The sequence below is a fragment of the Mesonia aestuariivivens genome (assembly GCF_019311235.1).
In the GTDB taxonomy this organism is placed as follows: Bacteria; Bacteroidota; Bacteroidia; order Flavobacteriales; family Flavobacteriaceae; genus Mesonia; species Mesonia aestuariivivens.
In genome coordinates this window covers 173,014-230,684 of the sequence record NZ_JAHWDF010000002.1, presented here as the reverse complement: position 1 = coordinate 230,684, position 57,671 = coordinate 173,014, and the positions used below count along the sequence as shown (strand labels likewise).

The 57,671-nt window shown below is 31.6% G+C and carries 53 protein-coding genes (1 of these 53 running past the window's edge); 29 read left to right on the top strand and 24 right to left on the bottom strand.

Annotated elements, in window-relative coordinates; all coding sequences use genetic code 11:
* Window positions 1-5 carry the 3' portion of an ATP-dependent Clp protease ATP-binding subunit gene (locus KW502_RS02715; RefSeq protein ID WP_219039095.1) on the top strand. Its footprint begins 2,557 nt before the window's first position, so only the last 5 of its 2,562 coding nucleotides appear in the window; the start codon falls outside the window, past its left edge; its stop codon occupies window positions 3-5.
* Between the two features lie 111 nt (window positions 6-116).
* Here KW502_RS02715 and hutH read toward each other — a convergent pair whose 3' ends face one another.
* Both hutH and KW502_RS02705 read right to left on the bottom strand, forming a co-directional pair.
* A complete protein-coding gene (gene hutH, locus KW502_RS02710; protein WP_219038994.1) occupies window positions 117-1,631 on the bottom strand; it encodes a histidine ammonia-lyase in 1,515 nt (504 codons plus the stop codon).
* 82 nt (window positions 1,632-1,713) lie between these two features.
* On the bottom strand, window positions 1,714-3,219 hold the full coding sequence (locus KW502_RS02705) for an NAD(P)H-hydrate dehydratase (protein WP_219038993.1): 1,506 nt from the start codon (window positions 3,217-3,219) through the stop codon (window positions 1,714-1,716).
* Window positions 3,220-3,490: 271 nt separating this feature from the next.
* Between KW502_RS02705 and thrA the strand changes: the two genes are divergently transcribed.
* The 8 genes from thrA to KW502_RS02665 all read left to right on the top strand — a co-directional run bounded on the left by thrA (window position 3,491) and on the right by KW502_RS02665 (window position 12,771).
* A complete protein-coding gene (gene thrA, locus KW502_RS02700; RefSeq protein ID WP_219038992.1) occupies window positions 3,491-5,938 on the top strand; it encodes a bifunctional aspartate kinase/homoserine dehydrogenase I in 2,448 nt (815 codons plus the stop codon).
* A gap of 3 nt (window positions 5,939-5,941) precedes the next feature.
* Complete coding sequence (locus KW502_RS02695; protein ID WP_219038991.1) at window positions 5,942-6,865, top strand: homoserine kinase; 924 nt, start codon at window positions 5,942-5,944, stop codon at window positions 6,863-6,865.
* A gap of 118 nt (window positions 6,866-6,983) precedes the next feature.
* Window positions 6,984-8,279, top strand: coding sequence for a threonine synthase (thrC, locus tag KW502_RS02690; protein ID WP_219038990.1), 1,296 nt, complete (start codon window positions 6,984-6,986; stop codon window positions 8,277-8,279).
* An 82-nt stretch (window positions 8,280-8,361) separates the two neighbouring features.
* The gene (locus KW502_RS02685) at window positions 8,362-9,144 is read left to right on the top strand and encodes an SDR family oxidoreductase (protein ID WP_219038989.1); all 783 of its coding nucleotides are present in this window, start codon (window positions 8,362-8,364) and stop codon (window positions 9,142-9,144) included.
* Between the two features lie 161 nt (window positions 9,145-9,305).
* Window positions 9,306-10,388, top strand: a complete 1,083-nt coding sequence (gene gcvT / locus KW502_RS02680; RefSeq protein WP_219038988.1) for a glycine cleavage system aminomethyltransferase GcvT — start codon at window positions 9,306-9,308, stop codon at window positions 10,386-10,388.
* A 98-nt stretch (window positions 10,389-10,486) separates the two neighbouring features.
* The gene (locus tag KW502_RS02675) at window positions 10,487-11,311 is read left to right on the top strand and encodes a sugar nucleotide-binding protein (protein ID WP_219039094.1); all 825 of its coding nucleotides are present in this window, start codon (window positions 10,487-10,489) and stop codon (window positions 11,309-11,311) included.
* A 71-nt stretch (window positions 11,312-11,382) separates the two neighbouring features.
* A complete protein-coding gene (locus KW502_RS02670; RefSeq protein ID WP_219038987.1) occupies window positions 11,383-11,670 on the top strand; it encodes a 4a-hydroxytetrahydrobiopterin dehydratase in 288 nt (95 codons plus the stop codon).
* 390 nt (window positions 11,671-12,060) lie between these two features.
* Window positions 12,061-12,771, top strand: coding sequence for a YebC/PmpR family DNA-binding transcriptional regulator (locus KW502_RS02665; protein ID WP_219038986.1), 711 nt, complete (start codon window positions 12,061-12,063; stop codon window positions 12,769-12,771).
* A gap of 72 nt (window positions 12,772-12,843) precedes the next feature.
* Here KW502_RS02665 and KW502_RS02660 read toward each other — a convergent pair whose 3' ends face one another.
* Together KW502_RS02660 and KW502_RS02655 are read right to left on the bottom strand one after the other, a co-directional pair.
* Window positions 12,844-13,326 carry an Lrp/AsnC family transcriptional regulator gene (locus KW502_RS02660; RefSeq protein WP_219038985.1) on the bottom strand — a complete coding sequence of 161 codons (483 nt, stop codon included), beginning with the start codon at window positions 13,324-13,326 and terminating at the stop codon, window positions 12,844-12,846.
* A 76-nt stretch (window positions 13,327-13,402) separates the two neighbouring features.
* A complete protein-coding gene (locus tag KW502_RS02655; RefSeq protein ID WP_219038984.1) occupies window positions 13,403-14,560 on the bottom strand; it encodes a M14 family zinc carboxypeptidase in 1,158 nt (385 codons plus the stop codon).
* A 279-nt stretch (window positions 14,561-14,839) separates the two neighbouring features.
* On the opposite strand from KW502_RS02655, the gene KW502_RS02650 reads away from it, so the two are divergent.
* Both KW502_RS02650 and KW502_RS02645 read left to right on the top strand, forming a co-directional pair.
* A complete protein-coding gene (locus KW502_RS02650; protein ID WP_219038983.1) occupies window positions 14,840-15,268 on the top strand; it encodes a helix-turn-helix domain-containing protein in 429 nt (142 codons plus the stop codon).
* Window positions 15,269-15,308: 40 nt separating this feature from the next.
* Window positions 15,309-15,683, top strand: a complete 375-nt coding sequence (locus KW502_RS02645; protein WP_219038982.1) for a DNA topoisomerase IV — start codon at window positions 15,309-15,311, stop codon at window positions 15,681-15,683.
* 178 nt (window positions 15,684-15,861) lie between these two features.
* On the opposite strand, the gene mscL is transcribed toward KW502_RS02645, so the two are convergent.
* From mscL to ychF, 5 genes are all read right to left on the bottom strand, one after another.
* Window positions 15,862-16,311: a large conductance mechanosensitive channel protein MscL gene (gene mscL / locus KW502_RS02640; protein WP_219038981.1), complete on the bottom strand. Its 450-nt coding sequence runs from the start codon at window positions 16,309-16,311 to the stop codon at window positions 15,862-15,864.
* Window positions 16,312-16,316: 5 nt separating this feature from the next.
* The gene (locus KW502_RS02635; protein WP_219038980.1) at window positions 16,317-18,917 is read right to left on the bottom strand and encodes a DNA gyrase/topoisomerase IV subunit A; all 2,601 of its coding nucleotides are present in this window, start codon (window positions 18,915-18,917) and stop codon (window positions 16,317-16,319) included.
* Window positions 18,918-18,965: 48 nt separating this feature from the next.
* Window positions 18,966-20,822, bottom strand: a complete 1,857-nt coding sequence (locus tag KW502_RS02630) for a DNA topoisomerase IV subunit B (protein WP_219038979.1) — start codon at window positions 20,820-20,822, stop codon at window positions 18,966-18,968.
* Between the two features lie 88 nt (window positions 20,823-20,910).
* Window positions 20,911-23,121 (bottom strand): tetratricopeptide repeat-containing hybrid sensor histidine kinase/response regulator, encoded by a 2,211-nt coding sequence (locus tag KW502_RS02625; RefSeq protein WP_219038978.1) that lies wholly within the window; start codon window positions 23,119-23,121, stop codon window positions 20,911-20,913.
* Between the two features lie 198 nt (window positions 23,122-23,319).
* Window positions 23,320-24,414, bottom strand: a complete 1,095-nt coding sequence (gene ychF / locus KW502_RS02620) for a redox-regulated ATPase YchF (protein ID WP_219038977.1) — start codon at window positions 24,412-24,414, stop codon at window positions 23,320-23,322.
* A 167-nt stretch (window positions 24,415-24,581) separates the two neighbouring features.
* Between ychF and KW502_RS02615 the strand changes: the two genes are divergently transcribed.
* Complete coding sequence (locus tag KW502_RS02615) at window positions 24,582-25,064, top strand: hypothetical protein (RefSeq protein WP_219038976.1); 483 nt, start codon at window positions 24,582-24,584, stop codon at window positions 25,062-25,064.
* Window positions 25,065-25,112: 48 nt separating this feature from the next.
* Here KW502_RS02615 and KW502_RS02610 read toward each other — a convergent pair whose 3' ends face one another.
* A complete protein-coding gene (locus KW502_RS02610; protein ID WP_219038975.1) occupies window positions 25,113-25,463 on the bottom strand; it encodes a 4Fe-4S dicluster domain-containing protein in 351 nt (116 codons plus the stop codon).
* 66 nt (window positions 25,464-25,529) lie between these two features.
* Between KW502_RS02610 and KW502_RS02605 the strand changes: the two genes are divergently transcribed.
* The 6 genes from KW502_RS02605 (at window position 25,530) to KW502_RS02580 (ending at window position 30,202) form a co-directional block, all read left to right on the top strand.
* Entirely contained in the window at window positions 25,530-26,573 is a 1,044-nt protein-coding gene (locus tag KW502_RS02605; RefSeq protein WP_219038974.1) for an acyl-CoA reductase, read from the top strand.
* Between the two features lie 72 nt (window positions 26,574-26,645).
* On the top strand, window positions 26,646-27,713 hold the full coding sequence (serC, locus tag KW502_RS02600; protein ID WP_219038973.1) for a 3-phosphoserine/phosphohydroxythreonine transaminase: 1,068 nt from the start codon (window positions 26,646-26,648) through the stop codon (window positions 27,711-27,713).
* A 21-nt stretch (window positions 27,714-27,734) separates the two neighbouring features.
* Window positions 27,735-28,685 (top strand): D-2-hydroxyacid dehydrogenase, encoded by a 951-nt coding sequence (locus KW502_RS02595; RefSeq protein ID WP_219038972.1) that lies wholly within the window; start codon window positions 27,735-27,737, stop codon window positions 28,683-28,685.
* A 15-nt stretch (window positions 28,686-28,700) separates the two neighbouring features.
* Window positions 28,701-29,453, top strand: coding sequence for a septal ring lytic transglycosylase RlpA family protein (locus tag KW502_RS02590; protein WP_219038971.1), 753 nt, complete (start codon window positions 28,701-28,703; stop codon window positions 29,451-29,453).
* Window positions 29,454-29,864: a DUF6146 family protein gene (locus KW502_RS02585; protein WP_219038970.1), complete on the top strand. Its 411-nt coding sequence runs from the start codon at window positions 29,454-29,456 to the stop codon at window positions 29,862-29,864.
* An 8-nt stretch (window positions 29,865-29,872) separates the two neighbouring features.
* Window positions 29,873-30,202, top strand: a complete 330-nt coding sequence (locus KW502_RS02580) for a DUF6787 family protein (RefSeq protein WP_219038969.1) — start codon at window positions 29,873-29,875, stop codon at window positions 30,200-30,202.
* A gap of 61 nt (window positions 30,203-30,263) precedes the next feature.
* On the opposite strand, the gene KW502_RS02575 is transcribed toward KW502_RS02580, so the two are convergent.
* The 3 genes from KW502_RS02575 to KW502_RS02565 form a co-directional block, all read right to left on the bottom strand.
* Entirely contained in the window at window positions 30,264-30,812 is a 549-nt protein-coding gene (locus KW502_RS02575) for a type 1 glutamine amidotransferase domain-containing protein (protein ID WP_219038968.1), read from the bottom strand.
* Window positions 30,813-30,921: 109 nt separating this feature from the next.
* A complete protein-coding gene (locus KW502_RS02570) occupies window positions 30,922-31,908 on the bottom strand; it encodes a YihY/virulence factor BrkB family protein (protein ID WP_219038967.1) in 987 nt (328 codons plus the stop codon).
* A 100-nt stretch (window positions 31,909-32,008) separates the two neighbouring features.
* Window positions 32,009-33,199 (bottom strand): proline dehydrogenase family protein, encoded by a 1,191-nt coding sequence (locus KW502_RS02565; RefSeq protein WP_219038966.1) that lies wholly within the window; start codon window positions 33,197-33,199, stop codon window positions 32,009-32,011.
* A 92-nt stretch (window positions 33,200-33,291) separates the two neighbouring features.
* On the opposite strand from KW502_RS02565, the gene aroB reads away from it, so the two are divergent.
* The 3 genes from aroB to KW502_RS02550 all read left to right on the top strand — a co-directional run bounded on the left by aroB (window position 33,292) and on the right by KW502_RS02550 (window position 35,471).
* Window positions 33,292-34,359 carry a 3-dehydroquinate synthase gene (aroB, locus tag KW502_RS02560; protein WP_219038965.1) on the top strand — a complete coding sequence of 356 codons (1,068 nt, stop codon included), beginning with the start codon at window positions 33,292-33,294 and terminating at the stop codon, window positions 34,357-34,359.
* A 64-nt stretch (window positions 34,360-34,423) separates the two neighbouring features.
* The gene (locus KW502_RS02555; protein WP_219038964.1) at window positions 34,424-34,675 is read left to right on the top strand and encodes a hypothetical protein; all 252 of its coding nucleotides are present in this window, start codon (window positions 34,424-34,426) and stop codon (window positions 34,673-34,675) included.
* A 1-nt stretch (window position 34,676) separates the two neighbouring features.
* Window positions 34,677-35,471: a DUF3667 domain-containing protein gene (locus KW502_RS02550; protein ID WP_219038963.1), complete on the top strand. Its 795-nt coding sequence runs from the start codon at window positions 34,677-34,679 to the stop codon at window positions 35,469-35,471.
* Window positions 35,472-35,753: 282 nt separating this feature from the next.
* Here the strand turns inward: KW502_RS02550 and bcp are convergent, their stop codons facing one another.
* Complete coding sequence (gene bcp / locus KW502_RS02545; protein ID WP_219038962.1) at window positions 35,754-36,209, bottom strand: thioredoxin-dependent thiol peroxidase; 456 nt, start codon at window positions 36,207-36,209, stop codon at window positions 35,754-35,756.
* A 316-nt stretch (window positions 36,210-36,525) separates the two neighbouring features.
* Between bcp and KW502_RS02540 the strand changes: the two genes are divergently transcribed.
* Both KW502_RS02540 and KW502_RS02535 read left to right on the top strand, forming a co-directional pair.
* The gene (locus tag KW502_RS02540; protein ID WP_219038961.1) at window positions 36,526-37,884 is read left to right on the top strand and encodes a hydroxymethylglutaryl-CoA synthase family protein; all 1,359 of its coding nucleotides are present in this window, start codon (window positions 36,526-36,528) and stop codon (window positions 37,882-37,884) included.
* Window positions 37,885-38,040: 156 nt separating this feature from the next.
* Window positions 38,041-38,721: an endonuclease III domain-containing protein gene (locus KW502_RS02535; protein WP_219038960.1), complete on the top strand. Its 681-nt coding sequence runs from the start codon at window positions 38,041-38,043 to the stop codon at window positions 38,719-38,721.
* Window positions 38,722-38,738: 17 nt separating this feature from the next.
* On the opposite strand, the gene KW502_RS02530 is transcribed toward KW502_RS02535, so the two are convergent.
* Complete coding sequence (locus tag KW502_RS02530) at window positions 38,739-38,888, bottom strand: hypothetical protein (RefSeq protein ID WP_219038959.1); 150 nt, start codon at window positions 38,886-38,888, stop codon at window positions 38,739-38,741.
* A 60-nt stretch (window positions 38,889-38,948) separates the two neighbouring features.
* On the bottom strand, window positions 38,949-39,539 hold the full coding sequence (locus KW502_RS02525; protein ID WP_219038958.1) for an RNA polymerase sigma factor: 591 nt from the start codon (window positions 39,537-39,539) through the stop codon (window positions 38,949-38,951).
* A gap of 239 nt (window positions 39,540-39,778) precedes the next feature.
* Between KW502_RS02525 and uvrA the strand changes: the two genes are divergently transcribed.
* On the top strand, window positions 39,779-42,565 hold the full coding sequence (gene uvrA, locus KW502_RS02520; RefSeq protein WP_219038957.1) for an excinuclease ABC subunit UvrA: 2,787 nt from the start codon (window positions 39,779-39,781) through the stop codon (window positions 42,563-42,565).
* A gap of 181 nt (window positions 42,566-42,746) precedes the next feature.
* Window positions 42,747-43,829: a hypothetical protein gene (locus KW502_RS02515; RefSeq protein WP_219038956.1), complete on the top strand. Its 1,083-nt coding sequence runs from the start codon at window positions 42,747-42,749 to the stop codon at window positions 43,827-43,829.
* Between the two features lie 58 nt (window positions 43,830-43,887).
* On the opposite strand, the gene KW502_RS02510 is transcribed toward KW502_RS02515, so the two are convergent.
* The 4 genes from KW502_RS02510 to KW502_RS02495 are packed head-to-tail and all read right to left on the bottom strand — an operon-like array spanning window position 43,888 to window position 49,443.
* A complete protein-coding gene (locus KW502_RS02510) occupies window positions 43,888-45,336 on the bottom strand; it encodes a lipopolysaccharide biosynthesis protein (protein WP_219038955.1) in 1,449 nt (482 codons plus the stop codon).
* Window positions 45,337-46,629 (bottom strand): glycosyltransferase family 4 protein, encoded by a 1,293-nt coding sequence (locus tag KW502_RS02505; protein ID WP_219038954.1) that lies wholly within the window; start codon window positions 46,627-46,629, stop codon window positions 45,337-45,339.
* A gap of 12 nt (window positions 46,630-46,641) precedes the next feature.
* Window positions 46,642-49,068, bottom strand: coding sequence for a YfhO family protein (locus KW502_RS02500; RefSeq protein WP_219038953.1), 2,427 nt, complete (start codon window positions 49,066-49,068; stop codon window positions 46,642-46,644).
* Between the two features lie 36 nt (window positions 49,069-49,104).
* A complete protein-coding gene (locus tag KW502_RS02495) occupies window positions 49,105-49,443 on the bottom strand; it encodes a DUF4834 family protein (RefSeq protein ID WP_255553979.1) in 339 nt (112 codons plus the stop codon).
* A gap of 51 nt (window positions 49,444-49,494) precedes the next feature.
* On the opposite strand from KW502_RS02495, the gene KW502_RS02490 reads away from it, so the two are divergent.
* Window positions 49,495-50,448 carry a transporter gene (locus tag KW502_RS02490; RefSeq protein ID WP_369412506.1) on the top strand — a complete coding sequence of 318 codons (954 nt, stop codon included), beginning with the start codon at window positions 49,495-49,497 and terminating at the stop codon, window positions 50,446-50,448.
* 72 nt (window positions 50,449-50,520) lie between these two features.
* Here KW502_RS02490 and capB read toward each other — a convergent pair whose 3' ends face one another.
* From capB to KW502_RS02475, 3 genes are all read right to left on the bottom strand, one after another.
* The gene (gene capB, locus KW502_RS02485) at window positions 50,521-51,780 is read right to left on the bottom strand and encodes a cysteate-C-fatty acyltransferase (RefSeq protein ID WP_219038951.1); all 1,260 of its coding nucleotides are present in this window, start codon (window positions 51,778-51,780) and stop codon (window positions 50,521-50,523) included.
* A gap of 143 nt (window positions 51,781-51,923) precedes the next feature.
* Window positions 51,924-52,964, bottom strand: a complete 1,041-nt coding sequence (gene capA / locus KW502_RS02480; RefSeq protein ID WP_219038950.1) for a cysteate synthase — start codon at window positions 52,962-52,964, stop codon at window positions 51,924-51,926.
* A 92-nt stretch (window positions 52,965-53,056) separates the two neighbouring features.
* Window positions 53,057-55,120 (bottom strand): S9 family peptidase, encoded by a 2,064-nt coding sequence (locus tag KW502_RS02475; protein ID WP_219038949.1) that lies wholly within the window; start codon window positions 55,118-55,120, stop codon window positions 53,057-53,059.
* 112 nt (window positions 55,121-55,232) lie between these two features.
* Here KW502_RS02475 and KW502_RS02470 point away from each other — a divergent pair, with 112 nt between their 5' ends.
* The 3 genes from KW502_RS02470 (at window position 55,233) to KW502_RS02460 (ending at window position 56,582) form a co-directional block, all read left to right on the top strand.
* Window positions 55,233-55,547, top strand: a complete 315-nt coding sequence (locus tag KW502_RS02470; RefSeq protein WP_219038948.1) for a YbaB/EbfC family nucleoid-associated protein — start codon at window positions 55,233-55,235, stop codon at window positions 55,545-55,547.
* A 64-nt stretch (window positions 55,548-55,611) separates the two neighbouring features.
* Window positions 55,612-56,163: a hypothetical protein gene (locus tag KW502_RS02465; RefSeq protein ID WP_219038947.1), complete on the top strand. Its 552-nt coding sequence runs from the start codon at window positions 55,612-55,614 to the stop codon at window positions 56,161-56,163.
* Between the two features lie 11 nt (window positions 56,164-56,174).
* Entirely contained in the window at window positions 56,175-56,582 is a 408-nt protein-coding gene (locus KW502_RS02460) for a hypothetical protein (protein WP_219038946.1), read from the top strand.
* Between the two features lie 34 nt (window positions 56,583-56,616).
* Here the strand turns inward: KW502_RS02460 and KW502_RS02455 are convergent, their stop codons facing one another.
* Window positions 56,617-57,636, bottom strand: coding sequence for a threonine aldolase family protein (locus KW502_RS02455; protein WP_439651368.1), 1,020 nt, complete (start codon window positions 57,634-57,636; stop codon window positions 56,617-56,619).
* Between the last annotated feature and the right edge of the window lie 35 nt (window positions 57,637-57,671).

Genomic DNA, 57,671 nt, shown 5'->3' with positions numbered 1-57,671 from the left:
CTTAATCAATTTATCTAAAATTACAAACGCCCATATTTAATAAATATGGGCGTTTTTTATGATGGTATTTTCTTTACCATCAATAATAAATGAAATATTAATTCAGAAAGAAAGAATTAATTAGCAAACAATATTTCGTGATCTATCCCAAATTGATGGATATAAAGTTTTGCTTTTGCAATTTCCACAGCCATTATTTTATCTTGCTTAACGACAGGAACCTCATCACGAAAACTCTTTACTAACTGCATAATAAAACTTGAAGATTGTAGTGGCTCACGGTAATACAAAGCCTGAGAGGCATTAAATAACTCAATTGCTAACACAGATTGTAAATTTTCTACTACTTTCACTAATTTTGTTGCTGCATTTGCGCCCATACTCACATGATCTTCTTGCCCGTTAGAAGAAACTATAGAATCTACACTTGCTGGCGTACATAATTGTTTATTTTGACTAACAATACTAGCTGCAGTATATTGCGGAATCATAAATCCGTTATTTAAACCAGGATCATCCACCAAAAACATAGGCAAACCACGTAAGCCTGAAACTAATTGATAGACTCTACGTTCAGAAATATTAGCCAATTCAGCTAAAGCGATGGCCAAATAATCCATTGCCAAAGCTAAAGGCTGACCGTGAAAATTTCCTCCAGAAATAATTCTATCTTCCTCTACAAAAATGTTAGGGTTATCAGTAACGCTATTAATTTCAGTTTTAACCGTTTGATGTACAAATCTAATCGTATCTTTTGAAGCACCATGAACCTGCGGAATACATCTAAATGAATAAGGATCTTGCACACTATCTTTTACTTTTTCTGCAATTTCACTTCCTTCTAAAAACTCCAACATGCGCTCAGCAGTTTTTACTTGCCCTCGATGAGGTCGCACATAATGAACCAGAGGATCAAACGGAGAAAGATTACAATCAAAACCTTCTACAGAAACCGCTCCAATAGCATCTGCTAAATAAGATAATTTATAAGCCTCCATTAAAGAAAATACTGCGTGAGCACTCATAAACTGCGTTCCGTTTAATAAAGCTAACCCTTCTTTTGAACGCAACTGTAAAGACTCCCAACCTTTTTGCTTTAGAATTTCTTCCGATGGATAAATTTTTCCATCTACATACACCTCTCCTTTTCCTAAAAGTGGCAAAGAAAGATGCGCTAACGGACTTAAATCTCCAGATGCTCCCAAAGAACCTTGCTCATAAACTACGGGTAAAATATCTTCATTAAAAAAATCGATCAACCTTAGAACCACCTGTTTCGTAATACCTGAATTACCGTAACTTAACGATTGTATCTTCAACAATAACATTAATTTTATTATCTTCGGATTAACTTGATCTCCTGTTCCGCAAGCGTGAGAGATTACTAAGTTTTCTTGAAGTTGAACCAAATTTTCTTTTGAGATTTTCACATTGCACAACGAGCCAAACCCTGTATTAATTCCGTAGAAAGGTTGTTGTGAAGCATCCATTTTTTCATCGAGATAATTTCTAGCCTTATCTATATTCACCTTTGCTTCATCACTTAAAGCTAATAATTTACGTTCTTCCAAAATCTGCTGAATTTGAGGCAGATCTAAAACATCTCGACTTATATAATGGGTTTCTCTCATCTCTTTAAACAATTGTTAATATTCTGCATCAAAATTGAAGATATCTTATAAATTATACAAGCTTTTTTTGATGTATTAAGTATTAATTAAATAAACTTTTAAATGCTTTTCCTAAATGCTGAATTATATCTTCGGCTATTAAAGCTTCAAACCCTATTTTCTCAGCTGCCAAGTCACCTGCTTTTCCGTGTAGATAAACTCCAAAAACTGCGGCTATTGCAGAATCATAACCTTGTGCTACCAAACCAGCAATAATTCCTGATAAAGTATCTCCGCTTCCTGCAGTTGCCATTCCGGGGTTTCCTGTAGAATTTACATACATATGTTTTTCTGCAATAGTAATAGTATAAGCACCTTTAATGACTAAAATAACTTGATAGGTTGAAGAAAAGTTTTTGGCTTTTTGAAGTTTATCAAAATCATCCTCCCAATCTCCCAACAATCTTTTTAACTCTCCCGGATGTGGTGTGAGAATAGATTTTTCAGGTAAAAGTTTTAATAAATCTTTATGTTCAGCAAGAATATTTATCCCATCAGCATCAATAAGTAAAGGAGCGCTCCGCTGCTGTAAAAGTTCTTGTAAGTAATTTTTAGTAGCCTTTTTATTGCCAGCTCCAATCCCAAAACAAATACTTTCTGGCTGAAAATCAATTTCAGTAGTTTCTAAAAAATTTTCATTTTCAGTAGTAATCACCATTGCTTCTGGCGCACCTAATTGCAAAATATTATAACCACATTTTGGTATTAAAGCACTTACCTTACCTGCTCCAACTCTAAGCGCAGCTTTGGTAGCTAACAAAACACTTCCTATTTTTCCATAACTTCCTCCAGCAATTATACAATGCCCAAAAGTACCTTTGTGCGAAAACTTTGATCTAGGCTGATAAAAACGTTTTGCTTCTTGTTGCTGAATTAAAATTGCTTCGGCACTAGATTTTGAAATAAAATTTTGATCTAAACCAATATCTGCTATTTCTACTCTTCCTGCAAATTCAGCCGTTTCAGGTAAGAAAAAAACCAATTTAGGCACTTGAAAAGTAACTGTAGTATCTGCTTTTATAATAGCTTTTTTATCTTTAGGTGATTGATCTAGGTATAATCCTGAAGGCACATCTACCGAAACCACATAATTTTTGGAATTATTAATGTGCTGAATCAATTCTTTCACCCAAGCATCTGCAGGCCTATTTAGTCCAATTCCGAAAATAGCATCAATCACAATTTCGCCAGTATTTAATTTGGGTAAATCAGAGGTTGAATTAATAAACTCAGGCCAAAAATCATTTTCCTTTAAACGTTTTAAATTCAATAAAAAATCATCCGAGCGTTTATCACTAAAATTTACAATATAAACCTCTACGTCATAGCCATCATTCAATAATAAACGCGCTAAAGCTAAACCGTCTCCTCCATTATTTCCTATTCCGCAAAAAAGATTGATTTTAGGCTGATTTTCCTGTAATTGGGTTTTTAACCAACCAAAAAGTTGAATTGCAGCCCGCTCCATCAATTCATCACTTTTAATATTTTGTTCTTTTATTGTGAATTCATCAGTTTCTTTTAATTTTTCTTTGTTAAAAATTTTCATTATTAAAAATATATTTAAAAAATTATTAAAATATCAATTATTTAAAACTACTTGTTTAATCTTTTTAAAAATAATACATTTGAGATACAATCACTTCGATGACCTATAGCAATAACATATCTTTAATACTTACCAGAACTTCTATTTCTGGCATTATTGCTATTTCTACCATTACCCCGTTTGGGGTATAAATAATTCATATCGTCTTAGGTTATATTGGTTTGTATCTACAAAAACCATCCTTTTATTCATTTCATTTAAAATAAAACATATGAAAGTTCTCAAATTTGGAGGAACTTCTGTTGCGAACACAGAAAATATTCAACTCGTTAAAAATATAGTTCAGCAAGAAGCTGCTCATCATAAATTATGTGTCGTTGTTTCGGCACTTGGCGGGGTTACTGATTTATTATTAGACTCAGCATTTTTAGCCAGTCAACAACAAGAAACTTACCAGAAAACCTTCAATTTAATTGAAAAAAAACACTTAGAAGTCGTTAAAAAACTCATCCCTATTCAACAACAAAGCACTGTCATGAGTTTTTTAAAACAAGAATTAAACACCTTAGAAACCTTATTAGATGGCGCTTTCTTAATAGGCGAAACGACTCCCAAATTATTAGATAAGGTTTTAGGATATGGGGAATTACTTTCTTCTAAAATTATTCATAGCTATTTTACTGCGGAAGGAATATCTTGTAGCTACAAAGACAGTCGGCAACTTATCAAAACGAATACACAATTTGGAAAAGCTTTAGTAGACTTTGAGCTTACTCAACAAAATTTAACCCAACAGTTAAAAGAAAAAGCAAATCAAGTATCTCTTTTTCCTGGTTTTGTAGCCTCTTCGGTTTCAGGAGACTCTACAACTTTAGGGCGTGGTGGTTCAGATTACACCGCGGCCATTCTTGCTGCCGCTTTAAATGCCGAAGTATTAGAGATTTGGACAGACGTAAGCGGAATGTTTACCGCTAACCCTAAATTGGTAAAACAAGCCATTGCTATTGAAGAAATATCTTACCAAGAAGCTATGGAACTTTCGCATTTTGGAGCTAAAGTAATTTACCCGCCTACCATTCAGCCTGTTTTAGAAAAAGAAATTCCTATTCATATTAAAAATACTTTTTTACCAAAAGAAAAAGGAACCGTAATCACCAAAAACACCAATGGTAAAAACCGACCTGTACGCGGCATTAGTCATATTGAAAATATTTCCTTGCTTTCACTTGAGGGACCAGGAATGGTTGGTATTCCTGGTATTTCTAAACGCTTTTTTGAAGTGCTTTCTGTCAATAACATTAGCGTTGTACTCATTACCCAAGCTTCATCTGAACATAGCATTTGCATAGCTGTTGACAGTAAAGATGCTGTTAAAGCCAAAGAAATGCTCGATCAATCTTTTGCTTACGAGATTTCTTTAAAACGTATTCATCCGGTTTTTGTAGAAAATGACCAAGCAATTATTGCTTTAGTTGGAGATAATATGAAAAACCATCAAGGTTTAAGCGGAAAAATGTTTAGTGCTTTAGGAAAAAACAATGTGAATATTAGAGTGATTGCACAAGGAGCCTCAGAACGAAATATTTCTGCAGTCATTAAAAAAGAAGATGTCAAAAAAGCATTAAATACCTTACACGAACGCTTTTTTGAAGAAAACGTAAAACAACTTAATCTTTTTGTGATGGGTGTTGGTAATGTTGGTGCTAAGTTTTTAAATCAAATTCAGCAACAAAAGAAATTTTTAAAAGAAAATTTAAAGCTAAACGTGCGCATAATTGCACTTTCTAACTCAAGAAAGATGTATTTTCAAGAAGGCGGAATCTCTCTTCAAAAATGGGAAGAAAGTTTAAGTCAGGGTGAAAAAGCAGACAAGCAATTATTTTTTGAAAAGATTAAAAAAATAAATTTACGCAACAGTATTTTCGTAGATAACACCGCTAACAAGCTTATTGCTGACACTTATGCTCAGTATTTAAAAAACAGTATTTCGGTAGTTACTTGTAATAAAATTGCGAGTTCTTCTGCTTATGAAAATTACGCCGAATTAAAACAATTATCAAGAGATTATAACGCTCCGTTTTTATTTGAAACTAATGTTGGTGCAGGTTTACCCATTATTGATACGCTTAAAAATCTAATTGCATCGGGTGATAAAATCACAAAAATCCAAGCCGTACTTTCCGGAAGCTTAAATTTTGTATTCAATAATTTTGACGAAGATCGCGAATTTGTAAACGTTGTAAAACAAGCGCAAGCCGAAGGCTATACAGAACCAGACCCTAAAATTGATTTAAGCGGAATTGATGTCATGCGAAAAATACTCATTCTCGCACGTGAAAGTGGATATCAACTCGAATTAGATCATATTCAAAATAAATCTTTTTTACCCGAAGAATGTTTGAAAACTAAAAACGCAGAAGATTTTTTTAAAAGTTTAGAAACTCACAAAGCACATTTTAATCAATTATTTGAAAGCGCTCAACAAAACAATAGTCGACTCAAATATGTAGCACAATTTGATAACGGAAAAGCAAGCGTAGGATTAGAAGAAATACCTGCAGCACACCCATTTTATAATTTAGACGGAAAAGACAACATCGTTTTATTTTATACCGAAAGATATGTAGACCAACCGTTAATTATAAAAGGCGCTGGCGCTGGCGCAGAAGTAACTGCATCGGGTATTTTCGCAGATATTATAAGAATAGGTAATTATTAAACTATGGAAGAAATTAAACTATTTTGCCCTGCCACCATTGCCAATGTATCATGTGGTTTTGATGTACTCGGACTCTGTTTAACGCAACCTGGCGACGAAATGATAATTCGAAAATCATCTACACCTGGTATTCAAATTACTAAAATTGGAGGTCATAATTTACCTTTAGCAACAGAAAAAAATGTTGCTGGTGTTGCAGGTTTAGCCCTATTGAATAACCTAAAAGAACTAAAAGCAGGATTTGAAATTGAAATCTATAAACACATAAAACCCGGCAGCGGTATTGGCAGTAGTGCCGCTAGTGCCGCAGGAGCTGTTTTTGGTATTAATCAATTACTCGGCGAACCTTTTTCAACAAAAGATTTGATTCCTTTTGCAATGCAAGGCGAACTTTTAGCAAGTGGTGCTTTGCACGCCGACAATGTTGCTCCTGCTTTGTTGGGTGGCTTCACCTTAGTAAGAAGTTATGAGCCTTTAGATGTAATTAAACTTCCAGTTCCAGATCAATTAATGGCTACAGTAATTCATCCGCAGCTAGAAGTGAAAACTGCAGACGCACGCTCGGTATTAAAACATTCAGTTTCATTAAAAAGTGCGATTACCCAATGGGGAAATTTAGGCGGTTTAATTAGTGCTTTATATACGAGTGATTATAATTTGTTAGCCAGGTGTTTACACGATGAAATTATAGAACCTTTACGTAGCGTACTTATACCCGGTTTTGATGAAGTAAAAAAAACAGCCTTAGCTCACGGAGCCTTAGGCAGTGGCATATCCGGTTCTGGACCTTCTATTTTTGCACTTAGCAAAGACAAAGAAACTGCTCAAAAAATAGCTTCTGCGATGGCTGAAGTGTATCAAAAATTTGAAGTTGATTACGATATACACGTTTCAAAAATTAACGGAGATGGAATTAAAATTTTGTAAAGTCTAAGATTGAAAAAATTATTATGCTGAATTTAATTCAACATAACAACAAATAGAAATTAATTATAATTCCTGGAAATATATTCTGGGTAACAAAAAGATTAAACACCTAAACAAAATGAATTATTTCAGTTTAAACCATAAAGCTGCCAATGTAAATTTCGAACAAGCTACTATCAATGGAATTGCACCCGATAAAGGCTTGTACTTTCCCGAAAAACTTATTCCGCTAGAACAGTCATTTTTTGAAAATATAGAGAAAATGAGCAATACACAGATTGCTTATGAAGTAATTCGGCAATTTATAGCTACCTCAATTCCTGAACAAGAATTAAGCAATATTATTGAGGAAACACTAAATTTTGAATTTCCGTTGGTAAAAATCGAAGAAGACACCTATGCTTTAGAACTCTTTCACGGACCAACTATGGCTTTTAAAGACGTTGGCGCTCGTTTTATGGCTCGTTGTTTAAGGTATTTCAATAGAAGTAAAAAAGATGAAAAAATTAAAGTTCTTGTGGCTACTTCTGGAGATACTGGTGGTGCAGTAGCCAATGGTTTTTTAAGAGTAAAAGGAGTTGAAGTGATTATTTTATACCCCAGCGGAAAAGTTTCTACCATTCAAGAGAAACAACTTACTACACTAGGGCAAAACATTATCGCTTTAGAAGTAGACGGTACTTTTGATGATTGTCAAGCCATGGTTAAGCAAGCTTTTTTAGATGAAGATTTAAAAGAGTTAAACTTAACATCTGCTAATTCTATTAACATTGCGCGTTGGTTACCACAAATGTTTTATTTTTTCTTTGCTTACCGTGATTTAAAACACTTGAATAAGAATATGGTATTCTCTGTACCAAGCGGGAATTTTGGGAATATTTGCGCCGGTATGCTCGCTAAAAAATTAGGTTTACCAATAGAGTTTTTTATCGCTTCAACTAATATTAATGACACCGTTGCTCTGTTTTTAAAATCGGGAGCTTACCAAGCTAAACCATCTACTGCAACTATTTCTAATGCAATGGATGTAGGAGATCCTAGCAATTTTGTAAGAATACAACAACTTTATAATAACGAAATTGAAACTTTAAAAAAAGACTTTTCGTCGTATAGTTTCACAGATGAAGAAACCAAAAATGCAATGAAAAAAATATATTCTACCGCTAATTATATCTCAGATCCACATGGCGCAGTTGGTTATTTAGGTTGGCAGAAAACAAAAGAAAAATTTCCTAATAGCATCGGAGTCTTTTTAGAAACAGCACATCCAGTAAAATTCTTAGATACTGTTGAAGAAACACTTCAAACTAAAATTGAAATTCCGCAGCAAATTAAAGCTGTAATCGACAAAAAGAAGAGAAGTTTAAACATTAAAAACTACAAAGAGTTAAAAGCCTTTTTAACGTTAGGTTAAAGCTAATTAATATGAATTTAAGAATGGATAGTCTATAAAGTGGTAAATTTATGCTTCAATAAGAAACAATAAATTTGTAATTATGAAAGATCAAGTAATGATAATAACCGGTGCAGCGATGGGACTAGGCTATGCCGCTGCAGAAGCCTTAGCCAAAAAAGGTGCAAAATTAGTTTTAGTAGATTATAACGAAAAAGCTTTAAAAGAAGCTGAAGAAAAACTAAAGTCTACTTATCAAGTAGAAATTTTAAGCGTAACAGCAGATGTTTCTAAAGAAGAGCAAGTAAAAAATTATGTAGAAGAAACGGTCACAAAATTTGGTAAAATTGATGGTTTCTATAACAATGCGGGTATTGAAGGTAAACAAGCAGGACTTACCGACTACGATTTAGATATTTTCAAAAAAGTAATTGATATAAACTTAATGGGAGTTTATTATGGTATGCGTTACGTAATCCCTGTTATGCAAAAGCAAAAATTTGGTAGAATTGTAAATGTAGCTTCTGTTGGGGGAATTCGCGGAGTTGTAAATCAGACTCCATACGTGGCGAGTAAGCATGCCGTTTCTGGGATGACAAAAAATGCCGGACTTGAATATGGTAAAGATGGTATTTTAACCAATGCTATTGCTCCAGGAGCTATTTTAACTCCGATGGTAGCTGAAGCCTTTAAGCAAGTAAACCCAGACGATCCTAAAGTTGCAGAAGCAGAATATGCTAAAAGAAATCCTACCAAAGCATTAGGTGACCCAAAAGATGTTGGGAGTTTAGTCGCTTTTCTTTTAAGTAAAGAAAATGGTTATGTAAACGGACAGACCATCGCTATTGATGGTGGCGAATCTAATATGTACGGAAACCCAGAATAATTAAAATAAGTTTAAAGTATAGAAAATAGCCTAAAAATATCTTTAGGCTATTTTTTATGGATAATTTTATAAAAACAGCAAAAATTGAATTTTATTTTAAAACTTCTTATCGCTACTTGCTATTTTTTGATAATTTTGCGGAAAATTAAAACTAAGCATTTATGAAGAATACACAGCTCACTCATATACATGAAGAACTTGGTGCTAAAATGGTTCCGTTTGCAGGTTATAATATGCCAGTTTCTTACGAAGGTGTAAACATTGAACACGAAACAGTTAGAAAAAAAATTGGTGTTTTTGATGTATCTCATATGGGAGAGTTTTTGGTTTCTGGGCCCAATGCCTTAGAACTCATTCAGAAAGTCTCTTCAAACGATGCTGCTAAGCTTATTGATGGTAAAGCACAATATACATGTATGCCAAATGCAGATGGCGGTATTGTAGATGATTTGATTATCTACAGAATGAACGAAGAAAAGTATTTATTAGTGGTAAATGCATCTAATATCGATAAAGACTGGAATTGGATTGCAGAACACAATACAATGAATGCCGATATGAAAGATGTTTCAGATGAATATTCTTTATTAGCCATTCAAGGACCAAAAGCGGTAGAAGCAATGCAAGCACTAACCGAAATTAATCTAAGTGAAATTAAATTCTACAACTTTGAAATTGGAGAATTTGCTGGTGCAGCTCATACCATTATTTCTGCAACTGGCTATACAGGAAGTGGCGGTTTTGAAATTTATGTAAAAAATGAATTTGCAGAAAAAGTTTGGAAAAAAGTATTTGAAGCAGGAGAAGAATTCGGAATCAAACCTATTGGTTTAGCCGCTCGTGATACCCTTCGATTAGAAATGGGATTCTGTTTATACGGTAATGATATTGATGATACCACCTCTCCTATTGAAGCTGGATTAGGATGGATTACCAAGTTCACGAAAGATTTTGTGAACTGTCAAAATATTAAACAAGAAAAACAAGAAGGTCCAAAACGTAAATTAGTAGGTTTTGAATTAACTGAGCGTGGCATTCCTCGTAAAGATTATGTAATTGAAGATGCTGAAGGAAATGAAATAGGAATTGTAACCTCGGGAACACAATCTCCATCAACAGGAAAAGCAATTGGTTTAGGTTATGTAAAAACCGAATTCAGTAAAATAGAAACTGAAATTTTTATTCAAATTAGAAAAAAATCGATTCCTGCAAAAGTGGTAAAACCACCATTTTATAAAAGATAAAATTTTCAAAATAAGCATTAACTAGTGTTAAAAGCATTCTTAAATTGCTTTAGACACTAGTTTTTGATTTTTAGCCTTTATTCTAAAATCCAAAGTTTATTAAAAATTCGAAAAAAATATTAATTTTAGGCGGAAGTGGCTTTCTTGGAAACGCACTTTATAAAGAGCTACTCCCCTATTTTAATGTTCATGCTACCTATAGAACTGGAAACGATTTTTTTGATAAAAATAAAAAGTTTTATCAATGGGATACTGAAACCGAATCTTTAGAAATTTTATTGAAAAGCTTAAAACCAGATTTGATTATATCTGCGCTACGAGGCGAATTTGAAGCTCAAATTTATGCGCATTTTGAAGCCATTAATCATATTCTTACTCATGATTGCAAGCTTATATTTCTTTCATCGGCCAATGTTTTTGATGCTTTCACCAATTATCCATCTTACGAATATGATAAAACATTATCATTAAGCGTTTATGGGAAATTCAAAATAAAAATTGAAAATGCCCTACTAAGATTACCTAACGAAAAATATGTGATCGCCCGATTACCGATGGTTTACGGCTCCAATTCTCCAAGAATTGAAGAGCTTAAAATACTTTATGATTTAAATGAAGCGATTGAAGTTTTCCCAAACGTAGTGACTAATGCTACGAGTATCGCTAAATTCACCCAACAATTGCACTACATTATTAACCGCAATTTAAATGGAGTATTTCACTTAGGCAGTACAGATTTAGTTCATCACAGTGACCTTATTGATGATATTTGCAAAGAGTTGAAATTACAAGATCCGTTATTTAAAAGCGTTTATAATACTAATGAAGATCGTTTTTTAGCCTTATTGCCTAAAGATAATTTACTGCCAAAAAACCTTCAACTTACCATTCACGATGTGGTAAAAGATTCTATAAAAAACTGATGTTAAGTTTGTACTAAATTTAGATTTAAAGATAGAATTAACTTATGATTTTTAATAACTTAAAAAAAAACATGTCTAAATTAAGCGAAACAGAAATAAATAAACGATTAGAAAAATTAGAAGGTTGGCAATTTGAACAAAATTCTATTCAGACTAAATTTGAGTTTGAAAATTTTAAAGAAACCTTCAGCATTATGACGCGAATTGCTTTTGAAGCTGAAGCGCAACAACATCACCCAGAATGGACTAACGTTTTTAACACGTTAAGTATTTCACTTTCTACACATGATGCAGGTGGTGTTACTGAAAAAGACTTTAAAATGGCTGAAACTATTGAAAAACTCATTCAGACCTCTTAAATAAAATTGTTTTTATGCTAAAAAGTTAGTTATTTAGCTAAATGCAAAAAATCACTGTTTTATTCTTCTTCATTTTTGGAGCTGTGTTTTCAACGTACAGTCAAGAAAATAAAGATTTTTGTAATGAATTAGAAGCAATTTCTAAAATAATTGTCTCATAAGAATAAATGTGTTCAAAAAAGCAGAGTAACTTCAGCTAGATTGTTATTTTAAAAAATTAAACGGATAATAAACGTGTAAATAATCTTAATTAAATTTACAATACTAATTTAAAAAACACACTATTTTATCTAACTAATTAATATTAGTACTAAAAACTATTTAGATAGGCATATACCCAACGATTAAGGTCTTTTTTGTAAATTTGTGCAGATTTTTAAAATTTGAAAAATGGGAAGAGCTTTTGAATTCCGCAAAGCCAGAAAAATGAAAAGGTGGGCAGCGATGTCTAAGGCCTTTACAAGAATAGGAAAAGATATTGTTATGGCCGTTAAAGAAGGCGGTCCAGATCCAGATGCTAATGCACGCTTAAGAGCTGTTATACAGAATGCTAAATCTGTGAACATGCCTAAAGACAATATAGAACGTGCTATTAAAAGAGCTAGTGATAAAAGTCAAGGTGATTATAAAGAAGTGCTTTTTGAAGGCTATGCTCCGCACGGGATTGCTATTTTAGTAGAAACTGCTACCGATAACAATACAAGAACTGTAGCTAATATTAGGTCTTACTTTAATAAATGTAACGGAAACTTAGGAACTTCGGGGTCTGTTGAATTTATGTTTGACCATACCTGCAATTTCCGAATTAACGGAGAAGGGATCGATGCTGAAGAATTAGAATTAGAATTTATAGACTTTGGCGCAGAAGAAGTGTTTGATGATGAAGACGGAATTTTAATCTACGCCCCATTTGAAAGTTTTGGAGCTATTCAAAAAGAATTAGAAGATAGAAACTTAGAAATTCTTTCTTCTGGTTTTGAAAGAATACCTACAACAACTAAGAAACTTTCAGAAGAAGAAGCGGCAGATGTAGAGAAATTAATAGAAAAAATAGAAGAAGATGATGATGTACAAAATGTATATCACACGATGGAAGAATAATATTTTTTCAACTATAAAAAAAAAGGAGCTGTAATTTAACAGCTCCTTTTTTTATAAACAATAAAGAAATAATTAAGCTATTTCGTTAAAAATAGAATGCATTAAACGTTTCTTATCATTTAAACTTTCTTCCATAGAAATCATGGTTTCTGTACGGTAAACACCTTCAATATCATCTAATAAAAAGATAATTTGTTTTGCGTGTTCTGTGTTTTTAGCTCTCACCTTACAGAAAACATTAAATTTTCCAGTAGTTACGTGTGCTACAGTTACAAAAGGAATTTCATTTATTCGCTCTAATACAAATTTTGTTTGAGAGGTTTTGTTTAAATAAACTCCTACGTATGCGATAAATGCATATCCTAATTTTTTGTAATCTAAGGTTAATGAAGAACCAATAATAATTCCCGCTTCTTCCATTTTCTTGACCCTCACATGCACGGTTCCTGCAGAGATACTAAGTTTTTTAGCGATATCTGTAAAAGGAGTTCTAGTGTTATCTATTAAGATATCTAGAATGTGATGGTCAACTTCGTCTAATCTAAATCTTGCCATTTTGATAATTTATTGTATTCGTCCAATTTCAATCCACAAAATTAAAACAAAATTAGAGATTATCCGAATTTCAGCTTTAAGAATTTGTTAATTTCATTGAAAAAATCTCATTATTTAAACGAATTTCTTCGATATAAGTTTCGTTTTCGAAGTTTTTAACACTATTTATTCTCAAAACCTTATTTTTAGCATTAACGGTTTGATGTGCATAAAACCCATCGTAATCTCCAATACCTTGAAGCTTAGGTAAAAATTGCAATCGATTATTTTTTAAATATTCTTCGTACTGAATTGCTACATCAACTTGTTTTCCGTTTACTTGAGCATTTTTTATGAGTATATCATAAAACAACTTTTTATTTTCGGGAATTTTATTATAATCGTTTACATTTCTATTTTTATAAGTATCGGTCGCAATGTCTAATAGAGATGCATATAAAGACATAAAAATATATTTTCGAGTCTCTTCACGCTCATAATCATTTGCGTAATGTCCTGCTTCAAATAAAATTGTACTCGCTCCTCTATTCTGAAAATTATCACCTACACAATTAATATTAAAAGCATCGTCATACCTTCCTATTTGATATGGTATATGCTTTTGTAAACATTCGCTCATCCCTATAATGATTTGCATTGCCTTTTCTCTCGTTTTATTAATATTACGTTCAAGATTATAAGCCGGAGCCAAAAAAGACACTGTAGCGGGTTTATTTTGGTTACCTGCACTAAAAATAGTTCTTTGATCGTGAAGATTGAAAGCATAATGAGGTGAAAACTCATCAAACACATTTCTTAAAATTTTACTTTCGGGCTGCGTTAAATGATAAGCATCTCTATTTAAATCTACTTTATTTGCATTGACTCGTGTATAGTTTTTGAGTCCATCTGGGTTTAGAACTACGATAATTTTTAAGGTACAAGATGCTAAAATTGATAAATTATAATCTGGGTTTTGTTGAGTAACTAGAAACTCAAGTAAGTCTAAAATTGCTTTTGTAGTGGTAGATTCATTACCGTGCATCTGAGACCACATTAAAACTTTTTTTGGACCATTTCCAAGTTCTACTGAATAAATAGCTTCATTTAAAACTGACTTACCTTCAACTTTTAGTTGCATAAAAGTAGGCAGCTTTTTTAAGTAATCTACAATATGTTTATAAGAAAGGTAACGTTTACTAATTTCTTCAACTTTAAACTTTTCGTAATTATTTAAAATGCGAGTTGTTTCCATAGTTTACAAAAGTAAACAAAGTATATTTTACAATTGTAAACACAAAAAAACTCCCTAGTGTTTATTATTGTGAACAAGTAACCTCACTGTTACTGAAGTTTTATAGGACAAACTCCAAAAACACAAAATTTAAAACTTAATATTCTGTTTTTTAGTATTTTAATATCCATCAAGTAAACCTATGCTTTAATTCGATAAGTCGCTTACTATAATATATTTGTAGGTTTATATATAAATGTTTACATTTGTATATGCGATATTTCGCTTATAAAATTTACAATGGTAAACAGTAAAGATTTTGCTAAACGTTTAGAGAAAGTGATGGAATATCACGACTTATCTGCTGCAAGTTTTGCAGATCAAATTAATGTTGGGCGTTCTTCTATCTCTCATATCTTGTCTGGAAGAAATAAACCTAGCCTAGATTTTGTACTTAAAATTGTAGATAAATTTCCTGAAGTTGAACTCTATTGGTTATTAAATGGAAAAGGAATATTTCCAAAAAGCAAAGCAACTACTTCTACTCCCGTTTCTAGTTTATCTGAAAAATCTACCCCTAAAATAGAGTTTGAAACTCCACAAAAAAATATAGCAGTCAACGAGCAAAAAGAAGTTTCAGAAAAGATAATTCAGTCTTCAGCGAAAAAGAAAATTCATAAAATTATTATATTTTATGAAGACGGAAGTTTTGAAGCTTTTGAGAATTAAATCTACTTTATACCTTATTTTTGTTTTAAAATTATATAGAATGAAAAGTTTTTTTATTGCCCTATTTACTTCGCTTTTACTTTTAGGATGCTTTGCTCCCGAAAGAAATTGTAAAGATTTTAAAACAGGTAGTTTTGAGTTTGAGTCTTACCTTAATGGTGAAATGGTTAAAACTACTTTTGTGCGTACAGATTCTCTAGAAATAGATTACTTTAAAGATAAAGTAGATTCTTCTTCTATACGTTGGATAAATGATTGTGAATATATACTTACTAATCTTAATCCAAAAAACATGGCTGAAGAAAAACCTTTACATATGAAAATATTAACCACCAAAGGTGATACTTATACATTTGAATTTTCTGTAGTAGGAGAAGATAAAAAACAAAAGGGTACCGCCAGAAAAGTAAAATAAAAAAAAAAGAGCAGTTTATCACTGCTCTTTTTTTACCTAAACTTAATTACAAAGGCTTAATGTAAAATTTTTTCTATTTTAAATAGATGATAACTTTATAAAAATTAAAGCATTAAAATTGCTCTTGTAGCCTTTTATACTTTTTTAAAGAATTATTCCGTTAGATAGAATCTCTACTTTAGTTATTTATTTTATTTTTTAAAAGTTCATTTTGTTCTTTCATAATTTCTTTTAAATCGGTTAAGAGTTCTATGTCTTTAGGGGTTTGTACTGTTTTATTATTAGTGTCTTCTGCTTTAGTTCTTAAACGGTTAGAAATTTTAACCATCAAGAATACAGACCACGCAATAATAAAGAAATTAATAAGTACGGTAATTAACTCTCCATAACCAATAAATACTTCTTCTTTAATTATTTTGTCATTATTAAAGACTGCTTCACGAAGAATAATTTTTTTGTTTTCGAAATTAAAATCATCGGTAAGTAAAGATATGGGTGGCATAATTATTTTAGCCACCAATGTATCTATTACTTTATTAAAGGCTGCACCAATAATTACCCCAACGGCAATATCTATCATATTACCTTTAATGGCGAATTCTTTAAATTCTTTAAAAAATTTACTCATAAAGTTTAATCGAATAATGAAGCTTGGTTTTCAGATGAATTTTCGTTTTCTTCTGAAGAATTTTCTTCGTCATTTATTTCTTCACTATCATTAACTTCAGGTATAATAGGCTCTAATAAATTAAGCTGTGTGATTTTTTCTGTAGTTAACTGATTGCCTTGAGCTTTGATTCCTTTTACAGAAATAAATTCTTCTAAATTTATTTCTTCATTAGGTCTTTGCTCTTTGTTTCTTTGCTTACGGTAAACAATTTCTAATACTGGGATTAAATCTGTAGTAATTAATTCTAACTGAGATTTAGGATGATCTGTAATGATCACTTCTTCTTTTTCTGAATTTTCTATTAAAAATCTTTTCACGTAATAACGCTCACGTTCTCCTTCCCAATAAACTACAGAGATAGGTCGTTTTGGGTTCCATTTTTCCATTAACACATAATTCTCATCAAAACGTGTGGTAAGTTCTGGAATTATTGTTTTAATAATCCCATCTTGGGTTACTAATAACAAACGATCTTCACCTTTAAAATCTCCTAACAACTCTCCTCTACCATCTACATTTAAACGTTGCACTACATCATCAAACCAAATTTTTCGAGGTTTTAAGGTTGAAACTCCTTCTTCTTTTAGTTCTACTTTTTTAACCGCATGTTTAGAAACAATATTCCCTTTAGCGCCTCTACCTTTTATTAATTGGTCTGCAAAATCTACTTCAAATTTCAGCTTTTTAATACTTCCTACTTGTCTAAGGTAAACGGTAACTTTTTCTGCTTCACCATTTGGATTTGCTGAAAAATAGAAAACCTTAGTGCCAGCGACTCCTTTGCCAATACTATATTCTCTATCTCTAGTAATTGAAGTTACTGCAAAACGCTTAACATAAGTATTACCCTTAGCGCCATCTCTATAAATAATATTATAAATTGTTCTTTTGTCTTTTTTCTTAAAAACTGCTGCGTGAATAATATTTTTACCTACGAAAGTTTTAGTATCTACTTTTGTGACCATCATCGTACCATCTTGCATAAAACAGATAATATCGTCTATATCACTACAATCAGTCACGTATTCATCTTTCTTTAACGCTGTACCTATAAAACCTTCTTTACGGTTCATGTAAAGTTTAGAGTTTCTAATGACTACTTTAGTGGCTTCTATATCTTCAAAAAGTCTTATTTCTGTTTTTCGCTCACGCCCTGCCCCAAAATCTTTTTTTAGTTTTTCAAAATAAGAAATGGTGAAGTCTATTAAATGCTCTAAGTGATGTTTTACTTTTTCGATTTCATCTTCTAAAGCTTCAATTTTTTGTTGCGCTTTATCTAGATCGAATTTAGAAATTCGTTTGATACGTATTTCTGTTAATCGCGTAATATCTTCTTCGTTTACTGGTCTTTTTAGGTGCTGGATATGAGGTTTTAATCCTTCATCTATCGCTTTGATAACGCCAGGCCATGTTTCTTCTTCTTCTATATCACGATAGATTCTTTTTTCTATAAAAATTCTCTCTAAAGAAGAAAAATGCCACTGTTCTTGCAGCTCATCTAACTTAATTTCAAGTTCTTTTTTTAATAATTTTACCGTATGATCAGTACTTAGGCGAAGAATTTCTGAAACTCCTATAAAATGTGGTTTATGGTCTATAATCACACACGATAAAGGAGAAATTGAGATTTCACAATTGGTAAAAGCATAGAGCGCATCGATGGTTTTATCTGGTGAAATATGATTAGGCAGGTGAATTAAAATCTCTACATGTTCTGCAGTATTATCTTCTATATGTTTTACTTTAATCTTCCCCTTTTCATTTGCTTTGATAACAGACTCTATCAAAGAAGTAGTCGTGGTACTGTATGGAATTTCAGTTATTACAAGTGTATTTTTATCTTGTTGACTTATTTTTGCACGAATTCTTACTTTACCACCGCGTAAACCATCATTATAATTGCTAATATCCATAATTCCTGATGTAGGAAAATCTGGAAATATTTGAAAGCGTTTTCCTTTTAAATGATGAATAGATGCATCTATTAATTCATTAAAATTATGAGGTAATACTTTGGTACTTAACCCAACAGCAATACCTTCTGCTCCTTGTGCCAATAATAATGGAAATTTGACAGGTAAATTAATAGGTTCTTTTCTTCTACCGTCGTAAGAAGCTTGCCACTCTGTAACTTTTGGACTATAAACTACTTCTGTTGCAAATTTTGAAAGTCTTGCTTCAATATATCTTGGCGCTGCTGCTCGGTCTCCGGTCAATATATTTCCCCAGTTTCCTTGTGTATCTATTAAAAGCTCTTTTTGACCAACCTGCACCATAGCATCTCCAATACTAGCATCACCGTGCGGGTGATATTGCATGGTATGCCCAACAATATTCGCTACTTTATTATAACGACCATCGTCTAGATCTTTCATAGATTGCATAATCCTGCGGTGAACTGGTTTAAACCCGTCTTCTATAGCTGGAACTGCTCGTTCTAAAATCACATAAGAGGCATAATCTAGAAACCAATCTTTATACATCCCGGTAATCTTGGTAATTACCTCTTGATTTGTATGCTCTTCTAAAGGTTCTTGATTATTATTTTCTTGATCTTGACTCATGTAATTTGTATACTTTACTTGTGATTGACTGCTTAAAATTTTCGTTAATTAGTTTGTTTCAATAACATCTAATTCAACCCTTAAATTATCAATGATAAATTCTTGACGATCTGAAGTATTTTTTCCCATATAAAAGGTGAGTAATTCTTCAATACCAGTTTCTTTATCTAACATTACTGGATCTAAACGAATATCTTCACCTATAAAATATTTAAATTCATCAGGAGAAATTTCACCTAAACCTTTAAATCGTGTAATTTCAGGTTTACCGGTAAGTTTGATTATAGCACTTTGCTTTTCTTTTTCTGAATAACAATAGATCGTTTCTTTTTTATTTCTTACTCTAAATAATGGAGTTTGAAGAATATATAAATGTCCTTTTTTAATAAGCTCAGGGAAAAATTGCAAGAAAAATGTAATTAGAAGTAAACGTATATGCATACCATCTACATCGGCATCGGTAGCGATTACAATATTATTATACCTTAAATCATCTATAGAATCTTCAATATTTAAAGCTGCTTGCAATAAATTGAATTCTTCATTTTCATAAACAATTTTTTTACTTAAGCCAAAGCTATTTAAAGGTTTACCTTTTAAACTAAAAACCGCTTGTGTATTTACATCTCTAGATTTAGTAATACTACCACTTGCAGAATCTCCCTCAGTAATAAATAAGGTGGTTTCTAAATTTCTTTGTTTTTTAACATCACCTAAATGAACGCGACAATCCCGAAGCTTTTTATTATGAAGGCTTACTTTTTTTGCACGTTCTCTTGCTAATTTTCTAATACCAGAAAGATCTTTACGTTCGCGCTCTGCTTGTAGTATTTTGCGTTGTAATTTCTCTGCAGTTTCAGGATTTCTATGTAGGTAATTATCGAGTTGTCTTTTTACAAAATCTATAATATAAGTTCTTACGGTAGGTAAATTACCGCCCATATCTGTAGAACCTAATTTGGTCTTGGTCTGACTTTCAAAAACAGGTTCCATTACTTTTATACTAATGGCAGATACTATAGATTTTCTAATATCTGAAGGTTCATAATTTTTACCAAAAAATTCTCTAACCGTTTTTACAATAGCTTCTCTAAAAGCTGCTTGGTGCGTACCTCCTTGAGTAGTATGTTGACCGTTTACAAAAGAATTATATTCTTCGCTGTATTGAGATTTATTGTAAGTTATTGCAACTTCAATATCGTTTCCTCTTAAATGAATAATAGGAAACATACGATCATCTTCTTGAATACTATCAGAAAGTAAATCTTTTAGTCCATCTTCAGAATAAAATTTTTCTCCATTAAAAACTATGGTCAACCCAGGATTAAGGTACACATAGTTTTTAAGCATTTTTACAATGTACTCATTACGATATTTATAATTTTTAAATATACTTTCGTCTGGAATAAAAGAGATCTTTGTTCCTTTTCTTCGAGAGGTTTCTTCTAAAAACTCTTGATGAGTTAACTCTCCTTTTTCGAATTCTGCAGAGGCCGACTTGCCATCTCTTGTAGATTCTACTCTAAAATAAGTAGATAATGCATTTACTGCTTTGGTACCTACACCATTTAAACCTACAGATTTTTTAAATGCTTTGGTATCATATTTACCGCCCGTATTCATTTTAGAAACTACATCTACTACTTTTCCTAAAGGAATACCTCTACCGTAATCTCTAACAATTACTTTTTGACCTTGAATAGATACCTCGATAGTTTTACCAGCTCCCATAACAAACTCATCGATCGAGTTGTCTAAAGACTCTTTCACAAGTATATAAATCCCATCATCAGCACTAGAACCATCGCCCAGTTTACCAATATACATTCCTGGTCTCATTCTAATGTGTTCCTTCCAGTCGAGAGAGCGTATATTATCTTCTGTGTACTTAGTTTCTTCTTCCATAAAATCTTGGGATATGAGGCTAAGATAGCATCATTTCATAAAAAATAAAACTTCTTTTAAGGAAATTAATTAACAAAATGAAAGAAGTCTATTGTAGGTATTTAGAGATTACAGCTATGAGTTTCTTTTTCTGAAAAGGTTTAATGATTATATCATTAATTCCTACTGCATATGCCTTATCTTGAATCTCTGTAAGCTCTGATGCTGTTACGGCTATAATAGGTAATTTAAAGCCTTTTTTTCTAATTTTTTTTGTGATAGCAAAACCGTTCATTGAAGGAATGTTTATGTCTAATAATACTAAATCATAATCTTGATTTAATATTGCTTTATAAGCTTCTTTCCCATCAGATATAATCTCTAAATTAATTTTTTTATATGAGGCTAAATATTTTTGAATAACCATCATATTAATTTTGTTATCTTCTACTAATAGTATGTTTAGATTAGATTCAAAAACTTTTAATTTTTCTTTACTTATGCTTACATTAGAGTCTTTATCTGAAAATAATTTACAAGGAAGATCAAAATAAAATTTAGAACCTTTTCCTATTTCTGATTCTAACTTAATATCTGTCCCCAATTGTAGTAATAAACTTTTCACTAAAGATAAACCTATACCAGTACCTTCTAACATATTGCGCTCTGAAGCAATTTGAGAAAATTTTTGAAATATTATTTCTTGCTTATCTTTTGGGATTCCTGTACCGTTATCTTCTACACAAAATCTAATAGTTACCTCTTTATCTGTACAGTTAGCATCTTTATTAATTTTAATATATGTTGTAACATTTCCTCCTTTTGAAAACTTGATAGCGTTTTCTATAAGATTAATTAAAACCTCTGAGACGATATTAGCATCTAAATAAACTTTTTTAGGTATCTCTTCATCCACACAAAATTTAATTTGAACATCTTTTTCTTCAGCTGAAAACATAATGCCACTTCTAATGGTAGATAAGAGGCTTTCTATCATGACGAGCTTTTGCTTTACCTTTACTTTACCATTATCTATTTTACTCATTAACAAAACATTACTTATAAGACCTAATAAATAATCACCAGAAAATTTTAATGATTCTAATAATTTTTGATTACTCGCTGAGAGTTTTTTTTCTGCTAAAAGCAACGAAGTAATGCCAATTACTCCATGTAAAGGTGTTCTAAGTTCGTGACTAATATTAGAGATGAAGTTTGATTTAATTTGTGTAGCCAATTTGGCTTTCTTTTGCGCATCAATGAGCAGTTTATTTTTATGATTTAGCTTTCTGATTAATTTTTTTCTTTTATAATTCACTAAATAAATTATAATTAAAGAAACCCCTAAAATGATACTCAAAATTAAATATAACCAGCTTAATTTGTGGTTAGACTCTGCGATTGAGGCTGATAATTGTTTTTGTTTCTTTAGTAATCTTAAAGCTCTTTCATACTCACTAACTTCATACTTAACTTTTTCTGCTTGAAGTTTTTTTAGTAAATTTTGATCTATCTGTTTTTTATGACTCTCTATATATTTTTCATTAAAAAATAGAGCTTCCTCAAATTTACCTTGAGCTTTTAAAAATTTTGCTCTAATTTCTAAGACTTGACTTAGCTCTTGATATAAATTTTTACTCTTAGCTAATTTTATGGCAAAATCTAATTTATCGTAAGCTAAATTATATTCTTTTATTTTTCCATAATACCATCCTAATACAAAGTTGAGGTCACTAAAAAAAATAGTATCATCTAAACTTAGTGTTCTATTATCATCTTTAATTTGATAAGAAAGTAACTCAGGTAAAAATAAGTTCACTTTTTGACAACTATTTTCACTTAAGTAATTCCAAGAAATATTTAAAATAATATCTTTTTGAGCTTCATTATTTAATAGCTCACCTATCTCAAGGGCTTTATGATATAAACTATCAGCTTTATGATATTTTTTTTTAAAAGAATAAACATTAGCAAGGCCATTATAGATATCCATTAAAAAAACGGAATCTCTTTTTTTGCTTACTTTACTAACAATTTTTAATGCATTATAATATTTATCTTCAGCTTTATCATAATCTTGAATTGTTTCATCTACTAAGCCTAAAACATAATAAGCTTCTGCTACATAACTACTGTCTTTTAAACGATAAGCTTTTTCTAGTAGTTTTCTTCCCCAAACTAAAGATTCAAGGTAGTTTGATTCTTCATAACCTTTATAAGATTTTTCTAAAAAGAAATATAACGAATCTTCTTTTACTTGTTTTTGAGCGTGTGTAAGAATGTTTTGAAGTAAAAAAGTACAAATTAGAAACCTTTGCAATATTTTAAACCTCGAGGTGTTGATATGAAGAATATGTTTCGAACTTTATACAAATTTAACGAAAATTATATGAATATTTTTACTTGATACATCAAATTTATTTATCATCTCATAAATTATTTTAAGTAAAGCTAATACATAAAAAAAAGCCTTTGAAATGTTCAAAGGCTTTTTTTTATGTAACAAAACAAATTAGGCTTAAACATTAAATCTAAAATGCATTACATCACCATCTTTCACAATATATTCTTTTCCTTCTACCCCTAGTTTACCAGCTTCTTTAACCTTAGCTTCACTACCAAAGTTAACATAATCATCATAAGCTATTACTTCAGCTCTAATAAAACCTTTTTCAAAATCTGTATGAATCACTCCGGCTGCTTGCGGTGCAGTGGCGCCTACATTTACAGTCCAAGCTCTCACCTCTTTTACGCCCGCCGTAAAATAAGTTTGTTGGTTAAGTAATTTATAAGCTCCGCGTATTAATTTGGCAGATCCTGCTTCTTCTAAACCTATATCTTGCAAAAACATTTTACGTTCTTCATAATCTTCAAGTTCTGCAATATCTGCTTCAATACCTACTGCTAAAAAGATAACCTCTGCATTTTCATCTTTTACCGCTTCTTTCACTAAATCTACATATTTATTACCGCTAACTGCAGAATTTTCATCTACATTACATACATACATTACGGGTTTATCGGTAATAAATTGTAAGGGCTTTATAAAATCATTGTGCGTTTCTTCTTCAAAATCAATAGCGCGTACAGAAATTCCCGCTTCTAAGCCTTCTTTTAATTTTAATAAAGCCTCTTGTTCTTTTTGGGCTTCTTTATTTCCTGTTTTAGCAGCTCTTTTTACCTTGTCTAATTTTTTATCGACAGTTTCTAGATCTTTTAGTTGAAGCTCCATATCGATCGTGTCTTTATCACGAATAGGGTCTACACTACCATCTACATGTATTACATTATCATTATCAAAACATCTTAATACATGTAAAATTGCATCAGTTTCTCTTATGTTCCCTAAAAACTGATTACCTAATCCTTCTCCTTTACTAGCTCCTTTCACTAATCCTGCAATGTCAACAATATCTACTGTTGCTGGTAAAACACGCTCTGGATTTACTAATTCTTCTAATTTCTTTAATCTAGGATCTGGTACATTTACAACACCTATATTAGGCTCTATTGTACAAAATGGGAAGTTTGCACTCTGAGCTTTTGCATTTGACAAACAATTAAATAGCGTTGATTTACCTACGTTTGGTAATCCTACAATTCCTGCTTTCATTGAGCTTATAATTTTTATAACCGCAAATATACAATTTGATTTATTTTTTTTGACTTTTTAAATGAATAAGCTCACAACTGCTAAAATTTAGCTTAACATTAGTTTTCCCTTATTACATTTTAACACTCATCAATTTTATATTTGAATAACTATTAAATAAAATAATTATGAAAAAGTTAATATTAAGTTTAGCTATCTTATCATTCACATTTGGGTTTGCTCAAAATGAAGATAAAATGTCTAAAACCGTAACCACAAAAACAACTATAAAATCTTCTAAAGGAGAAGATGTTGCTGTAAAACAGAAAAAATATTCCTCAGAAGAAAAGCTTCAAGTAGAAAATAATAATAAGACCAATCAAACAGTAAGTAGAAAGCCTGTTAAGATAGAAGAGTCTACTACATTTAGTTCTGGTAATGAATCGTATACCATCGCTCCAGATAAAAATGGATATACAATGATGAGTACCAAAAATGGGAAACAAAAAATGTATGGGAAGATCAGAAAAATGAAAGATCACAATTATTACATTTTAGCAAAAGAAAACGAAAATTCTTTTGGTTACTTTGATGAGGATGGAAATTTTGTGGTAGAAAGTTATGATGCAGATAATGATGCTGTTTATTTAAAAAAGTATAACTTAAAATAAAATTAAATATAATCCTAAAAAAAAGCCTCTTGAAAAAGAGGCTTTTTTTTATTCTTCGTGCATAAAACTTTGTTTAGCAAGTAGAGTTTGTTCATCTTCTACATGATCTTCATCTGGTACACAACAATCTACAGGACAAACTGCTGCGCATTGAGGTTCTTCATGAAAACCTTTACATTCTGTACATTTATCAGGAACAATATAATAAAATTCATCACTAACTGGCTCTTGAGCTTCTTCTGAATTTACTTGATTACCATTAGGCAAAACCACATCACCTTCTAAATCTGTACCGTCTGCATACCTCCAATCATCTGCTCCTTCATAAATTGCGGTATTAGGACATTCAGGTTCACAAGCTCCACAATTTATGCATTCGTCTGTTATAATTATAGCCATTTTTTTCTTTTTAGTTTACGTAACTTTGTACAAAAATAAAGCCATTCGCATAGATAACCAAATATTATGACGCTAGAAGAACGTAAAGATGCATTTGTTAATTTAGGTAATTTTTTAACTGATTTTGGAAACGGTACTTTTTCAGAAAAAAATAAAAAATTTTATCAGCTACTTGAAGAAAAAACTGAAGTATCTATTCATTATAATGGTTGGTTTACCAAAGAAAATATTCTTTTTTCTATTCATCAATGGGCTAATGCTTTAACGCTAAAAAATCTAGAAGAATGGTTAAGCAATTATTCTATAGAAAAAAAAGCTGCTAAAACCATAGCCGTAATTATGGCAGGTAATATTCCATTGGTAGGTTTTCATGATTTTCTTTCTGTATTAATTACAGGAAACAATATTCTTATTAAACAATCTAAAAATGATCAGCAATTACTTCCGGTGTTGGTAGATTTTTTAATTCATGAAAATCAAGGTTTTAAAGAGAGTATCACCTTCACTAAAGAAAGGTTAGAAAACTTTGATGCAATTATTGCTACTGGTAGTAATAATACCGCTCGCTATTTTGAATATTATTTTTCTAAATATCCACATATTATAAGAAAAAACAGAAACTCTGTAGCGATTATAACCGGTAATGAATCGAAAGAAGAATTAGCACCATTAGGGGATGATATTTTTAGGTATTATGGTTTAGGATGTAGAAATGTTTCTAAAATTTTTGTGCCTGAAGATTATCAATTTGAACAACTTTTTCAAGCCATTTATGATTGGAATTCTATTGTTAATCAAAATAAATACGCCAATAATTACGATTATAATAAAGCGGTATATTTAATGAGTGAATTTAAACTTTTTGACAACGGGTTTTTAATTTTAAAAGAAGACCAATCGTTCTCTTCTCCTATTGCTACCTTATTTTATGAAAAATATTCTAATTTAGATGAATTAAATAAGCAATTACAAGAAGATGCCGAACAGATACAATGTATCGTTTCTTTAAATTTAAACCCTAATCATATTGAATTTGGTAAAACACAACAACCTAAATTATCAGATTTTGCAGATAATGTAGATACCATACAATTCCTACTAAATTTATAAGTTTATACTTTTAATTAGTTGAATTACTTTGTAATTTTAGCTTTCTTATTTATACCATAAAATAAAAACTTTATGAAAAAACACAATTTTAGTGCAGGACCTTGTATTTTGCCACAAAGTGTATTTAAACAAGCATCACAAGCCATTTTAGATTTTAATAATTCTGGCTTATCTATATTAGAAATCTCACACCGTAGTAAAGATTTTGTTTCGGTGATGGATGAAGCTCAAAAACTAGTTCTTGATCTTCTAAATTTAGAAGGAAAAGGCTACAAAGCTTTATTTTTACAAGGCGGAGCAAGTACTCAATTTTTAATGACCGCTTATAATTTATTAGAAAATAAAGCAGCGTATCTAAATACAGGAACTTGGTCTTCTAAAGCCATTAAAGAAGCTAAACTTTTTGGAGATGTAGAAGAAGTAGCTTCATCTAAAGATGAAAATTTTAATTACATCCCTAAAAACTTTAATGTTCCTGCAGATGCAGACTATTTTCACTGCACCAGTAATAACACTATTTTTGGTACACAACTAAAAGAGTTTCCAACTACAGGCGGTATCCCACTTGTTTGCGATATGAGTAGTGATATCTTTAGCAAAAAATTAGATTTCTCTAAATTCGGTATTATTTATGCAGGAGCTCAAAAAAATATGGGACCAGCTGGCACAACTCTAGTTGTAATTAAAGAAGAAATTTTAGGAAAAGTTTCTCGTCAAATTCCATCAATGATGGATTATAAGACACATATTGACAAAGAAAGTATGTTTAATACACCTCCTGTATTTGCTGTTTATACTTCAATGTTAACATTAAAATGGTTAAAAGAAAAAGGCGGAATTGAAGCTATTCAAAAGCTAAACGAAGAAAAAGCAGCTCTTATTTACAACGAGATTGATAGAAACCCCTTATTTGAAGGTTTCGCAGCAGTAGAAGATCGCTCGATCATGAATGCTACGTTCAACCTAAAAGACGAAAAATATAAATCGCTTTTTGAAGATTTAGTTAAAGCAGCACACATAAACGGAATTAATGGTCACCGAAGCGTAGGTGGTTACCGTGCATCTATGTACAATGCACTACCAAAAGAAAGCGTTGAAGTTTTAGTAAACGTGATGAAAGAGTTAGAAACACAAGCTTAAACAAACACAACAACAATAATTATGAAAGTATTAGCAAACGATGGCGTTTCTCAAAGCGGAATAGACAAGCTAGAGAGCGCTGGTTTTGAAGTAATCACCACAAAAGTAGCTCAAGAACAGGTTATCAATTTTTTAAATGAAAACAAAGTTGATGTTATTCTGGTAAGAAGTGCTACCAAAGTAAGAAAAGATATTATTGATGCTTGTCCAAGCCTTAAAATTATAGGTCGCGGTGGCGTTGGTTTAGATAATATAGATGTAGAATATGCTAAAGAAAAAGGAGTTAAAGTAATTAATACACCTGCAGCCTCTTCGGCTAGTGTTGCTGAGTTAGTTATCGCTCATTTATTAAGTGGTGTTCGTTTCTTAAAAAATGCAAACAGAGATATGCCACTAGAAGGCGAATCTAGATTTAAAGATCTAAAAAAAAGTTACGCAAAAGGTGTTGAGCTTAGAGGAAAAACTTTAGGAATTATAGGTTTTGGTCGTATTGGTCAAGCTACAGCAAAAGTAGCCTTAGGTTTAGGCATGAAAGTAATTGCTGCCGATGCTTTTTTAGAAGAAGCTACTATAGAATTAGACTTTTTTGATGGACAAAAATTAGATTTCAATATTAAGACCATTAGCAAAGATGAGGTTTTAAAACAATCAGATTTTATTACACTTCATGTGCCTGCACAAAAAGACTATGTAATTAGTAAAAAAGAACTAGAGCTCATGAAAGATGGCGCAGGATTAATCAATGCTGCTCGTGGCGGTGTTATTGATGAGGTTGCCTTAGTAGATGCGCTAGATAGTAAGAAATTAAGCTTTGCTGGTCTAGATGTATTTGAGTCTGAACCTAGACCAGAAATCAAGATATTAATGAGTCCGCATATTTCACTAAGTCCACATATTGGAGGCTCTACAAACGAAGCCCAAGATAGAATTGGGGTAGAACTTGCCAATCAAATTATAGAAATTTTAAATTAAACTTTTCTTTTGTATATGAAGAAATTCTTAATTAGCTTATTTTTCATTTGCGTGAGTCTAATCAGTTTTGCGCAAGTACAAACGGGTAAAGCTTCTTTTTATTCAGATAAATTTGAAGGAAGGAAAACTGCTAGCGGAGAGAAATATCATCATGATAAAGCTACTGGAGCGCACAGACATTTACCTTTTGGCACCAAAGTAAAAGTAACTAATCTGGCTAATAATAAATCTACGGCAGTAATCATTAATGATCGTGGACCTTTTGTAGATGGTAGAATTATTGATGTATCTAAATCTGCTGCTCAAAAACTAGGTTTTACCCCAATTGGTATCACAGACGTGGTTCTCGAAGTGGTTGAAAATGATGCTGAAATTATAAGCGAAGTGCCAAAAACTATAGCTACGAATTTTTCATCTACTGAAAATGAAACCACTAATGAATCTAATTCACCTAAAAATAATATGGTAAATCAATTAGAAACTCAAGAGTTCTATGAATTAGATATTCATAAAGTAGAAAATCCTGATTGGTTTGGCGTTCAAATAGGAAGTTTTCAAGAAATTGCTAACCTAATTAGGTTAGCAGATCATCTTAAAATTAGTTATAATAAAGAGGTTACCATTCAAGTAAAAACTGTTCAAGATATTAAGATTTATAGCTTAATTTTAGGTAAATTTAAAAATAGAAAAACTGCTGAAAGTTTTAAAGAAGAAGTTTCTACAAAATATCCTGGTAGTTTTATTATTGATTTTAACGACTTTAAGTAAATGAAGAATCTAATTGCTATTTTGAGTATTATTTTAGTAATTGTTGCTTGTTCTGGAGTGCAAAAAACTTCAGAACAAAGTAACTCTAATGCCAAGGTAGAAAACGATACTATTAAAATTGCAAATGATAGTTTAGATTATGAACTTATTATTTTTGAACCAGGATTTAATTCTTGGTTGGTAACTCAACGACCAAGAGGTTATTATTCTCAGAATTTTTTAGAACAGAAAAATCAAAATTTTGTAGTGATTTATAACAGTAGAGTAACTGGTTCTCCTTATGCTTCTACAGGATTATATCCACAGCACATAGATTACCAGTATAATATTGATTATGGTTATGAAGTAAATTACTTGCTATATCATTACTTTATTTACTTTCAAGAACATTATAAACAAAATTTAAGATAATTGGTTTTATGCAAAAGTTAAAAGCTAAATGGGGTATTAATTCTAACTTTCAATTAGTAATTATATTCATTGTTTTTGCAATTACAGGATCTTCTTCTGTTTATGTAGCTAAACCATTTTTAGAATTTATTAATCTAGACAGAACGCATTTTCCTGAAAATTTCTGGGGTAGTTTTGGTTATTATGCATTAAGAATATTACTAATATTTCCCTTTTATCAAGTTCTACTAGTTTTGATTGGTACTCTATTTGGACAATTTAAATTCTTTTGGAATTTTGAAAAGAAAATGCTCAATCGTCTTAGCCGTGGCACGTTATTTGGCTCTGTTAAAAAATAAAAAAAATCCGTAGTTTTAAAGCTACGGATTTTTTTATTTCAACTAAATTAAAAGTTAGAGATTAAGCGTGTTGTAATTCATGCTTTCCTTCTTTAATTTCTTCTATTAATTTATCATTAAATGCTGGTAAATCATTAGGATTTCTACTCGTCACAAAAGCTTCATCTACAACTACCTCTTTATCTACCCAGAGTGCACCTGCATTCTCTAAATCTTTTTTGATTGACGGGAAAGATGTCATCGTTCTTCCTTTAACTACTTCTGCATTAATTAGCGTTTGCGGCCCGTGACAAATGGCTGCTACAGGCTTAGATTGCTTAAAGAAATCTCTAACAAAGACTAAAGCATCTTCGTTAGTTCTTAAATGATCAGGATTAATTACTCCGCCTGGTAATACTAAAGCATTATATTGTTTAGCTGAAACTTGATCTATAGTTTTATCTACATCAAATTCTTTACCCCAATTATCACCATCCCAACTTTTTATTTTACCTGCTTTTAAACTCACTATATCAACATCAAAACCTTCTTTTTCCATCGCTTCTTTAGGTGAAGTAAACTCACTCTCTTCAAATCCGTCTGTAGCTAATATTGCGATTCTCTTATTCATAACAATTCTATTTTTAATTAATCTTTTATTTCATATCAAATTTATAGAAATCCTATCTGTTGTTGTATTAAAAATCTTATAAAGCTTAAGATGTGGAAGTTAAACTTTATTAATTTTTCTGATTTTCTTCGGCATGTTTTCCTGGACCATCAGTTTGCAACTCTTCGAGTTGTTGTTGCTTTTTTTTTATTTCCTTTTCTCGCTCTCTTAATTCTTCTAATTCATGTATTTCTGCAGATTCTGCTAAACTATTAGGTTGAATATTTACACCTCTAAACAAGGCATATTGTACCGTAAATTCTGCACCAAAAAGCATTATTAAACATGAATAAAAAACCCATAATAAAATTAAAATCACAGAAGAGGCTCCCCCGTAAACTGAAGCTGGATCGCTTTGCCCAAAATAAAAACCAAGTAAATATTCTCCTACCAAAAATAAAATTGTAGTTACTGAAGCTCCTATAAAAGTTACTTTCCAATTAATTTTAATATCTGGTAAAAGTTTAAATACTCCTGCAAACAATAGACCTATGAATATATAAGAAATTAAAAAATTGAAAATAGATAATACTAAAGAAGTTACTTCTGGAGCAAAATTTCTAACATAATCTCCCAATCCTTGAATAACAGCAGAAACTACTAAAGAAACTAATAACATAAAACCTATTACTAAAATCATTCCTAATGAAATAGCGCGATCAATAAGTATACGTTGAAAATTTTCTTTTTTTGCGCGTACTCCCCATACCCTATTCATTGCTCTTTTTAGCTGAAAAAACGCTCCTGTAGCTCCAAATAACAGCATCCCAATTCCAAATAAGATAGTTATAATAGAACCTCCATCTAAAAAAGCGTTAGAAATCATTCCGTTAATGGCTTCTGCTGAACTTTCTCCTATAAACACTTTAATCTCTGAGGTAATCTGATTTTGTACCGCTTCTCTTCCATAAAAATAACCAGCTATCGTCACTACAATTACCAATAAAGACGGTAATGAAAAAAGTGTATAGTAAGCAATAACAGCACTTTGTTCAAATGGATTATTTTTCATCCATTCTTTATAAGTCTTTGGTAAAAGTTTTAAATATTTTATCATAGCCACTAAAATTAAAAAATCCCGACTATAAAAAGCGGGATTTAATACTTAATTAAGATTATTTTATTTTGTAATAAATAGTAGATTAATATAAAATATTTTAAGCTATCGTTTTTGTAAAACTTCCATTTCTTCTATCTTGTTCTTCTCGCAATAACGCTAGCTCTCTACCAGTTTGCCCTTTAACTGATGAATTTTCTTGTGCTCTACGAATTAAATAAGGGATCACATCTTTTACAGGACCAAAAGGAACCAGTTTAGCAGCATTTAATCCGTTTAAAGCTAAGTTAAAAGTAATATGGTCACTCATTCCAAATAACTGGCTAAACCATATTCTTTCGTCTCTTTTATCAATACCTTTCTCTTCCATGAGTTGCATAGTTAAATAAGTACTCACCTCGTTGTGTGTCCCTATATATAACCAAATATCATTAAGGTTTTGCATCGCATAATAAAGTACTGCGTTATAGTTAACATCGGTTGCTTCTTTATCTTCACAAATAGGTGTTGGGTAACCTTTCTTTTCTGCACGAGCATTTTCTTTTTCCATATAAGCTCCACGTACAATTTTTGCTCCTACTTTAAAACCTTTGTTTTTTGCTCGCTTATGTAAATCTTTAATATACTGTAAACGATCCCAGCGATAACACTGTAAAGTATTATAAACGATTACTTTTTCTTGATTGTACTTCGCCATCATTTCTTCTAATAAATCATCGGCGGCGTCTTGCATCCAAGATTCTTCTGCGTCTGCTAAAATACGAGTATCTAAATCATAAGCCAGTTTACATATTTCATCTACTCTATTTTTAACTCTATTCCACTCTTCTTGGTCTTCTGAAGTTAATTCTTCTTTAGCAGATACTTTTTCCCAAATTTCAAACCTACCAATACCTGTAGGCTTAAATACTGTAAAAGGAATTTCTTTTTTTTCTTCTGCAAAACTTACAATATCCTTTTTTACTTTTAATGTTTCATCAAAAACTTCTTCTACATCTTCCCCTTCTTTAGAAAAATCGAGAACGCTATGCACGTGCATTTTATACATTTTTTCCATGACGGGTTCGCACTCTTTCATGCTTTCTCCTCCACAAAACATTTCGAAAATAGTTTTCTTTATTAATCCATCTACAGGCAAATTAAGTTTTAAAGCCAAATTAGTGACACGCGTACCAACAGCAACTAAGCTTGGTTTATTCATCATCCCAAAAATAAAGAGCGCTTTTTTTAATTCCTTATCGGTTTTTAGCGCGAAAGCACGTTTCGTATTATTAAATATTTTAGTTATCATGTATGTTTTAAATTTTCCGCAAATATACTGCTCGAAATAACAATATTTTCAAATTTCTAAGTAATTTCGAAGTATATTTAACGTATTATTTAATGAAATCTATCACATCTGTTAATAATATTATAGTTTTTGGTCAAGAAATCTATTCTCAACTTAACGCTTATATAAAAGATAATCAACCTTCTAAGCTATTTTTATTGGTTGATGAGCATACCCAAACACACTGTGCCCCCTATTTTCTTCAACAACTAGAAACTGATATTAGTATTGAAATTATTGAAATCGAAGCCGGTGAAGAACACAAAAATATAACAACTTGTAGCGGTGTCTGGCAAACCTTATCTGAATTAGATGCCGATCGAAAATCGTTAATGCTTAATCTTGGAGGCGGCGTAGTTACCGATTTGGGCGGATTTGTAGCCAGTACATTTAAACGTGGTATCTCATACATTAACATTCCCACGACACTTTTAGCTATGGTAGATGCTTCTGTAGGCGGAAAAACTGGCGTTGATCTCGGAAATTTAAAAAACCAAGTAGGCGTCATTAGTAATGCAGAGATGGTTTTAATAGATGTTGGCTATTTAGCAACACTACCTCAAAATGAAATGAAAAGTGGCTTGGCAGAAATGTTAAAACACGGACTCATTCAAGACCTACTCTATTGGAAAAAGATGAGTGACCTCTCTCAACTTTCTATAACAGATTTAGAACAACTTATTTATGATAGCGTCGTCATTAAAAATAATGTAGTCAAAGAAGATATTAATGAAAACGGAATAAGAAAAACATTAAATTTTGGTCATACCCTTGGGCATGCTATCGAATCTTATTTTCTAACCAATACTGCAAAGAAAAAGTTGTTGCATGGAGAAGCCATCGCTATTGGGATGATACTTGCTGCTTATATATCTAATAAAAATACAGGTTTACCAAAAGAAGAACTTACTGAAATTAAAACAGTTTTACTTCAAACTTTTAATAAAGTAAATTTTGATGAAAAAGATATTAAAGAAATTATCGAATTAATGAAATACGATAAAAAAAATAGTCACGGTAACATCAATTTTGTTTTATTAGAAAAAATAGGTCAGCCTAAAATTGATTGCATTGTTACAAATAATCTTATTTATGAAGCTTTCGCTTTTTATGCGGAATAATTTATTTCATTCTGAATGGCATAAATTTTAAGCTAGAAACTCATTTATAATTAAAATTAGTGATATGGAATATGAAAAAAAATTAAAAAACCTTTCAGATGAGGAGTTGATCAAAGAGCACAAAAATAAATCAATTATTTTCGGTATTTTTCTAGGCTTAGTTACAATAATGGTCATATCTTCAATAATCACTATTATTAAAAACAAAATTATAGCTACTACTTTTATGCCCTTAGCATTTTTTCCATTGCTATTAATTTTTTGGAATGGATTTAAAAAAGTAAGAAAAGAAAAGAATTTTAGAAAATTAAAATAATATGGATGAGTCCTGTTGTAATTGTGGAAAGACGGTAAATGAAAACTTTTGTGCGTATTGTGGACAAAAAAAATACAGTAGAATTGATAAAAAATATATACTCAATGAACTGGAAAACACAATTTTTCAGACCAATAAGGGCTTTTTATTTTCTATAAAAAATATAATTAAAAACCCAGGAAAAACAGCAAAAAGTTTTATTGATGGTAGTAGAGTAAATCATTATAAACCAATTTTATTAGCTTTTCTTCTAAGTGGTATTTCTGCTTTTATTTCGTTTAAAATAATTGGCTTTAAAGAGTTAATGGAAGAGTATTACTCAAAGCAGAATATGAGTTCTCCATTAATGATCGATATTCTTTCTTTTACTACAAGCTACAATTCTTTAATTATGTTATCGTTTATCCCTTTTTTGGCAATCATCACAAAATTAGCTTTTAGAAAATGGGGACAAAATTATTATGAACATATAGTGATGAATGCATTTATATTATCTGTTTATACGATAATTAATATAATAATTATTTACCCTATAATGTTTTTCTTAAAGATTGATGCAAGCTTAGTTATACAAATTTCAAGTCTTTCAATCTTTACCGTACCTTTAATAATGGTTTGGTTTTTTAAAGGTTTTTATAAAGAAAAACCCTTTAAAAGTATTATGAGTCGAGTTTTATTAATTTTGTTACTCTTTTTTCTGTCATTTGTCGTTTTAATGATTGTCTTTGCAATTGGAGGTTTTATTTTTGCTTTTATAAAAGGACCAGAAGCTTTAGAATATATAAAACCACAATAAGTTTACTCAAATACTATAAAAATTTTAATTTGAATTTTTAGATCAAAAAAACTCCTAAAAATTCAATTATAATTAAATGATTCAAATTTGATAACCGAACTATATAAATTTCCCAAAATATATTGATTACGTTCAACTCTTATCAAAATGAAAAAAACTATATCACATCTAACATTAAAGATGTGATCCAGAATTCTATTTAAGATCACACCTTTTTTAAATTGAATTATAGTTTTATTAGTATCCGAAATTTTAAAATTTTCTGATTTCTTCAAAGAAATATTACGCTCCTAATATTTGTTCGGCATGGGCTTTGGTTTTTACTTTCCCTATCACTTCTTCAATTTTACCTTCTTCATCGATAATAAAAGTGGTTCGGTGAATACCTTCATATTCTTTCCCCATAAACTTTTTTGGTCCCCAAACACCAAATGCGTTAATCACTTCTTTTTCTTCATCTGCCAATAAAGGAAAAGGCAATTCGTGTTTATTTTTAAAATTGGTTTGTCGCTTAGCAGAATCTGCACTTACCCCTAGAATTTCATAGCCTTTTTCTTGAAAAGATTCCCAATTATCACGTAGGTTACAAGCTTCTGTTGTGCATCCTGGCGTACTCGCTTTTGGGTAAAAGAAAACTACCAATTTCTTTCCTTTATAATCTTTTAGCGTATGTAAATTTCCATCTTGATCTTTCGCTGAAAATTCTGGAGCAGCATCTCCTGCTTTTAATGTTGTCATCTTCTTAATTTTAATTTTTCTATTTTTTTACTTCTGAAAAGTATAAACAATAAGCTGTTTTTACAAGAAATTAGCAAATAATTAGATTGTAAATTCTCTTTATTTTTTGAGACATTACTTTGAAATAATAACTAAAATTCAATAAAAATTTATAAAAAGAATCATTTCCTTATAAGGTCAATAAATATGGGTAAATCTACTCCAATTTATTTGCTTAAAATGGTGCTACTTTATAAATTCGTAAGTGAATAATCAAAGTTAAAATACTTGTGTCATCAATGAATATCAAGTGTTTTCAGTTTATAAACTTCACCCCATGAAAATAGGAATAGACAGCATAAGTTACGATATCCCAAAAATTCAACTTCCCATAAAAGATTTAGCAATTGCTAGAAATATTGAACCCGCTAAACTAGAAAAAGGATTAGGACTAATTAATATGGCGTTTCCCGATGTGCATCAAGATGCTATTGTTTTTGCTGCCAATGCGCTCACCAAGCTTATTGAGCAAGAACATCTTGATCCTTCAGAGATTCATCGCATTTACGTAGGTTCTGAAAGCGGAATAGACGCTTCTAAATCTATTGGCTCTTATTTAATAGGAATGATGGACGATTATTTTGGGGAAGGTAAATTTACGCATTGTGATGCAGTAGATTTTACATTTGCTTGCATTGGTGGTGTAGATGCTTTTCATAATTGTTTAGATTTTGTAAGAGCTAATCCAGCAAAGAAAGCCATCGTCATTTGTACAGATATTGCTAAATACGATTTAGAATCTACTGGAGAATATACCCAAGGTGCTGGTGCTGTTGCTTTGTTAATTAGTGCCAATCCACGTTTAATGGAGGTTGAAAATAATTTTTCGGTAAGTACCAAAGGTGTTTTCGATTTCTTTAAACCACACCGAACGGTAAAAAAAGAAGACATAGGCATCACCAATAACGAAGCTTGGCAAGGTGTATTAGAAAGTGAAATTGAGTTATTTAAAGAGCAACCTGTTTTTGATGGTCAATATTCTAACGATTGTTATATAGAGCGTACCACCGATGCTTATTTTCAGTTTAAAAAATTGAAAAAAGAAGAAGGAATTCTATATAATTCTTGGAAAGCGATTATTATGCACCTTCCCTATTCTTTTCAGGCACGTCGTATGTTTGCTGAAATTTATGCTGCAGATCACCCTGAGTTATCTAAAACCTATAAAAAAGACGATCCAGAGTACATGAGTAAAGTAAAAGCGCTTAGTAAATCTGAAGAATACCAAAGCTTTGTTGCCAAAAAATTTGCTCCAGCAGAACGCGCTTCTTCGCTTATCGGAAATATGTACACTGCTTCTATGTTTATGGGAATGTTATCTACTTTATGCGAATTTTATGAAAAAGATGAAGTTGTTACCGAAAAAAAACTTGGTTTTATTGCTTACGGAAGTGGAGCTAAATCTAAAGTCTTTGAAGGCAAACTGGTTGAAGGTTGGCAAAAGGTAATTGAAAAACAAAAGCTTTTTGAAACCCTAGAAAATTCTAAAAACATAGCGATTGATACTTATCATCAGCTTCACAAAAAAGAAAAAACAGCAAGTGTAATTCAACCTCAACAAGAATGGATTTTAGAAAGTATTGAAACAGAACAACCAAATTTAATTGGCGCTCGCTATTATAAGTGGGTGAAATAGTTTTAGGATCAAATTCAAAATTAATATAAAAATGCGTCAACTTGAATTGAATTTGAGTTGACGTTTTTTTATTTCTGAAACAAGTTCAATTCGACGCTTACCGAATAAATTCAAAATTCTTATTTTTGATATCCAAATTTTTGATTCAACCTAAAAATGACCAAAGCTGAAAAAGTTCAATTTGTAATCGATACCTTAGAAGAAACCTATCCAGAAATCCCTATTCCGTTAGACCATAAAGATCCTTATACTTTATTGATTGCTGTATTGCTTTCAGCCCAGAGTACCGATGTGAAGGTGAATCAAATTACGCCACTTCTATTTGAAAAAGCCGATAATCCTTATCAAATGGTTAAACTTAGCGTTGAAGAAATTAGAGAAATAATTAAACCTGTAGGGCTTTCGCCTATGAAATCGAAAGGTATTCACGGACTTTCAGAAATTTTAATCGATAACTATAATGGTGAAGTTCCTGCCGATATGGAAGCGCTAGAGAGTTTACCAGCCGTAGGACATAAAACGGCTAGTGTAGTAATGGCTCAAGCTTTTGATGTACCTTCTTTTCCTGTAGATACGCATATTCATCGCTTAATGTATCGTTGGAATTTATCGAACGGTAAAAATGTACAGCAAACTGAAAAAGATGCAAAGCGATTATTTCCTAAAGAATTATGGAATAAACTTCATCTTCAAATAATTTGGTACGGTAGGCAATATTCTCCTGCTCGCGGGTGGAAACTGGAAAACGATATGATAACCCAAACCATTGGGAGAAAGTCGGTCATAAAAGCTTATGAAGATAACTTTACTAAAAAGCAAAAAAGAACCCGTAAATAAATTACGGGTTTGTTTTTCTAGTTAAGTAAGTTTTCATATTGCATTTGCTTACCATCGAGCACATGAAGTGCTTTAGAATAATTTAAAAGAAAACTAATGGTTTCTTCTTTAGGTTTCAAATTTTCCACCTTTTCATTGGGTGATTGATTAATGTAGAGTTTTGCCATCAACAATGTTTTTGTTAGTACCATTATTATAACGACAAAAAAAACATCATATTGTTTAAATTAATATTTTGTAAGTACGATATCGTGTTTATCGATAACCTTACGTAAATTAATTAAAGCATATCGCATTCTTCCTAGCGCGGTATTAATACTTACATTAGTTTGCTCTGCAATTTCTTTAAAGCTCATATCTTTGTAAATACGCATAACCAAAACCTCTCTTTGGTCTTCTGGTAACTCTCTAATTAATTCACGAACATCGCTCTCTATTTGGTCTTTCACCATAAGTCGTTCTGCGTTTAAATCTTCATCTGGTAAAACCGAAAAAATATTAAAATCACCACTATTATCAAATTTTGGCATTCTGTTATTTTTTCTAAAATGATCGATCACCAAATTGTGAGCAATACGCATTACCCAAGGTAAAAATTTACCTTCTTCATTGTATTTTCCTCTCTTCAATGTTCTAATTACTTTGATAAAAGTATCCTGAAAAATGTCTTCTGTGATATCTCGATCAAAAACTTTAGAATAAATAAAGTTATAAATACGTTGCTTATGTCTATTGATTAATTTTGAAAGTGCGTCTTCGCTTCCTTCTAAATATTGCCTAACAAGTGTTGCGTCTGTAGTAGTTTCGATTTTCTTCATAGTGGTTACCTCAATTCTTAAGAAAAACTTAAGTCAATTAAACTTAGGGTTAATAAATTTTAATTTGAAGTAACTCTGCTATATAGGCGTATCTACGTTTAGGTTTGAAAGTGCTAAATATAACAACATATTTTTAACAAAAACAAATAAGTTAAAAATTTTAACATCTGTATAATCAGATTCTTACTTTACAAGCCCAGCTAGTTTAAGTATCTTTGTAAATTATTCGAAAAACAGCTATGACTCAAGATATTGCTCAAGTAAACCCTAAAGAAAATATCATTATTAAGGGCGCTAAGCTCCATAACCTAAAAAATATAGATGCAGTAATTCCTAGAAATAAACTAGTAGTTATTACGGGTCTTTCTGGTTCTGGTAAATCAAGCTTAGCTTTTGATACTTTATATGCAGAAGGACAAAGACGCTATGTAGAAAGTTTATCATCTTATGCTCGACAATTTTTAGGCAGGTTAGATAAGCCCAAAGTAGATTATATTAAAGGAATTGCTCCAGCAATCGCTATTGAGCAAAAAGTAAATTCTACCAATCCGCGTTCTACCGTAGGGACATCTACAGAAATTTATGATTACTTAAAATTACTTTATGCTCGCATAGGGAAAACCTTCTCTCCTATTTCTGGAAACGAAGTCAAAAAAGATACCGTTACCGATGTAGTAAATTACATTAAAGAATTTCCTGAACGTGAAAAATTATTATTGCTCGCTCCTATTTTTGTAGAAAAAGGACGAAGCCTAGAAGAAAAAGTAAAAGTCTTACTTCAACAAGGATATAGTCGAATTAAAATTAAAAATGAAGTTGTTCGTATTGATGAAGCAGATGTAAAAAAAGTAAAAGCCAAAGATGCATTTTTAGTCGTAGATCGTATCATCAAAAAAGACGATGAAGATTTTTTTAATCGTTTGGCAGATTCTGTGCAAGCTGCATTTTATGAAGGCAAAGGAGAACTTTTTATTGAGAAATTATCAGATCAAACAAACCATCATTTTAGCAACAAATTTGAACTAGACGGAATAACGTTTAACGAACCTAACGTCCATTTATTCAGTTTTAATAATCCTTATGGCGCTTGTCCTAAATGTGAAGGCTATGGCGACGTTATTGGTTTAGATGAAGATTTAATTATTCCCAACACTTCGCTTTCTGTTTATGAAGAAGCTATTTTCCCATGGCGAGGCGAAAGTATGAGTTGGTATAAAAATGAACTGGTAAATAATTCACATAAATTTGACTTTCCTATACATAAACCTTATTTCGATTTAACCGAGGATCAAAAACAATTGCTTTGGGATGGTAATCGTTATTTTACAGGGTTAACCGAATTTTTTGAACACCTAGAAGCCAAGGCTTATAAAATTCAGAATCGAGTAATGCTTTCTCGCTATCGTGGTAAAACTAAATGCCCTATTTGTAAAGGAAAAAGATTACGTAAAGAAGCAAACTATGTAAAAATTGGCGGATCTCATATTACAGATTTAGTAGAAAAACCTTTGGATAAAGTTGCCGAATTTTTTAAAAATTTAGAAGTAAACGAACACGATCAACAGATTGCTAAACGTTTGCTAAAAGAAATTAATAATCGCTTAGCATTTCTCTCTAATGTTGGTTTAGATTACTTAACACTAAACCGAAAATCAAATACACTTTCGGGTGGAGAGTCTCAACGTATTAACTTAGCAACTTCTTTAGGAAGTAGTTTGGTCGGGTCGATGTACATTTTAGATGAACCCTCTATTGGTCTTCATCCAAAAGACACCGAAAAACTAATTGGTGTACTTAAAGACCTTCGTGATTTAGGCAACACGGTGATTGTCGTAGAACACGATGAGGATATAATGAAAGCCGCCGATGAAATTATCGATATAGGCCCTGAAGCTGGAACACTTGGCGGAGAAGTGGTTGCCACCGGAAATTATGATGAAATTTTAAAGTCAACTTCGCTAACTGCTCAGTATCTTAATCATAGTATGGAAATTGAAGTTCCCAAAAAACGTCGAGATTATAAATATTACATCGATATTATTGGAGCTAGAGAAAATAACCTTAAAAATATTGATGTCCGTTTTCCTTTAGGGATTTTCACTGCGGTTACAGGCGTTTCTGGTAGCGGAAAAAGTACATTGGTGAAACGCTTACTTTATCCTTCGATCTTAAAAGAAACTGGAGGTTACGGTGAAAAAGTAGGTCAGTTAACTACAATTGAAGGTAAATATAGCAATACTAAACACGTTGAGTTTGTAGATCAAAACCCTATTGGTCGCTCTTCTCGCTCTAACCCTGTAACCTATATCAAAGCTTACGACGATATTAGAAACTTATTTACCAACCAAAGTTTGGCTAAAGTGAGAGGCTTTAAAGCCAAGCATTTTAGTTTTAATGTAGATGGCGGTAGGTGTGAAACTTGTAAAGGTGAAGGCGAAGTAACTATTGAAATGCAATTTATGGCCGATGTGCATTTACAATGTGAAGCCTGTAATGGAAAACGTTTTAAACAAGAAGTTTTAGAAGTAAAATTTGAAGAAAAAAACATCGACGACGTCTTAACGATGACTATAGACGATGCTATAGAATTTTTTGAAAAGAGTGAAGAAAAGAAAATTAAAAAGAAATTACAGCCACTACAAGATGTAGGTTTAGGTTATGTAACCTTAGGCCAAAGTTCTTCTACCCTTTCAGGTGGGGAAGCTCAACGTATAAAATTAGCTTCATTTTTAGGAAAAGGAACCACAAAAGATAAAGCCTTATTTATATTTGATGAACCTACGACAGGACTTCATTTTCACGATATCCAAAAATTACTAAAATCTTTTTATGCTTTAATTGAAAAAGGCCATTCCGTGATTGTGATTGAACATAATATGGATTTGGTAAAATGTGCAGATCACGTTATTGATCTTGGATTAGAAGGTGGCGAAAATGGCGGTTATTTAATTGCCAACGGAACTCCAGAAGAAGTTGCAAAAAATAAAAAATCTTATACTGCTAAATATTTAAAAGAAAAATTATAGGTTGGCATAATAGTTGAAATCTTAAAAGAAGAAATTATTAGTGTATTAATTTACACGATATTTATTTTTTGGTTGGTTAGTTGGAAAACCCTTAAGTATTTGCTTAAGGGTTTTCTGTTTTTCAAAAATCTTGGCACGCAGTTTGTTTTTATTAAATTAATTAATTTTAAATTCCATAATTATGAAAAACTTAATCACTCTAGTAGTATTAACTTTGGTTACACTAACTGCTTCTGCTGAAAATAAAAAATCGGCGATTTCGACTTATAATTATGGATATAATTCTTCTATCATCTTTGTAGAAAAAAATATTGAATTTGCAATTTATCCTGATGGTCAGTTTGATTTTTATTATCAACCTAGAAATAATTTTAACTTCAATATTCATACTCCTCAGGTAAACATTAGTTTTAATCATGGTTACAACTATGATCCGTATGTTCAATATGATGATTATGGAGCTGTAATTCAAATTGAATCAGTCCCTATTTATTATGATTATTATGGTCGTATTATAAAAGCCGGTAATACTCCTATACATTATAACCAATTTGGTCGTTTAGCTCAAGTTGGAGGATTAAGTATTTTTTATAATAGCTATGGAAATTTTGCTCATTTCACCGGCTATATCAATACTATTAACAGAAGATATGTACATAGATCTTGGCATGAGTATTACACAACTCCTCCAAGAACGAGATGTGTAGTTTTCAGCCAACCTTATAGAACCTATTACCAGCCAAATCGTGTAAATTATAGAAATTTTAGAAATCATTATAATGTGTATAGGAGCAACAGAAGTAATTTCTATACACCTGCTCAACGAGTTGCTCACTATACTAGAGGAACTAAAACAAATTCTAAACGCGCGCTAGTTCAAAACGATAATAATAAAGTAAGAACAAATACCTCTTCAGCTCGAAGAAATGGTACAAATAGAAATAATACAAGTCGTACAAGAAATTACCATACTAGAGAGATTAGAAGTAATGATAGAGCTCTAAGTGTTGCGGATAGGGTTCCTACAAATAATTCTTCTCAACGACAATCTACTAGAAACCGTAGTAACGTACAAAACAGAAAACAAGCTTCTAGTAATATAAATACTAATAAGAGAAGTACTTCAGCAAGAGAATCTTCTAGAAATATGGATAATAAAAAACCGAAACAAGTAAATTCTCGTACATCTAGCACAAGAAATATTTCAAGAAGTACGGTAGAAAATTCTAGAAATAGAAATCATAATTCTTCTCGATTAAGATAGTTTTTGGTTGGTTAGTTTTTCCCCTTTCAGTAGTAACTTAGGTTCTATTGAGAGGGGTTTATTTTTTTCGCTGTTGTAGAAGTTGAGTCAATTCTTCAGATAAATTCATTTTATAAGTAATAAAGGCATAACAAGCTGTCGTTAAAATGCCTTTAATTGTAATACTCAAAAGCGCATAAGTATTAAATTCCCAAAAATAAAACAATAAACTCGTTACGGTAATTAACCCTAAAATAGGTAGCGTTTTTTGAGTAAATGGATGCATATGAAACTTCTGATACACCAAAAATAATTTTACAGTAAAGAAAGCAAAGAAAGTCGAAAAGGTTGCAATTGCTACTCCCCAAATACCCATAATAGGAATTAATACGATATTAAAGACAATGGCTAACCCCACTACTCCTATCCCAATCATTAATACCCATCGGTAATAATCTGAATTAAAAAGAATGCTATTACAATTTCCTAGCAAATTTTCGTAAAGTTTAATTCCGCATAAAAAAACAATAATTCCTGTTTCTATTTGATATTCATTAGGAATCAATTCATATAATTGTTCAACATTGGTAATAATTAAAGTGAAAATTAATCCGCTAACTAATAATAAACTCACCGAAGTTTGTTTATACAATTTTGCTAGTTCTTTCTTTTTCTTTTTATTTAAAAACATAGCGGTAATAGGCATTACAATTTGTTTCATCGCTCGTGAAGGCACTGCTATCACAGAAGCAATATAAACCGCAATAGCATATACAGAAACCTGCTCTATAGGTAAATAATGTTCAATCATTACTTTATCTAAATCTAATAAAGCAGTAGAAATAGAACCTGCAATTAAAATTAGAACAGAATATTTAGCGACTCTAGAAAAATTATCGGGAAGACGAAATTCTAATTTAGGCGGAAGTAATTTAAACGCATAAACCATTAACACAAGCATTCTTAAAATATAAATTCCTGTGAGTGCATAAATAAATCCGTCTAAATCTAGGTAATTAAAATAAACTGCGATAAGTAAAAACGTGACACCTACTCTATGAAAAACTTCTTTCATAAAGTTACCAAATACACTTTTGTAGGTAATTTTTGCCCAAGCAAAAAACACTTCAAAATAAGCTATAGCAACACTAATAATAAAAATAATCCAAATATAATTTTTAACAGCTTGATTGGTTTCAAAATAATTTAATAAAGCTTGATAGAATATAATACCTAACGTACCAATAAGTACACTAAATAGTAAAGGGATTACTAACATCGTAGTCAACAATCTATGCTGATCACTAGTGTTTTTACAGGCAGTATAAAATTTAATTAATGTATTTGGCGCTCCAAATCCCATTAATGGCCAAACTAAAGTACTTGCCGAAAGTAAAAAAGTAATTAAACCATAATGCTCAGGAACCAAAAAGTGAGGATATAAAAACAATACATTTAACGCGCCTACAGCAAAGCCTAAATAGGTCGTTATAATATTATTGAAAGATTGTTTTAAAACGATGCCCATTTAATTGAATTGCTGAATAACGCTTGCTAGCTTACGGGTTAAGTTTTTTCGATGAAATTGATCCATTTTTTCTGTTGAAACTTCAGATAAAAGTTTTCCTTGTTTATAAAGTTGATACCAGCTGTAAATTTGATGCTTTATTTCTTTTTTAGCAAGATAACCAAAATAACTTCCTGCCTGGGTCTCCTCTATTAATCGAATTACGTCCCAATTTTTAGGGCCAATCGCTAAAATAGGTCGGCTGGCTTTTAAATATTCAAAAAATTTACCAGGAATAATCCCTTGTGTTTCTTCTTTATCTATTTCTATAAGTAATAAAACTTGCGCTTTTCGTTGCTGAATTAATGATTCTTCGTGAGATAAATAGCCTTTTTCTATCAGACAATTTTCTAACCCATTTGCTTTAATTGAATTGATTACAGTTTCACTTACCTTGCCTGCTAACACCAATTCAAAATCTTTTTTAAATTCTTGATTTTCTTGTGTAAGCTCTCTTAATGCTTGCCATAAATGTTTAGGATTACGTTCAGAAAGTAACGAACCAATGTGTGAAATTCTAAATTTTTCAGCAAGCTTCACTTGTTCAATTTCATCATCATCATAACCATTTGTAATCACGCTAATGGGTTGTTTTGTGATTGCTGAAAAGTCTTTTTTTGTGGTAAAACTTGTCGTTAGAAGATGATCTGCGGTTTGTAAAACTTCTTTTTCTAACTTTAAATGTTTTTTTTGCGAAGCTTTGGTTAATTTCAATTTATGGTGATAACCAATTTTCGTCCATGGGTCACGAAAATCTGCAATCCAATTAACCGCTAATTTTTCTTTTAGCTGTTTCCCTATTAAATGCAAACTATGTGGCGGCCCTGTAGTAATTACGGTCTCGATTTGATGTTCGTTTAAGTAAGATAAAAGAAATTTTACCGATGGTTTCACCCAAAACATTCGTGCATCAGGAATAAATAAATTACCACGAACCCAAAGCATCATTTTTTGTAAAAGACCTTGCTCTTTTTCATCTTTTATTATTCCGGAGCTTATGGTTTTTGATTCTTTTTTAGAAAAAACTCCTGCTAGCTGATAAGGTTCTTTAATAGGCTTTTTGATTACAGTAATATCACTAGGAATTTCATTTTCGAAGCTTTTATCTATTAGTGGGTAATGTGGATTTTCAGGAACGTAAACAACAGGTTCAATATTAAAATCACGTAAATACTTTACAAATTTTAACCAACGCTGCACACCAGGACCTCCTGCTGGCGGCCAGTAATACGTGATAATAAGTACCTTTTGCATCGCAAAATCTGTTTAAGCCAATTTTTTTCTAAAAGTTACCACTAATCCTCCCAATAATAATATTGACAAAATAACACCACTGGCTATCGTAATTTTGCTTCCGGTTTTAATCACTTCTGGTTCAAATTTAAACGTAATTTCATGACTACCTGCTGGTAAAATTGCTGCTCTAAGCACATAATCTGCCTGAAGAATAGAAATTTCTTTACCTTCTACATAAGCTTTCCATCCGTGCGGATAATAAATTTCAGAAAATAAAGCTAAGCGTTCTTTTTGAGTTGAATATGAATATACCAATTGATTAGGTTGATAAGATTTCAATTGAATTTGAGCCGTAGAATCTGTTGCAAATTCTTGCTGCGGAATTTCTGCTGAAAACTTTTTATTAACAACTGCCGTTTGTTTGGTATTTAAACTGTCTAAAGCTAAAATTTCTTGATTAGCATTTGTTACAAATTTCACATCATTAACAAACCAAGCGTTTCCATTAGTTTGCGGATTAGGTTGCGCCATTATTTCACCTTGATTGGATAAAATAATGTATTTCGTATTCAGCATATTTAATACTTGCTGATTAGCATCATAAATATAAAAATCGAACAACTCTTGAATTCTACCCGGTTTTGCTGCATGATAACCACCTAAAGAATGATGAAAGTAGGAAGCTCTGGAAGAGTTTAGCGGACTTCCAGAAAAATCTAATACACGATAATGGCCTTCATCTTTTAATATCTCTAAATCTGCTGCATTGGCTTGAAAAGGTTTTTTCATTTGATGCTCTTGTACAAAATCTTCATTATTTACATAACGACGATCTACGCCAACTAAATCTACCACAATTAATAAAGCGAGTGCACCAATAGTTAAACTTTTATTGACTTTATTTTTTAAATAAGCCCAAATAAGCCCAGCAGCTAAGGCCACAAATATTAAACTTCTAATCGTATCGGTATTAAAAATAGCTTTCCGATCTTCTCTTAAGGCTCGTACAAAACTTTGTCCTAATTGTTGTAAATACTGTCGGTCTTGATTCCCGACAAAATCGAAGAACACTGATTTTGACACCAGAAATAAAAGAGCTAAACCTCCAGTGATCATGGCTGCCCATTTTAAAGCGTGTTCTTTTTCTTGTTGTGTACGTTTTTCGCCAAAGAATTTTGAAAGTCCACAAACGGCCATTAACGGCAAGCATAACTCTAAAATCACTTGAATAGAAGAAACCGCTCTAAACTTATTGTATAATGGAACGTAATTAATAAAAAACTTGGTAAGTGGCGCTAAATTATCGCCCCAAGAAAGCAATAAGGCTAAAATAGAACCGCCTACAATCCACCATTTAAATCTTCCTTTTACTAAATACAAAGCAAGTACAAAAAGAAATATCACTACAGCACCAATATAGGCCGGAGCACCAATAAAAGTTTGGTTTCCCCAATACGTAGGTGCAGAATCTGCAAAACTCAATGCTTGCTGCGGGCTGGCTCCTATTTTTAGTAATTCATTATAAAGCTCAGAATCTTCTCCTAATTTTTCTGAACTAGAACCTCCCATAAAACGTGGGATAAATAAATTGAAAGTCTCGGCTATTCCATAACTATATTCAGTAATATAATCATATGAAAGTCCATTTGTGTTTTCTTGTTGTTCGCCGTTTGGAGTAATACTCAATCCTGTATCGCCACGCGTACTAAAATCTGCATATTCTTTTGTGGCTAGAATATTGGTCGCATTTGTTCCTATAGCGATAATCACCCCAGCCAACATTACTGCTATAGCTACAAAATATTGTTTTATTTTTTTCTTCTGAAAGAAATCAATAAAATAAGCGATTCCTAAAACCACGACTAAAAGCAACAAATAATACGTCATTTGAAAGTGATTCGTATTAATTTCTAGTGCCATTGCTAATGTGAATAGAATACCACCCCACAAGTATTTTTGCCTAAATGTAAGAATGATTCCGGCTAAAACTATAGGCATATAAGCAATTGCATGCGCTTTAGCATTGTGCCCTACTCCTAAAATTATAACTAAATAAGTTGAAAATCCGAAAGCTAAAGCTCCCAAAGCGGCAAGTTTATAATCTATTTTTAAGCAAAGAAATAAAATATAAATCCCTATAAAATATAAAAACAAATAATCTGCTGGACGCGGTAAAAACCGTAATGTTCTGTCTAGCTGCTTAATATAATTATAAGGATAATCTGCCCCCAATTGGTAAGTTGGCATTCCGCCAAAAGCAGCATCTGTCCAATAACTTTCTTCACCTGCATCTTCTTTAAACTCTTTATTTTGGTGAGACATCCCAATATATTGAGTAATATCACTTTGAAAAATTACTTTCCCCTGTAAAACCGGATTAAAATAAGCTAAAGCAGCAACAATAAACCCCACAATGACTAATAAGTGCGGGACAATCTTTCTAAAATTTATGGACATATAGATTTACTTCTATTGAATAAGAAAAATGGAAATTTAATCAATTTCTTCGTAATCGATATACTCGCCTACGGGTTTCTTTTTTTCTTTAGTTTTAGTTGAACTTTTACCAATATGATCAGCCTTAGATTCTTGTTCTCTTTGGTCAGTAAAACCACCATTTTGAGTAAAGCCTTTAAAAGCTTTCTCTCCTACTTTTTTCATAAAATACTTTAAGATTAAAGGCCCAAACCATTTAAAAATAATCTTCAATCCAAAATATATTAGTAATATAATCAGTATGGTTTTAAATAAACCTACTAAAGATGCTTCTTGCATAATTCTTTTTTCTACAAAACTATTAATTACTACTATTAAAAACTTATGAATAGCCATAAAAATTACTAAAAACTATTCTATATTTGAATAAAACCATACTTTATGAAGATGAAATCATTCTTAGCTATTAGCTTTCTTTTAACTTCTCAATTTATTTTTTCTCAATACACCGAAACTATTAATTCTAACAGACCAGGCAGATCTCAAGGAGCTTTTGCTGTAGGAACTGGTGTTTTACAAGCTGAAGGTGGTTTAAGATTAGGCAAAGATAAGCATGACCTTTTAAACACAAATACAGATTTATGGGGCCTAGATTATGAGCTTCGCTATGGTTTTTTTAATGAGCGCTTAGAAGTAAATTTAAGAGGTTCTTTTTTAAGTGCAAATCAGCAATATATAGTTGCTGGAAATTCTGTAGAAAATAAATATAGTAATTTTGAAAGTAATACGCTTGGTGCTAAATACTTGATTTATGACCCTCATCGTAAAAGAATGTTAGAAGGTCCAAATTTGTATAGCTGGAAAGCTAATAATTCTTTTCAATGGAGAGATTTAATACCTGCGGTTTCTATATATGCAGGAGCTAATTTATTATTAGATAGTGACAATACATTTATAGCTCCAGGAAATGATGGAATCTCACCTCAAGTAGCTTTAATTACTCAACACAATTTAGGACGATGGGTATTTGTTATGAATTTTATTGGTGATAAATTCACTAACGATTATCCTTCTTATTCTGGTATATTCACATTAACTCACGCTTACACCAGAGAACTTTCTTTTTTTGCTGAAGCACAAATTATTAAAAGTGATTTTTACAGTGATGATATTGGTCGGTTAGGTGCTGCTTATCTATTTAATAAAGATTTTCAAGTAGATATTTCTGGTTTGGTAAATTTTAGAGATACACCCTCACGCTGGCAAGTAGCTTTAGGAGTTTCTTACAGAATTGATATGCACAGTACCGATGAATATATTATGGAGGACTTAGATAAACAAAAACAGAAAAAAGCTAAACAACAACAAAAGGAGAACTCTACTAAAGAAATTTTAGAATAATAACCTTAGATAATTTCATAAAAAAACCGCTATCATTTAAATAGCGGTTTTTTAATTTTATAAATAAATTTTTTATTCTTTCATTCCTTGCATTACTGCTGCAGATAAGCGCTTATAAGTTCCGTTTTCTAAACGTTCTCTAATCGCTGAAAAAGCCTCTAATGTTTCTTCAATATCTTGTAAGGTATGAGAGGCTGTAGGTATCATTCTTAATAAAATTAAGCCTTTAGGTATTACCGGATAAACTACAATAGAACAAAATACACCGTAATTTTCACGTAAGTCTTTCACCAATGCCATTGCTTCAGGAATACTTCCTTTTAAGTAAACCGGAGTTACACAACTTTGTGTTGTACCAATATCAAAGCCTTTATCTTTTAATCCGTTTTGAAGTGCATTTACATTCTCCCAAAGTTTTTCTTTTAACTCAGGCATAGAACGCAACATATCTAAACGTTTAAGCGCACCTTCAACCAATTGCATTTGCAATGATTTAGCAAACATTTGAGAGCGTAAATTATATTTTAAATAATCTATCACTTCTTGATCTGCTGCAATGAATGCACCTGTACTAGCCATAGATTTTGCAAAAGTAGCAAAATAAACGTCTATATCGTCTTGAACGCCTTGTTCTTCACCAGCACCAGCACCAGTTTTACCTAAAGTTCCAAAACCATGAGCATCATCAACAAATAACCTAAAGTTGAACCTCTCTTTAAGTTTAACTATTTCTTTTAACTTTCCTTGTTCACCACGCATCCCGAAAACTCCTTCAGAAATCAAAAGAATTCCTCCTCCAGTTTGTTCGGCAATTTTTGTAGCTCTTTCTAGGTTTTTTTCAATACTTGCAACATCATTGTGCTTATAAGTAAAACGCTTTCCTAAGTGTAAACGTACGCCATCTATAATACAGGCATGAGCATCTACATCATAAACAATAACATCATCTTTACCTACTAATGCATCAATAGTAGAAACCATACCTTGGTAACCAAAGTTTAATAAATAAGCAGCGTCTTTATGTACAAATTCTGCTAATTCATCTTGAAGTTTTTCATGAAGTTCTGTATGACCACTCATCATACGAGCTCCCATAGGGTAAGCAGAACCATATTTTTTTCCTGCTTCTGCATCTACTTTTCTAACTTCTGGATGATTTGCTAAACCTAAATAATCATTCACACTCCAGGTAATTACTTCTTTGCCCTGAAATTTCATGCGGTTGCTAATCTCTCCTTCAAGCTTTGGAAATACAAAATATCCTTCTGCTTGATCTGCCCATTTCCCTAATGGACCTTTATCTCTATATATTTTTTCAAATAAATCTCTCATATGATTTTAAATTTCAACCAGGTTGCAAAAATATAATTTTTTAACGTGAAAACGTGAGGTCTAAGTAAGAAATATGCAATTTTTAGATAAAAAAAAACACCTTAAAGTTTAATTTAAGGTGTTTTTTACCACTTATTATGAAATTATTTGATAAACTCAATTTTCTCAGCATCTACATTGTTTTCGCTATCTGAAAAACCTTGCTCACGCATCCAATCATCACTATATATTTTACTCATATAACGTGAACCATGATCTGGAAAAATCATGACTACATTACTATTTTCATTAAATTCTCCTTGTTCTTCTAATTGCTTAACTCCCTGAAAAACGGCTCCGCTTGTATAACCTACAAATAAACCTTCTGTTCTAGAAATATACCTGGCTGTATGTGCAGCAGCTTCATCGGTAACTTTTATAAACTTATCGATAACATCAAAATCTGTAGCAGTAGGAATTAGATTTTTACCTAAACCTTCTATTCTGTAAGGATAAATTTCTTCTGGATCTAACTCTCTGGTTTCGTGATATTTTTTTAAAACAGAACCATAAGCATCTATACCAATAACTTTAATGTCAGGATTTTGTTCTTTTAAGTATTTTGCGGTACCAGAAATTGTACCTCCCGTACCACTACAAACTACTAAATGTGTTATTTTTCCTTCTGTTTGTTTCCAAATTTCTGGCCCGGTACTTCTATAATGAGCATTCATATTTAGCTCGTTAAAGTACTGATTAATATACACAGAATCTTTCATTTCACGATGTAACCTTTTAGCTACTTCATAATAAGAACGAGGATCATCTGGAGCAACATTAGCAGGGCAAACATAAACTTTAGCGCCCATTGTTTTCAGCATATCTATTTTATCTACTGAAGATTTTGAGCTCACAGCCAAAATACACTCATAACCCTTAATAGCACTTACCATAGCGATACTGAAACCCGTGTTTCCTGAAGTGGTTTCTATAATTGTACTACCAGGTTTTAAAATTCCTTTTCGCTCTGCTTCTTCAATAATATGAATAGCTATTCTATCTTTAGAAGAGTGTCCTGGGTTGAAGGCTTCTACTTTTGCAAAATAATTTCCTTCTAATTCTTTAGTTATTTTATTGAGCTTTATAAGTGGCGTATCACCTATGAGTTGCAATACATCATTATAAACCTTTAAGTCTTCTTTCATAAATTGAAGTTCTCGTTAACATATAAAAATGTTTCCATTTGAAGCAGGAAACATTTTCGAAAAACATCGCAAATTTACAATATTTTTTTTAATTATTTAGTTATTCCTTCTAAGTCTAATATAAAGGCATAATCTTCAGCTACTTCTTTTAAAGCTTCGAATCTACCTGATGCTCCGCCGTGACCTGCATCCATATTGGTATGAAAGAGTAATTTGTTTTGATCTGTTTTAAATTCTCTCAACTTAGCTACCCATTTTGCAGGCTCCCAATATTGTACTTGAGAATCATGAAAACCAGTAGTTACCAAAATATTCGGATAATCTTGTGCCACCACATTATCATAAGGAGAATACGACTTCATATATTCATAGTATTCTTTTTCATTAGGATTTCCCCACTCATCGTACTCGCCAGTAGTTAGCGGAATAGTATCATCTAGCATTGTTGTAACCACATCTACAAAAGGAACTGCAGCAATTACTCCATTATATAATTGAGGCGCCATATTTAAAATCCCGCCCATTAGCATTCCGCCAGCAGAACCTCCCATGGCGTATAAATGTTTAGGTGAAGTAAATTTTTGTTCAATTAAATACTTACTACAATCAATAAAATCTGTAAATGTATTTCGTTTAGAAAGCATTTTTCCGCTTTCATACCAATTTCTTCCTAAATATTCTCCACCTCTAATATGAGCGATAGCAAAAATAAATCCGCGATCTAATAAACTTAATCTTGAAGTTGAAAATGAAGGATCTGTAGTATGGCCATAACTTCCATAAGCATATTGTAAAACTGGATTACTCCCATCACGCTGTATTCCTTTTTTGTACACCAACGAAATTGGAACTTGAGTCCCATCTTCTGCCGTTGCCCAAATACGTTCTGATAAATAATTCTCTTTGTTAAAATTAGGATCTTGAACCGCTTGTTCTTTCATCACTTCGCTTTCTTTCGTTTTCATATTGAAATCGATCACTGAAGCTGGCGTGGTTAACGAGTTATAACCGTAACGCAAAACATTGGTATCAAAATCTGGATTGGTTCCTGTATATGCGGTGTAGGTTTCATTATCAAAAGGCAAATAATAATCCTCTTGATTATCCCAACTCATGATTCTAATTCTATTTAAGCCATTATAACGTTCTCCTAAAACCAGATAATTTTTAAAGATATCCATATCTTCAATTAATACATCTTCGCGATGCGGTATAATTTCTTCCCAGTTTTCTGAAGTGGTTTTATCTAAGCTAGTTTTCATGAGCTTAAAATTCTGAGCTTCATCTTTGTTGGTGATGATGTAAAAATGATCTTCAAAGTGAGAAAAAGCATATTCTACCCCACGTACTCGCTCTTGGAACATTTTAAATTGACCACGAGGTTTATCTGCATCTAAAATCTGATATTCATCACTCATCGTACTGCTAGAACCAATAATGATGTATTTTTTAGATTTCGACTTGTACACAAATGTGTTAAAGGTTTCATCTTTTTCGTGATAAACCAAAATGTCATCATCTGAATTTTCTCCTAAAATATGCTGATAAATCTTATCTGAGCGTAAAGTTTCTTCGTCTTTGCGCGTATAAAAAAGTGTTTTATTATCGTTAGCCCAAGTAGAGCCACCGGTAGTGGTTTCTATTTTTGTAGGAAGAATTTCGTTGGTTTCTAAATTTTTAATCTGGATGGTATAATTTCTTCTACTCACTGTATCTACCCCAAAACTGATCATTTTATTATTTGGACTTACACTCAAACCACTCAGTTTAAAGTAAGGATGACCTTCTGCCATTTCATTACAATCAAATAAAATTTGCTCTTCGGCTTCTAAGGTTTCTTTCTTACGTACGTATATAGGATACCCCTTCCCAACTTCAAAACGAATATAATACCAATATCCATTTAATTTATAAGGCACAGACGAATCGTCTTCTTTAATTCGACTTTTCATTTCTTCAAACAAATCAACCTGAAATTGTTTGGTATGCGCCGTCATCTTTTCATTATAATCATTTTCATCTTCTAGAAATTTTACAACTTCTGGATTTTCACGTTCATTTAGCCAAAAATAGTTATCGTTTCTAGTATCGCCGTGCATACTTAACTCTTTAGCTATCTTTTTTGCTTTGGGTGGCTGTATATTTTCTTTTATCATGATTATATTAGCTTCTATATTTAGATGAATGCAAAGGTAAAATTTCGGCAGAAATGACGAAGCATTGTAAGTATTTAATAACTTTGCGCCTTAACCCAAAAAAGAAGAAGCTATGTTTGGAGATATGATGAACAAACTTAAAGAAGCGCAAGCCAAGGTTGAAGAAACCAAGAAGCGCTTAGATACTGTAACGATGCAAGAAAAATCTAGTGATGATTTACTAAAGATAACCATTACTGGAAATCGTGAAATTAAAAATATTGAAATTGCACAAGAATTACTAGAAGACAAAGAACAATTGGAAGATTATTTGATATTAACCCTTAACAAAGCCATTAAAAAAGCTTCAGATATGAACGAAGCAGAATTGGGAGCTGCAGCTAAGGACGGTATGCCAGACATCCCAGGAATGGATATGTTTAAATAAATAAAAGTAAGAGGTTTTCTAATTTTAAAAAATTAGAGAACTTCTTTTTCTTTAACCTCTTATTATGAAAAAAATAATAAGCGTGGTCGCTTTTTTCTTAATTATTGCTATTCACCTTATATTTCTTACCTCTATTTTATTTGAAAAAATTAATACAACTTGGGTTGTTCTGGGAGTTATTTTAATAACTGCGATGATTACTTATAGTTATTACCACAGCTCGACAGAACAAGAAGATCATTTTCTAATAGATCTTCAAGATATTTTTTATATTGCTATTGGTGGAGTTACCACCTACTTTTTAAATGTAGATTTAAAATTAGGCGCAGTAATCGCCGCAGGAATTACAGGAACATTAGCCGCTCTTATTCCTTATTTAAAACCAAAATCAAATACTTTTAAAAGAATACCATTAACCGTTTATTGTGGTGCCTTTGTAGGAATGTCTCAACCAAATGTAGCTTCAGGATATAGTTTTATTCTATTTGCCTGTTTTTTAACCGGAATTTTATTTATTGGAGCCAAAAATCTTTTTAATGGTTTTGGAGGTAAATTAGGAACACTTGCTTTTGGTGGAGTAGCGTTCGCTTCACTTCTTATCTATCTATTTTTATGATTACAGCAAACATGATAATCTTAGTTATCACTGGAGTTATAGGAAGCTTAGTTACCTATCTACTAAACAATCATTTTAAACTTGGTGCGGTTTTATCTTCTGCTTTCCCCTCATTAATTATAGGCTTATTCTTTTATTTTTTTTCTGAAACAGTAAATAACTATTTGCAGCAACAAATCCCTATAGTTTTTATTGGAGCTTCTTTTGTAGGAATGGTTTCTAAACAAATATTACACCACTACTTATACGTGATTTTAGCTGGAATTGTATTTGCAATTGTCTATTTAAACAAAGGTACTTTCTTTAATAATTTTGGCGGTGCATTGGGTACTACAGCTTGTATTGGGGTGATTACCGCAATGAGTTTATCTACCATTATAAAACACAAAGGCATAAAACGAAAAAAATCTATCAAATAAAATTGATAGATCTTTTTTCTTCTCCCTTATTTATTTAGAACAAGTTTTTTAGTATTTCTATAAATTTTTGATGCATAAGCTGTGTATAGTCTAAATGGGTAACCATTCTTAACTTTCCTTGACCCATAGCGCTTATAATCACTCCATGATCTTCTAGTTTTTTTAAAAATTTTATTTCATCAATACCTTCATTTAAATAGAAAATAATAATATTAGTTTCTACAGGTTCTACTTCTTTCACATAAGTCTGAGAGGTTAAAACTTCAACCAATTCTTTTGCTCTCTGATGATCTTCTGCCAAACGTTCAATATGATGATCTAACGCATAAATACCTGCAGCAGCCATAAAACCTATTTGTCGCATTCCGCCGCCAAAAACTTTACGTACACGCAGTGCATTTTTCATTTGTTTTTTATCGCCAATTAAAACAGAACCCATTGGTGTGCCTAGCCCTTTAGATAAGCAAACTGAAATGGTATCGAAAATTTCTCCATATTGCTGAGGGGTTTCTCCTTTTGCCACCAGCGCATTAAATAAACGAGCGCCATCTAAATGCAAGCCTAGCTGATGTTCATCACAAACCTTTCTAATTCGTTTTATTTCTTCAAAATCATAACAAGCGCCACCGCCTTTATTGGTTGTATTTTCCAAACAAACTAAAGAAGTTAACGGACTGTGGTAAAAATCTGGTGGATTTATATTTTCTTTTACTTGCTCAGCAGTAATCATTCCGCGATCTCCATCTACTAATTTACAAGAAACTCCGCTATTAAATGAAGCGCCACCGCCTTCATAATTATAAACGTGAGCCCATTTATCACAAATTAACTGTTCACCGGGCTGAGTGTGTAATTTAATAGCTGCTTGATTAGCCATACTTCCTGTAGGAAAAAACAGTGCCATTTCTTTACCAAACATTTCTGCTAAACGTTTTTCTAATAAATTTACGCTAGGGTCTTCTTTATATACATCGTCACCAACTTCTGCATTCATAATTGCCTCTAGCATTGCTGGTGTTGGTTTTGTTATCGTGTCACTTTTTAAATCTATCATAACTATCATTTATATTCAAGAAATTCAAATTTACA

Coding starts and splice junctions, on each gene's coding strand:
- KW502_RS02575 (WP_219038968.1), bottom strand. CDS start 30,812: ATGAATAAGAGAATCGCAATATTAGCTACAGACGGATTTGAAGAGAGT.
- bcp (WP_219038962.1), bottom strand. CDS start 36,209: ATGACAACATTAAAAGCAGGAGATGCTGCTCCAGAATTTTCAGCGAAA.
- KW502_RS02550 (WP_219038963.1), top strand. CDS start 34,677: ATGGATGAGTCCTGTTGTAATTGTGGAAAGACGGTAAATGAAAACTTT.
- KW502_RS02470 (WP_219038948.1), top strand. CDS start 55,233: ATGTTTGGAGATATGATGAACAAACTTAAAGAAGCGCAAGCCAAGGTT.
- KW502_RS02555 (WP_219038964.1), top strand. CDS start 34,424: ATGGAATATGAAAAAAAATTAAAAAACCTTTCAGATGAGGAGTTGATC.
- uvrA (WP_219038957.1), top strand. CDS start 39,779: ATGACTCAAGATATTGCTCAAGTAAACCCTAAAGAAAATATCATTATT.
- KW502_RS02590 (WP_219038971.1), top strand. CDS start 28,701: ATGAAGAAATTCTTAATTAGCTTATTTTTCATTTGCGTGAGTCTAATC.
- ychF (WP_219038977.1), bottom strand. CDS start 24,414: ATGAAAGCAGGAATTGTAGGATTACCAAACGTAGGTAAATCAACGCTA.
- KW502_RS02580 (WP_219038969.1), top strand. CDS start 29,873: ATGCAAAAGTTAAAAGCTAAATGGGGTATTAATTCTAACTTTCAATTA.
- capA (WP_219038950.1), bottom strand. CDS start 52,964: ATGAAAGAAGACTTAAAGGTTTATAATGATGTATTGCAACTCATAGGT.
- KW502_RS02670 (WP_219038987.1), top strand. CDS start 11,383: ATGTCTAAATTAAGCGAAACAGAAATAAATAAACGATTAGAAAAATTA.
- aroB (WP_219038965.1), top strand. CDS start 33,292: ATGAAATCTATCACATCTGTTAATAATATTATAGTTTTTGGTCAAGAA.
- thrA (WP_219038992.1), top strand. CDS start 3,491: ATGAAAGTTCTCAAATTTGGAGGAACTTCTGTTGCGAACACAGAAAAT.
- hutH (WP_219038994.1), bottom strand. CDS start 1,631: ATGAGAGAAACCCATTATATAAGTCGAGATGTTTTAGATCTGCCTCAA.
- KW502_RS02490 (WP_369412506.1), top strand. CDS start 49,495: ATGAAATCATTCTTAGCTATTAGCTTTCTTTTAACTTCTCAATTTATT.
- KW502_RS02540 (WP_219038961.1), top strand. CDS start 36,526: ATGAAAATAGGAATAGACAGCATAAGTTACGATATCCCAAAAATTCAA.
- KW502_RS02610 (WP_219038975.1), bottom strand. CDS start 25,463: ATGGCTATAATTATAACAGACGAATGCATAAATTGTGGAGCTTGTGAA.
- KW502_RS02525 (WP_219038958.1), bottom strand. CDS start 39,539: ATGAAGAAAATCGAAACTACTACAGACGCAACACTTGTTAGGCAATAT.
- mscL (WP_219038981.1), bottom strand. CDS start 16,311: ATGAGTAAATTTTTTAAAGAATTTAAAGAATTCGCCATTAAAGGTAAT.
- KW502_RS02500 (WP_219038953.1), bottom strand. CDS start 49,068: ATGTCCATAAATTTTAGAAAGATTGTCCCGCACTTATTAGTCATTGTG.
- KW502_RS02655 (WP_219038984.1), bottom strand. CDS start 14,560: ATGGAAACAACTCGCATTTTAAATAATTACGAAAAGTTTAAAGTTGAA.
- capB (WP_219038951.1), bottom strand. CDS start 51,780: ATGAGAGATTTATTTGAAAAAATATATAGAGATAAAGGTCCATTAGGG.
- KW502_RS02495 (WP_255553979.1), bottom strand. CDS start 49,443: ATGGCTATTCATAAGTTTTTAATAGTAGTAATTAATAGTTTTGTAGAA.
- KW502_RS02535 (WP_219038960.1), top strand. CDS start 38,041: ATGACCAAAGCTGAAAAAGTTCAATTTGTAATCGATACCTTAGAAGAA.
- KW502_RS02660 (WP_219038985.1), bottom strand. CDS start 13,326: ATGGCAAGATTTAGATTAGACGAAGTTGACCATCACATTCTAGATATC.
- KW502_RS02510 (WP_219038955.1), bottom strand. CDS start 45,336: ATGGGCATCGTTTTAAAACAATCTTTCAATAATATTATAACGACCTAT.
- KW502_RS02685 (WP_219038989.1), top strand. CDS start 8,362: ATGAAAGATCAAGTAATGATAATAACCGGTGCAGCGATGGGACTAGGC.
- KW502_RS02605 (WP_219038974.1), top strand. CDS start 25,530: ATGACGCTAGAAGAACGTAAAGATGCATTTGTTAATTTAGGTAATTTT.
- KW502_RS02695 (WP_219038991.1), top strand. CDS start 5,942: ATGGAAGAAATTAAACTATTTTGCCCTGCCACCATTGCCAATGTATCA.
- KW502_RS02585 (WP_219038970.1), top strand. CDS start 29,454: ATGAAGAATCTAATTGCTATTTTGAGTATTATTTTAGTAATTGTTGCT.
- KW502_RS02505 (WP_219038954.1), bottom strand. CDS start 46,629: ATGCAAAAGGTACTTATTATCACGTATTACTGGCCGCCAGCAGGAGGT.
- KW502_RS02645 (WP_219038982.1), top strand. CDS start 15,309: ATGAAAAGTTTTTTTATTGCCCTATTTACTTCGCTTTTACTTTTAGGA.
- KW502_RS02455 (WP_439651368.1), bottom strand. CDS start 57,636: ATGATAGATTTAAAAAGTGACACGATAACAAAACCAACACCAGCAATG.
- KW502_RS02515 (WP_219038956.1), top strand. CDS start 42,747: ATGAAAAACTTAATCACTCTAGTAGTATTAACTTTGGTTACACTAACT.
- KW502_RS02615 (WP_219038976.1), top strand. CDS start 24,582: ATGAAAAAGTTAATATTAAGTTTAGCTATCTTATCATTCACATTTGGG.
- KW502_RS02565 (WP_219038966.1), bottom strand. CDS start 33,199: ATGATAACTAAAATATTTAATAATACGAAACGTGCTTTCGCGCTAAAA.
- KW502_RS02465 (WP_219038947.1), top strand. CDS start 55,612: ATGAAAAAAATAATAAGCGTGGTCGCTTTTTTCTTAATTATTGCTATT.
- KW502_RS02475 (WP_219038949.1), bottom strand. CDS start 55,120: ATGATAAAAGAAAATATACAGCCACCCAAAGCAAAAAAGATAGCTAAA.
- KW502_RS02630 (WP_219038979.1), bottom strand. CDS start 20,822: ATGGAAGAAGAAACTAAGTACACAGAAGATAATATACGCTCTCTCGAC.
- thrC (WP_219038990.1), top strand. CDS start 6,984: ATGAATTATTTCAGTTTAAACCATAAAGCTGCCAATGTAAATTTCGAA.
- KW502_RS02460 (WP_219038946.1), top strand. CDS start 56,175: ATGATAATCTTAGTTATCACTGGAGTTATAGGAAGCTTAGTTACCTAT.
- KW502_RS02570 (WP_219038967.1), bottom strand. CDS start 31,908: ATGATAAAATATTTAAAACTTTTACCAAAGACTTATAAAGAATGGATG.
- KW502_RS02595 (WP_219038972.1), top strand. CDS start 27,735: ATGAAAGTATTAGCAAACGATGGCGTTTCTCAAAGCGGAATAGACAAG.
- KW502_RS02705 (WP_219038993.1), bottom strand. CDS start 3,219: ATGAAAATTTTTAACAAAGAAAAATTAAAAGAAACTGATGAATTCACA.
- KW502_RS02650 (WP_219038983.1), top strand. CDS start 14,840: ATGGTAAACAGTAAAGATTTTGCTAAACGTTTAGAGAAAGTGATGGAA.
- KW502_RS02530 (WP_219038959.1), bottom strand. CDS start 38,888: ATGGCAAAACTCTACATTAATCAATCACCCAATGAAAAGGTGGAAAAT.
- KW502_RS02665 (WP_219038986.1), top strand. CDS start 12,061: ATGGGAAGAGCTTTTGAATTCCGCAAAGCCAGAAAAATGAAAAGGTGG.
- KW502_RS02635 (WP_219038980.1), bottom strand. CDS start 18,917: ATGAGTCAAGATCAAGAAAATAATAATCAAGAACCTTTAGAAGAGCAT.
- gcvT (WP_219038988.1), top strand. CDS start 9,306: ATGAAGAATACACAGCTCACTCATATACATGAAGAACTTGGTGCTAAA.
- serC (WP_219038973.1), top strand. CDS start 26,646: ATGAAAAAACACAATTTTAGTGCAGGACCTTGTATTTTGCCACAAAGT.